The sequence below is a fragment of the Allobosea sp. 05L423 genome (assembly GCF_056397745.1).
Genome location: NZ_JBFTOA010000001.1, coordinates 166,200 through 220,133 on the forward strand (window position 1 = coordinate 166,200; position 53,934 = coordinate 220,133).

Genomic DNA, 53,934 nt, shown 5'->3' on the forward strand with positions numbered 1-53,934 from the left:
GCTGGCCGACCGCTTCCTCAATGGCATCACCCGCCAGTCGGTGATCGATTTGTGCAAGCAGCGCGGCTTCGAGGTGGTGGAGCGGCGCATCCGCCCGGAGGAGCTGGAAGGCTTCAACGAGTGCTTCATCACCGGCTCGGCCGCCGAGGTGACGCTCGTCTCCGAGGTCGGGCCGTACAGCTTCATCACCGGCAATATGGGCAAGGTAATCATGGAAGACTACTCCGCCGCGGTGCGCCCGCAGTCGAAGGCGGCGTGAGGCAGTGCCGTCATGCCCGGGCCTGACCCGGGCATCTCGGAAGCCAGCGACGCCGCGCCACGAGATTCTCGGGCTGGAGCCTTGCTCCGCCCGAGAATGACGCGCGCTACTTGACCTCGCTGCGGTAGAGCGTGATCCAGTCATCGGCGCCGATGCCGCGGCACTCGCCCATCATGCTGAATTCGGTCTGGACGAAGGCGGTGCCGGTCCAGGCGTAGCCGCCGGTGGCGCCGCAGTCGCCGAGACCGCGGCCCTTGGCGAAAAAACTCAGCCGGCCGGTCTTCGCGTCGAAATCGGCATTGGTCAGCATGTTCTTCGCGTCGCCCTCGCCCTCCGGCAGGGCAACCGGCTTCGCGGCTGCGACATCGCCGCGCTCCACCATCCAGAAACCGGTGGAGACGTTGTAGGCGCCGCGTGAGCAGGCGAGGCCGACGAGACGGCGGTCGCCGTCGAGCGGCCAGGCAGCATCGGCCTCGACCAGCATTTCGTCATCCTCGCAGAGATCGGCGTCGCGTTGCTTGATCTGCTTGCGCAGCGTTGCAGCGAGCGCCTTCCCGTCTTTCTCCGACAGCGTGCCGGCGGCGGGCTTTGCCAGGACGATCGGCAGCGTTGGGGCAGCCGGAACGGTGGTGCCGCTGCCCTTGCGGACGAGGGCCAAGGTCGTGTTCAGCCGGCCCTGCTGCTCGTCGATCCAGAGCATCGCGGCGACCGAGCCCGACAACGAGATGCTCGCCGTCACGCCGGGCGCAGATATTGTGAGCTTCGTCGCCTTGCGGGCGGCTTCAACCAGCGTCGCGATCTCGGCAGGCTGGAAGGATAGCGAGACCATGTCGCCGTCGGCCGCCGCCGGGAGAGCCTTGCCGCCGGCAGGGAAGGGGGCGCCGTCGAGCTTGAGCTGAAGCGCGGTCGGCGGCTTCTTCCAGTCGCCGCGCAAGCGCAGCACGAGGCTGACTGTGCCGTCAGGCCCGGCCGGGCGTTCGAGGCGCAGATAGGCGACGGTGTCGGCGCTCTCCGGCGGCAGCGACAGGGCGGTGCAGCTCTTGAGATTGTCGCAGCCGGCCATCCAATCGCGAAACGTCTTCGGCTCCGGCGCTGCCGCCAGGGCCAGGGCCGGCAGTAGCGTCAGACCGCCAGCGAGAGCGCAGCCTTTCAGCACTTCAGGGTGTCTCTTCCCAGCGTCTCGCCGCATCGTCGTCATCCGTCTTCGCCTCGACCCAGCCCCCGAGCGTGCCGTCCGCGCGGTGCTCGCGCTTCCAGAACGGAGCGCGCGTCTTGAGGTAGTCCATCATGAAATCGGCAGCCTCGAAGGCGGCGCGGCGGTGTGCGGAGGCCGCGAGCACCAGAACGATCTGCTCGCCAGGGCGGATCAACCCATAGCGGTGGATCGCGACGAGCCCCATGAGCGGCCAGCGCGCAGCGGCCTCGGCCGCGACACGGCCGATCTCAGCCTCGGCCATGGCGGGATAATGCTCCAGCTCGAGCGCGGCGAGGCTGCCATTCTCGTCGCGGCAAAGCCCGGTGAACGAGACGAGGGCACCTATGTCGGCGCGGCCGTGGCTGAGCGCCGCGATCTCGTCCGAGAGCTCGAAATCCTCGCGCTGGATGCGGATAAGAGGTGTCATGGCGGCCTCAGCCGCCGGTCATCGGCGGGAAGAAGGCGATCTCGCGGGCAGCGCCGAGCGGGCTTTGCGGCTTGGCGTGAACCTGATCGAGAGCGGCGCGCACCACGGCCTCGTTGGCGAATGCCGCCTCGTAGTTCTCGCCCCGTGCCTTCAGCCAGCGCACGAGGTCGGCGACGGTCGCAAGGTCGGCGGGGATATCGAGCGCTTCTTCCGGGAGGCCGACGCGCTCGCGCACCCAGGCGAAATAGACGAGGCGGACCGCGCGGGTGGCTGCCCCTGCGGTGGCGACGGCCGTGCTCATGGCATGCGCTCGTCTTCTTCGACGAGATAGCGGATGCCGGCGTTGAAATAGTCCCAGCCGGTATAGATCGTCAGGCCGGCTGCGAGCCAAAGCAGGGTGATGCCGATCATGGTGTTGCCGGGCAGGACCTTGTCGCCGGCCGGGCCGGCGATCAGGAAGCCGAGCGCGAAGAGCTGCGCCGTCGTCTTCCATTTCGCGACCTTGCTCACGGGGACGCTGACCTTGAGGTCGGCCAGGAACTCGCGCAGGCCCGAGACGAGGATCTCGCGGCAGAGGATCACGATCGCGGCCCAGAGCGTCCAGCCCTCGATCTGGCCGGTATAGACGAGCATCAGCAGCAGGGCGGCGACGAGGAGCTTGTCGGCGATCGGATCGAGCATGCGGCCGATGGCCGATTGCTGGCTCCAGGCGCGGGCGATGTAGCCGTCGAGATAATCGGTGATGGCGGCGACGGTGTAGATTCCCAGCGCGAGCCAGCGCATCCAGTCGTCGCGCGGCCAGAATAGAATCGCCACCAGGGCCGGGATCGCCAGGATCCGCCCGTAGGTGAGGAGGTTGGGCAGCGACCACGGGCCACGCCGCCTGATGGCGTCAGGAAGAATCGTCACGTCGAGCACCAAAGCAACCCCGCTGCCATAGCGTCAACACGCAAAACCGCGAGGGCGCCATTAGTTTCAGGCATCGTGAAAGAAATCATGGACGGCCTTGGCGGTGGCCGCATTCACGCCGGGGGTGCGCATGAGGTCGTCGAGCTTGGCGCGCTGGATCGCCTTCACCGTGCCGAAATGCAGAAGCAGCGCCCGTTTGCGTGACGGGCCGATGCCGGGGATCTCGTCGAGCGGGTTCTTCATCGTCTCGCGCTTGCGCTTGGCGCGGTGCGTGCCGATGGCGAAGCGGTGGGCCTCATCGCGCAGGCGCTGGATGAAATAGAGCGCGGGATCGCGCGGCTGCAGCTTGAAGGGCTCTCGTCCGGCCATGTGGAAGGTCTCGCGCATGGCATTGCGGTCGGCGCCCTTGGCGATGGCGACGAGCGGGATGTCGCTGGCGTTGAGCTCGGCCATGATCTTGCGCGCCGCCTCGAACTGCCCCTTGCCGCCGTCGACGATGACGAGGTCGGGGCGGGAGGGGAAGCCATCCTCGTCTTTACGCGGCTTTGCCGTCTTGCGGCTTTTCTTTTGCGGGCCCTCGGCCTGGGGAGTGCCGTCACGTGCGCCCAGAAGGATGCTGGTGGAGGCTCCATCGCCCACTGGAGCCTCCTTCGAGACGGGCGCCACCGCGGCCTCCTCGGGATCAGTGCTGAGCGAAATCCCGCCTTCCTTCGCCAGCTTGGCGAACCGGCGCGTCAGCACCTCGCGCATCATGCCGAAATCGTCGCCGGCGATGGTGTCGGTCGAAATGTTGAAGGTGCGGTACTGGTTCTTCACGAAGCCGTCCGACCCCGCCACGATCATGCCGCCGACGGCGTTCGTGCCCATGATATGCGAGTTGTCGTAGACCTCGACCCGGCGCGGCGCGGTCTCCATGCCGAAGGCGGCGCCGAGCGCCGCGAGCAGCGCGCTCTGGCCGGCATTGTCGGCGAGCTTGCGCGACAGCGCCTCGCGGGCATTCTTGACGGCATGGGCCATCAGGTCGGCGCGCTCGCCGCGCTTGGGATGGGCGACCTCGACCTTGCGGCCGGCCCTCGCCGAGAGCGCCTGGCCGATCAGTTCGATCTCCTCGACCGGATGCGAGAGCAGGACGAGACGCGGCGGCGGCTTGTCGTCGTAGAACTGCGCGACGACGGAAGCGAGCACCTCGGCCGGCGTCAGGGAGCGGTCGGCGCGCGGGAAGAGGGCGCGGTTGCCCCAGTTCTGGTGATTGCGGAAGAAGAAGATCTCGACGCAGAACTGCCCCGCCTGCTCGTCGATGGCGAAAACGTCGGCCTCCTCGACGCCCTGCGTGTTGATGTCCTGCCCGGCCTGCACTGCGGAGAGCGCCGCGAGGCGGTCGCGGTAGCGTGCGGCCTTCTCGAACTCCAGCTCTTCGGCGGCTTCCTGCATCCGCGCCGATAGTAGTTGTTTCACGGCGGAGGAGCGGCCGGAGAGGAAGTCGCGGGCCTGGCCGGCGAGCGCCTGATAGTCGGAGATCGAGATCTCGCCGGTGCAGGGGCCGGCGCAGCGCTTGATCTGGAAAAGCAGGCAGGGGCGCGTGCGGTTCTCGTAGAAGGAATCCGAGCAGGTGCGGATCAGGAACGCCTTCTGCAGCGCGTCGATGGTACGCGTCACCGCCCAGACCGAGGCGAAGGGGCCGAAATAGTCGCCCTTGCGGTGGCGCGAGCCGCGATGCTTCAGGATCGCGGGCGCGTCATGGTCGCCGGTCAGCAGGATATAGGGGAACGACTTGTCGTCGCGCAGCAGCACGTTGTAGCGCGGCCTGAGCTGCTTGATCAGGTTCGACTCGAGCAGCAGCGCCTCGGTCTCGGTGCCGGTGGTGACGAACTCCATATTCGCCGTCTCGGCGATCATCCGGGCGACGGCGTTGGTGTGCGCCATGCCGCGGGCATAGGAGGTCACGCGGTTTTTCAGGCTTTTGGCCTTGCCGACATAGAGCACCTCGCCGGCACGATCGAACATCCGGTAGACGCCCGGCTTGTTCGGCAAATGCTTCGCGAATTGCTGGATGACCTCGATGCCGGCCTTGAGCGCGCCGGGCGCAGTGTCGCCGAGATCGAGCGCGGGGTCCGGAGCGGGGAGGCTGTCCTCCTCGTCCTCGAACTCGTCCTGAGGCAGATCGTCCTGACGTTCGCGATTCATGATGTCCATGTAGGGTGTCGCGGCGGCTTCGTCATGTCAGGAGCAGCGCCGCGATGGCGGTGTTCGCACCGTTGCGGCCCCTGGTCCGCTTAACGTCGAGCGAAAACCGACGATGGTTTCTCAACGTTGTCTTCTATCCCGCCGAGGGCAGGGGGCCGTTTTCCTTCGAACGTCGATCTGATCTCGGTTTGACATCATGTTGATGGCGTTCTAATTGTTAATCTCGATTTAGGCCTGATGACTTGGCCATTCGCGCCTTTTTGAGCGCGACACGCTGATGAACTCTTCCTTTTATCGAATTCGCCGCCGCATGTGATCCATGCGGCTTGAATAAGCGCGCTTGCGGGAGGCGCCGATGGCTTCGGGTTCAGTTAAGTGGTTCAATGCGACCAAGGGTTTTGGTTTCATTCAGCCTGACGATGGTGGGCAGGACGTGTTCGTCCATATCAGCGCGGTAGAGCGTGCCGGCCTGCGCGATCTGCGCGAAGGTCAGAAGATTTCGTACGAGCTGGTCCAGGACAAGCGGTCCGGCAAGAGCTCGGCCGATAATCTGCGGGCCGAATAACCGCTGGAGAGGCGGGACAACGGCGATTTGAGGCGTCACATGCTGGCGCCACGATGCAGCGTTTCTCGGCAGCGGTGAGTGAAGGGTCGGGACCAGCAAGCCCGGCCCTTTGTGTTTTTTGGAAAGGGTAGTCATGCAAGTTCTCGTTCGGGACAACAATGTCGAGCAGGCGCTTCGTGTCCTGAAGAAGAAGCTGCAGCGCGAAGGCGTGTTTCGCGAAATGAAGCAGCGCCGCGAATACGAGAAGCCGTCGGAGCGCCGCGCGCGGGAGAAGGGCGAGGCTGTCCGCCGCGCCAAGAAGGCCGCTCGCAAGCAGGCGCAGCGCGAGGGTCTTCTGCCAGCGCCGAAGCGCAAGCTGCCCGTCGGCAAGGCACGCAGCGGAGCGCCGCGTCCGCCTTCCATCTGATCCGCATCGATCAGCTGTCGTCTGCCGAGAAGGAGTTCCCCATGTCTAGTCGCAATATGAAGCTGGACGAGATCAAGGCTCGGGCGCAGGCGGCTTTCGAGACGACCGAGCAGCGCAAGAAAGATACGCTTGTCGCGTGGCAGGCGCTCGAGGACCAGTCCAGCCAGACGCGCCTCAAGACCGAGAGGTTGAGAGCCCTGCGACTTGCGCGGGACGCCGAAGAGGCTGCGGCCAAGGCGAAGGCGCCACGCAGCGATGCGGCGGTGAAACGTCCGCGCCGCGTTGCGGCCAAGTCGCTCTGATACTCTTCGGTTGATGCATATCCGGGGGTGGCGATCACGCCATGTCGCTCCCCGCCTTTCGTCCGCCCCCGCCAGCGCCATGGTCACGCGCGGCGTGTACGGCGGCGAGGCAAGCGGACAATGACCGCTCCCTCTCCGCGGCCGGGGCCTAAAACCCCGCTCGATCGCGCGTCGAGCGGCTGGTGACAAGGATCTGCCATCGGCTGCCGCTGTCGAAGCGGAGCCGGCCTTGACGAAGGCGGCCGTCCGTCGTCGCCGGCGCAGCCGTTTCGTTGAGACGCGCGGTCGCGTTCAGGCTGCGACATCCTCCCCGATCCAGTCCTGAACGATCGCCTCGCTGGCGTGGATGCAAACCAGTTCCAGGCGCCCGGTTCCGATATTGACGAATTTGTGCGGGATTCCCGGCGGCCCCACGACGATGGCGCCGGCCCTCGCCCGTATTCTTTCGGCGCCGACTGTGAACTCCGCTTCGCCCGCGCGGACCACCCAGGTTTCCGAATAGGGGTGAACGTGCAGTCCCGGCCCCTGTCCCGGTTCGTTGTCGACCAGAAAGAACGAGACCTGCGAGCCGTAGCCGCCGCCTTCGAAGCGGGCAGTTCGGCTTGCGCCACTCCGCAGGATGTCGCTGTCGATCATCGTCGCCATGTTGATCTCCTGAAATTATCTTTGTGCCAAGATAATCGCCAAGAGATATCTTTGCGTCAAGATATCCCTTGGCGCGGGCGTCGTGCTGAGGCAGAGGAAGGGAGCGTGGAGGGGCGGGGCCGGCGATGACGAAGATAGACCATGTCGAGCGTGTCAGGGCTCAATGGGCAGGCGAACTGCCGGATCTCGACACGACGCCCACGGCGATCCTGGGGCGGGCGTATCGCTTGTCCAATCTCGTCCGGCCAAGCATTGAAGAGACGTTCGCAGGTTTCGGACTCGATCGCGGTGAGTTCGACGTCATCAGCACCTTGCGTCGCAGCGGGCCGCCTTATCGGCTCACGCCGACGGCGCTCTATCGCTCCCTGATGATCACCTCCGGTGGGCTGACACACCGGCTGGGGCGGCTGGAAAAGGCCGGGCTGGTGCGCCGCGAGAGATCGGCGGAGGATGGGCGGAGCCTCCTCGTCGTCCTGACCGAGCTGGGTTTCCAGCGGGCCGAGGAGGCGCTCCGCGCCGATATGGCAAGCGAGGCCCGGTTCCTCGAAAGCCTCAGCCCTTCCAAACGAGCAGCTCTGGCGGAACTTCTGAAAGAGCTGCTGGCGGCGCTCGAAAGCGATGCCATGCCGGAGAGCGAGACGTGATGCCAGCCAGACCTGGCCGAATCATCCTGCTCAACGGCGCATCGAGCAGTGGCAAGTCCTCGTTGGCGCAGGCGCTGCAGCGCCGGATCGATACGCCCTTCTGGCAGATCTCGATCGACCATCTGCGTGATTCGGGCGTGCTGCCGACGGCGCGGATCAAGAGCGGGGAATTCGATTGGCGGAGGATGCGGGAGGCTTTCTTCCTCGGCTTCGAGCGCTCGCTCCTCGCCTATGTCGAGGCCGGCAACGATCTCATCGTCGAGCACATCATGGAGAGCGAGGACTGGCTGCTCCGGCTCGCCGATACGCTCGCCGGGCAGGACGTGTTCTTTGTCGGCGTGCATTGCGAGCTTGCCGAGCTGGAGTGCCGCGAGCTGGCGCGAGGCGACCGGCCGGTCGGCGATGCGCGGCGCGACTATTTCCGCATCCACTCCTATTGTCTCTACGATCTCGAAGTGAACGGGACGCGGGACATCCAGGCCAATGCCGATGCGGTCATCGCCGCGTGGCGCAAGCGCTCGCGGCCATCGGCTTTCGAGCGGGTGAGGGAGCGTCGCGATCAAAGCTGAAGGCGGTTCGGGGACGACCTCGCCATGCCGCAGATGTGCTCGCCGTCGCCTCGGAATGCAGGTCGGGGGGCTGTCGCACGAGCAAGGCCGGGCCAATATGGGAGTGACCGGCCCATGCCGCGCATTCATCAAGGATCGAAGCTCATGTCCCAGTCTGACAGCGTTCGGATCGTTCTCGCCTCTCGCCCGGAAGGGCGCCCCAGCCCGCAGAACTTCCGGCTGGAGCACGCCGCCATCCCGGCGATCGCCGAAGGGCAGGTGCTGCTCAAGGTCCAGTATCTCTCGCTCGACCCCTATATGCGCGGGCGGATGAGCGCGGCGAAATCCTACGCCGCCTCGACCGAGATCGGGCAAGTGATGGAGGGCGGCACGGTCGCCGAGGTGCTCGAAAGCCGCGATCCTGCCTTCAAGCCCGGCGACACCGTCCTGTCCTATTCCGGCTGGCAATCGCATGCGGTGGCGAACGGTGCACAGCTGCGCAAGCTCGATCCGAAGAGCGCGCCGGTGACGACGGCGCTCGGCGTGCTCGGCATGCCCGGCTTCACCGCCTATGCCGGGCTGCTCACCATCGGCCAGCCCAAGCCCGGCGAGACGGTCGTGGTCGCGGCGGCGAGCGGGCCTGTCGGCTCGGCAGTCGGCCAGATCGCACGGCTCAAGGGCGCGCGGGCGGTCGGCATCGCCGGCGGCCCCGAGAAATGCGCCTTCGTGCGCGAGACCTTCGGTTTCGATGCGGTCATCGACCATCGCGATCCCGACATGGCCGGGAAGCTCGCGGCTGCCTGCCCGGATGGCATCGACGTCTATTTCGAGAATGTCGGCGGTCATGTCTGGGATGCCGTCTTCCCCCTGCTCAACACCTTCGCCCGGATTCCCGTCTGTGGCCTCGTCGCGCAGTACAATGCCACCGGCGATTTCCCGGGGCCGGACCGGCTGCCGGTGCTGATGCGCCAGGTCCTGTCCAAGAGCCTGACGATCCGCGGCTTCATCCAGCGCGAGTTCGTCGCAGCGCAGGGGGCCGCTTTCCGCGAGGATATGGCGCGCTGGATCGCGGAAGGCGCAGTCAAATACAAGGAAGACATCGTCGAGGGGCTGGAGAACGCGCCCGAGGCCTTCATCGGGCTGCTCGAAGGCAAGAACTTCGGCAAGCTGATCGTCAAACTCTGAGACAGCGTGCCACGGGCAAGCCTTTTTCCTTGACCATTGAGCGAGCGCGCGGCCATCACCGTGCGCCCGCTACCGGACCCCGCCCATGCCCGTTTTCGCCATTCCCTTCCCGATGATCGATCCCGTTGCGGTCCAGATCGGGCCGCTCGCGATCAAATGGTATGGGCTGGCCTATGTCGTCGGCCTCCTCGGTGGCTGGTGGTATGCGCGCCGGCTCGTCGCTTCAGACGGGCTGTGGGGCGCGCGGGCGCGGCCGCAGCCGGTCGAGCTCGACGACATGCTGCTCTTCGTCGCCTTCGGCGTCGTGCTCGGCGGGCGGATCGGCTTCGTGCTGTTTTACGATCTGCCGCGCTATCTCGAGCGCCCGCAGGATATCCTCGCGATCTGGCAGGGCGGCATGTCCTTCCATGGCGGTTTGATCGGCGCGACGCTGGGCCTATGGCTCTTCGCCAGGAGGCGCGGCTATCCGGCGCTGTCGGTGTTCGATCTGGCCGCGGCGGTGGTGCCGATCGGGCTTTTCCTCGGCCGTATCGCCAATTTCATCAATAGCGAGCTCTGGGGCCGGCCGGCGCCGGACTTTCCCTATGCAATGATATTCCCCAATGGCGGGCCGGTGCCGCGCCATCCGAGCCAGCTCTATGAGGCGCTTGGCGAGGGCCTGCTGCTCTTCATCCTGGTGAATCTCGTCGTCCGCTTCGGTGGCTTCAGGCGGCCAGGCCTCGTCGCCGGCACCTTCGGCATGGGCTACGCGCTCGCCCGCATCGTCTGCGAGTTCTTCCGCGAGCCCGATCCGCAGCTCGGCTTCCTGTTCGGCACCTCCGTCAATGCGCTTTCGGGCGGCATCACCATGGGCATGCTGTTGTCGCTGCCTGTGTTCTTCGCCGGGCTCTGGCTCGTGCTGCGCAGCCGGAGCGCGGTGCCAGGGGAGGTGCGTGCGTGAGCACGCTCAAGGCCGAGATCGTCGATCTGATCCGGCAGGAGGGGCCGATCGGGATCGGCCGCTATATGGCGCTGGCGCTCGGCCATCCCCGCCATGGCTACTATATGACGCGCGACCCCTTCGGACGCGACGGCGACTTCACCACGGCGCCGGAGATAAGCCAGATGTTCGGCGAGCTGATCGGACTCTGGGCCGCCCATCTCTGGCAGGCGATGGGCGCGCCCTCGCAGCTGCGCGTCGTCGAACTCGGCCCGGGGCGCGGCACGCTGATGGCCGACATGCTGCGGGCGATGCGGATCGTGCCCGGCTTCCGCGAGGCGGCCTCTGTCCATCTCGTCGAAACCAGCCCGGTTCTGCGCCAGCGCCAGGCGGCGACCCTGAAGGGAAGCGAACCGGTCTGGCATGACAACGTCGCCGAGGCGCTGTCCGGCCCGGCGATCGTCATCGCCAACGAATTTCTAGATGCGCTGCCGCTCGACCAGTTCGTGATGACGCCCGAGGGTTGGCGCGAGCGGCTGGTGGGACTGGATGCTGCCGGCCATCTGGCATTCGGCCTGGCTGCAGGAAAGGAGGATGCTCTGGACGCCGCCGCTCCAGCCGGAACGACTTTCGAGCAGCCGACCCTCGCGCTCGACATCGTCGCGCAGGTCGCCGGCCATGTCGCGACGGAGGGCGGTGCGGCGCTCTTTATCGACTATGGCTCGGCACGCTCCGGCTTCGGCGATACACTGCAGGCGATGAAGCGGCATGAATTCGTCGATCCGCTGGCCGAGCCAGGCGAGGCCGACCTCACCGTCCATGTCGATTTCGAGCGGATCGGGCAGGCAGCGCTCAAGGCGGGCGCGGCACTGCACGGCCCCGCGAACCAGCGCGATTTCCTCTTGGCGCTGGGTCTCCCGCAGCGGGCGCAGGCGTTGTCGCTCAAGGCCGATGCTGCCCAACGCGCGGCGATCTCCGCCGCCTTCGATCGGTTGCTCGCGCCCGGCGAGACGGGCATGGGCGATTTGTTCAAGGTTCTCGCGTTATCGCATCGGAACCTGCCGCCCTTGCCCGGATTTGACCTTCATCGACTGCCAGATCTGGGCTGACTTCAGCAAGCCTCTCGGCTTCGCTCAAACCGGACTCGAGCCATGTTCATCACCGCCCGCGAACTCGCCGGAGAGCCCGGCATCCGCCACGCTTTCTTCACCCGCGAAGGCGGCGTCTCGACCGGCATCTACGCTTCCTTGAACGGCGGTATGGGCTCCTCCGACGATCCGGCCGCGATCGCCGAGAACCGGATGCGGATGGCGCAGCACCTCGCGGTCGAGCCGACACACCTCGTCAGCCTCTATCAGGTGCATTCTGCCGATGTGGAGGTCGTCACCGGCCCGTGGCCTGGGGAGCGGCCGAAGGCCGATGCGATGGTCACGACCGCATCGCATGTCGCGCTCGGCGTCAGCACTGCCGATTGCGGGCCGATCCTCTTCGCCGACAGCGAGGCGCGGGTCGTCGGTGCCGCCCATGCCGGCTGGAAGGGGGCCTTCAGCGGCATCGTCGGTGCGACCGTGACTGCGATGGAGAAGCTCGGCGCCCGGCGCGAGCGCGTCACGGCCGTGCTCGGGCCAACCATCAGCGCCAAGGCCTATGAGGTGGGGCCGGAATTCATCGAGCGCTTCAAGGCAGAGAACCGGACCTATGCTCGCTTCTTCACACCGTCCGAGCGGCCGGCCCATGCGCTGTTCGATCTGCCGGCCTTCATCATGCTCAAGGCACAGGAGGCGGGAATTGGCCGTTTCGTCGATATGGGCCTGTGCACATATGGCGACGAGAAGCATTTCTTCAGCTATCGGCGCACCACCCATCGCGGCGAGCCCGATTACGGGCGCTTGATCTCGGCGATCGTGCTCGACTGAGCAGGAAACGGTCGACGGAACGGTCATCGCGCTTGTCGCGGCCTGCGAGCGGAGTCATCGTCGCTCCAGGCTGGTCGGAATGCATCGCTTCGCCGGCTCAGAGGCGTTCTTCGGGCGATGCATTTCATGCGGGGGCCGAGATGGAACAGATCCTGATGAACCTAGTCGCCGGTGCGATCGGCGGGAATGCGGCCGGCAAGACCAGTCCCAGCTTCGATCTCGGGACATTGGGCAACACGATTTCCGGGCTGGTCGGCGGCGGCGTACTCGGCCAACTCGTCCCGCTCTTGCTGCCGGCGATCAGCGCGGCGGCACAGGGCGGCAATCTCAGCGTCGGCGGCGTCCTGACCAACCTGATCGCCGGAGGTGCCGGCGGCGCCATCCTGACCGCGATCATCGGCGCGCTGAAGAACAGGGCAGCCTGAGCAAGGCCAACGAAACCGGCAGCCCGGCTTCCTGCGGAGCCGGGCTGCGTTTTCTGCAGGGGCGCGGCCTTGCGAGCGACACGAGGTGCAGGGATGCTGCGCCCGGAAGAAGCCTTGGAGGCCGCCTTGTCCCGTTCGATCACCTATTACTTCTCGCTGCATTCGCCTTGGACCTATCTCGGCAACGCGGCCTTCCATGACATCGCGCGCCGGCATGGCTGCACCGTCGATTACCGGCCGATACCACTGCGCTCGGTTTTCGACGAAACGGGCGGATTGCCCCTGCCGAAACGGCACCCCGTGCGGCAACGCTACAGGCTTGTCGATCTTCAGCGCTGGCGCGAGCGGCGCGGCCTGCCGCTCGTTCTGCAGCCGCAGCATTTTCCTTTCGATCCTTCCCAGGCCGACCGGATGACGATCGCGATTCTGGCGGATGGCGGCGATCCCTTTGCCTTCATCAGCGATGTGATGGCGGGTGTCTGGGCACGCGACGAAGACATGCGCCGGGCTGAGGCAGTTCTGGCTTGCGCGGATCGGGCTGGGCTCGATGGGCCGGCTCTGGTTGCGGCTGCCGATAGTCCGCCGATCAGGCAACGCTACGAGGCCGCGCTGGGCCAGGCCGTTGAGGCCGGCGTCTTCGGGGCGCCGAGCTATGTGCTCGATGGCGAGTTGTTCTGGGGGCAGGACCGGCTCGAACTGCTCGACTCGGCGCTGGCGAGCGGGCGTGCTCCCTATCGGCCCGACGATGGTGCCTGAGAATCAGCCGACGATGTCGGGCGTACGCCAGCCGAGATGCTGGCCGGCATCGACGGCAATCATCTGGCCGGTGACCGAGCGCGCTCTCGCGAGATAGAGTACGGCCTCGGCGATCTCATCCGGAGAGACCTTGTGGCCGAGCAAGGTCGCCGCGGCCTCCTGCTCCATCAGCGCAGCGCCGTCATAGGCGTTGGGAAAGGTCGGGCCGGGGCCGACCGCGTTGACACGAATCCGTGGAGCGAGCGCCTGCGCCAGTGTCCGGGTCGCGGTGAGCAGGGCGGCCTTGGTCAGCGTGTACGAATAATATTGCGGCGTGAGCTTCCAGACGCGCTGGTCGACGATATTGACGACCGCACCGCTCGCCTGCTCCGGCAAATGCGTCGCCAGCGCTCCGATCAGCAGCGAGGGCGCGCGCAGATTGACAGCGAACTGGCGATCCCAGGCTGCGACGTCGAGCGAGCGGACGTCGTCGTCGACGAAGCTCGCGGCGCTGTTGACCAGCAGCGTCACCGGCCCCAGCGCCTGCTCTGCTGCCGGGAACAGGGCAGACACGGCCTGCGCGTCGGCCAGATCGGCTGCGAGGGTGCAGCAGACCGCGCCCGCGCCGCGCAGCTCCGCGGCCAGGGCTTCGGCCTCATCGCGACTGTCCCCATGGTGGATCGCGACGGCGTAGCCGGCTTGCGCCAGTCGCGTGACGATCGCGCGGCCGATTCGCCTCGCACCGCCCGTGACCAGCGCGACCTCAGTCATCAGAGGAGGGCCGGTCGCCGGGCGTCACCGTGCCCTTGACGGAAGAGCGCCGCTGCAGCCGGCGCTCCCAGTGCTTGGCTGCGCGCAGATAGCGGTAGAATGCGTAGTTCATGGCGGTCATGAAACCGTAGACGCCGCGCAGCGCATGGCGACGGCCGATATAGGCCTTGACGAAATTGGCGGGAAATTCAGCCAAGAGCCTGAATGCCGAGAGCGTCTCGCCGCGGGCGTCGAGATCATCAGCCTGGGCATCGCTATAGGCATTGAGTTTTTCCATCTGCTCGCCGAGCGAACGGACGGAGAAGTGATGGATCGTCCCCTTCAGCCGCCCGACCTTGGTGCCGGGCAGCAGATCGACGCGGTCGTGCACGGGCGAAAGCGAATAGCGGCCCCAGCTTTTGCGATAGAGCCGCACGGGCGCGAGCGCGTAGGCGAAGCGATGCGGCGCCTTCTCTCCAGGGAAGATCTCGGCGATGCGAATCTTGTAGGCGTCGGCCGGCGGCGGCCCGCTGGCAAAAAGCGCGGCGATCTCGGCGACGAGATCGGGCGGCAGCACTTCGTCGGCATCGACGTTGAGGAGCCAATCGTGGCGGCACTGCTCTTCCGCGAAGCGCTTCTGCTGGCCGTAGCCCGGCCATGGATTGAAGATCACACGGGCGCCGAGCGATTCTGCCAGGGCCTGGGTCCCATCGGTCGAGCCCGAGTCGACCAGTACGATGTCGTCGCTGAGCGCCCGGGCGGCCTCGATGGTGCGCCCGATCCGGTCCACTTCGTTCAGCGCGATGATGAAAATCGAGAGAGGAGGCACGGTTCCGTCACTTCTTGAGATTTCAAGGCTTAAGCATGTCCGGTCCGGTGCGGCAAGTTTAGTGCCGGAAGCTCCGGCCCGATCTCGTTGAAATTGCGGAACCTTAGACTGCGGCCTGCGTTCGTCGCCCGGACCCGTTCCGGTTATCGAGCAGGGTTAGCGCATTATTAGTATTCGATTTGGCATGGCTGTTGCGGGGAGCGTGGTTAACCTGGCTTTACCTATTTGCGTGCAGTCATCGCATTCGTGCCGCATTTCTGCCGTGGTCTGCACGGCAGTTGTGCTTCCGATGCAACAGACAAAGCCGTTGCCCTGTCCTATAACGGGTCCATCGAAATCACCTGCCGGTTCGTCCGGCGCTTGCGACGACTAAGGAGTTTATCATGAAGAAGTTTCTGCTTGCGAGCGTTGCCGCGCTCGGCATCGTCGCCGCTGGCGCCGCCTCTGCTGCTGACCTGCCGTCCCGCAAGGGCCCGGTTGCTGCTCCGGTTTACGTTCCGGTCTTCACCTGGACCGGCTTCTACGTCGGTGCCAACGCCGGCTACGGCTGGGGCAACGTGAACAGCAACGGCTTCAACAACATCGGCAACCTCGACGGTTTCGTCGGCGGTGGTCAGGTTGGCTACAACTACCAGATCGGCCAGTTCGTGGTCGGCGCGGAAGCTGACATCCAGGGTGCTGACCTCAGCTCCGGCGGCAACTTCTTCGGCGCCAGCGTCAAGACCGAGTACTTCGGCACCGTCCGTGCTCGCCTCGGCGTCGCCTTCGACCGGTTCATGCCCTACATCACCGGTGGTTGGGCCTACGGCAACGTGAAGACCTCGATCCCGGGCATCGGCTTCTCCTCCGATCGCACCCACACCGGCGGCTGGGCCCTCGGTGGCGGTCTCGAGTACGCCATCACCAACAACATCATCGCTGGCGTCGAGTACCTCTACGTCGACCTCGGCGACAAGAACCTCACCACGCTTGCTGGCACCGGCAAGGTCGGCACCGACTTCTCGGTCGTCCGCGCTCGCCTCAGCTACAAGTTCTGATCCGACCCACGTCGGATTTGAGAGACCCGGTGGCCTTGGCCACCGGGTTTTTTGTTGCCTCGGCTTGACGGAATACTCCGCTAGGCTTCGGCAATAAAAACGCCGGCAGCTTTTGACTGCCGGCGGCCCAGAATGATCAAGACATCGGCATGGCCGATGTGGCGCTTTATTCGAACTGTTCAGCCTTTGAAGCGTGTTGTCTCGAAGGCCGGGACGCGGGCCGCGAAATCGTCGAGCCAGGCGACGAGCTTGGGATGAGCGGCGCGCCATTTTCCCTCGAAGCGCAGATCCAGATAGCCGAGTGCGCAGGCCAGCGCGATTTCGCCGATGCGCGGGCGATCCGGGAAGGCGGGCGGCTCTGCCTCCAGCGCGGCGAGGCCGCGCGCCACCTTGCCTTCCTGGTGGGACAGCCAGTTCGGGTTGCGCCCTTCTTCCGGGCGGAAGCGGCCTTCATAGACCTGGAGCAGGGCCGCGTCGGCGATGCCGTCGGCAAGTGCTTGCAGACGGAGCTGCAGGAAACGCTCCTGGCCGCTGGGGATGAGCCTGCCGCCAGAGATATGGTCGAGATAGTCGAGGATGACGCGCGAATCGAACAGCGTCGTGCCGTCCTCCAGAATCAGCGTCGGAATCTTTCCGAGCGGGTTCTGCTGGCGCAGCGGATCAGATGGATCGGTCGTGTCGGCCGCGACGATCTCGATGCGGTCCATCAGCCCGAGTTCGAGAGCCGCCAGCTTGACCTTGCGGCCGAAGGGCGAGGCGGGGGAGGAGCGCAGGACGAGCATCGACGGGTTCCTTCGGGGAGAGCAGGCGATCAGCCGTCGGGCCGGATCGCTTCGCAGAGATAGCGCGGTCGCGGCCCCTGCGCGAGCCGCTCGGTCAGGGCCGGCAGCAGGATTTCCGCTTCCTTGGCGAGCAGCCATGGCGGGTTGGCGATCAACAGGCCTGTCGCACCGAGTCCACCGGCTGCCTCGGGGCGATCGACCGCGATCTCGAGGCGCAAGAGCCGGGTGATTCCGGCATCGGTGATCGCGTCCATCATGCCCTCCACCGCCCGCAGGTCCTTGACCGGATACCAGAGTGCATAGATGCCGGTCGGCCATTTGCGATGGGCTGCGATGAACTGGTCGGCGAGAGTCGCGAACTCGTCCTTCTGCTCGAAAGGCGGGTCGATCAGGACGAGGCCGCGGCGCTCCTTGGGCGGAACATTGGCCCTCAAGGCCGTCCAGCCATCGATCGCCAGGGCCTTGCAGCGCTTGTCGCGACCGATCGCCTCGACGAGCTTCTGATAGGTCGGCGGATGCCGCTCGGCCGCGATCAGTCGATCGTCCGGCCGCATGACGTGGCGGCAAAACCAGGGCGAGCCCGGATAGGCTCCGGGGCCGTAAAGCGTGCGGATGCCGGCAAGCGCGGCGCGATAGGGGGCGAGCAGTTCCTCGACCGCAGGGGCGAGCGGCGACTGGTCGACCCGCGCCACGCCATCCTTCCACTCATGCGTCCGGAGCGCTTCCTCGGAGCCCAGATCGTAGCGTCCGCTGCCGGCATGGGTGTCGATGATGCGATAGGGCGCCGGCTTGGCAGCGAGATGCAGCAGGATGCGGGTGAGAACGACATGCTTGAGCACATCGGCGAAGTTTCCGGCATGGAAGCCGTGGCGGTAGTTCATGGCTGCGTTCGTAGATCATGCGGCCCGCGCCTGAAAGCGGCAAAGGCCATCATGACAGCCGCTTTCAGCGCGGCGCGACGACAGTGAATTCGCGGGCGCGGCAACCGGAGCGATCGACCTGCTGGCAACTGCGAAACTCGCGGAGGTCCTTGCTCAGGCAGATTCGGACTTCCTGCAGCACGCCGCGCTTGCAGGCGACGGACATCATATCCGTGCGCAGGCCGGGATTGGCGGCGACGAAGGCGCGTTCGAGATCGATCGCCGTCCAGCTCTGGTCGCGATCGGCCTTGGCGAGAACCGGCGGGATCGTCACCTTGTCGCGCGCGCGCCGGACATCGCGGAAGTACTCACTCGGGCTTGATCCGCTGCAGGTGCCGTGTTTGCGCCACTCGTAGCGGGCGAGGCTCTCGCTGGGAAACAAGCCATCGGCCTCGCCCAGCGCGATCCGCGAGGGCGAACGGCCGGCGGGCCCGCAATCGCTCGGATAGCCACGCTCGTTCTGCGGCCAGAGGCCGTGGACCACGAAGCGAAGACCGCTGCTTTCGCCGCACTGCTCACGGTTGCGGGTGCGGTCACCATCGAGCTCGCAGAAGCCCGGCGACCAGGACAGGGCCAGGACATAGAAATCGAAATCGCCCGGCGTGCCGCCGCGCGAGCCGAAGCCCTGCGCGGATGCGGCAGCGCCGAGGCAAAGCAGCGACAGGGCCGCGAGTGCGAGGCGCTTCATCATGGCACGCTCTGCGCGTTAGGGGCGCGCCATCTGGCAGTCGGGCGCGTAGGCCCGGTTGCGGTCGAGGCCGCTGACGCACCAGTTGACGTTCCAGGTCCATCCGAAGAGGCCGAGACGCTCGCGTACGGAGTAATCGACGCGGTGGAAGTTGCCATCGTTGAGCAAGATGCGGCCGGTGCAGAAGCGGCGCGGAATGAAGTCATCGCCCCAGGAGCGAAAGCCGATCTGCCCGATGCGGTCATAGCTCACGGCGCGAAGCGGGCCCCAGAATTTCGCTTCGCGGGAGTTGAACCAGCTCGTCAGCTCGTCCAGCACGGCAGGATCCTCGCAGGCGGGAACGTTGCCGGAATAGGGAATAATGCGCTCCTCCGCCCGGTCGGAGGGGTAGACGTAGCGGCGGCCGGTCGCGCCGGCGGCAAAGGCCGTCAGGCAAGCGAGAGAGACGAGGGCGGTTCGCAGCAGGGCGCGGCGCATGGAATCAGGCCTCTTCAGGAGGGCAAAGCTAGACGGCACGATGGCGATGCCGCGGGCGAGGGTCAAGAAAAGATGCTTCTCGTTGCCGCTGCGGAGGGCCGTGGGGTCTTTACGGTCACAGTCGCGCCGTCATGCGAACCCGTCGGGGCGTCTCGTCGGATGCCGAGCTGGTGCGCTTCGCCGGCTTCGGACAGATTGTCCGTCGATAGGGGAGACGCCATGACGAATTGCTTCGATGACCCGGCCGCGCGCATCGCGGATGCCGATGCCCTGCGCAGCCATATCGGCCCGGTCCATCCGCTGGCGACGGGCAAGGTACTGAGCAGGCTCGACCGGTTCTGCCGCGATTTCATCGCGCTTTCGCCGTTCCTGGTGCTGGCCAGCTGCGATGCGCAGGGCAACGCCGATGCGAGCCCGCGCGGAGACGCGCCCGGCTTCGTGCGCGTGCTCGACGACAAGACCCTGCTGATCCCCGACAGGCGCGGCAACAACCGGGTCGATTCCCTCGGCAACGTCATGTCTGCGCCCGGCGTCGGCCTCGTCTTCATGGTGCCCGGCATCCCGGAGACGCTGCGGGTGAACGGCAAGGGACGGGCGACGCGCGATGCCGATTTGCTGGCGCCGTCCGCCATGCTGGAGCGTGCGCCGGTCACCGGCCTCATCGTCGAGGTCGAGGAGGCCTATTTTCACTGCGGCAAGGCGCTGATCCGCTCGAAGCTGTGGGATCCGGCCTCGCAGGTGCCGCGTCACAGCTTCCCGACGCTCGGCCGCATCATCGCCGACCAGACCAAGGCCGTCGATGGCGACGAGGCCGATCGCAATCTCGAGGAAGGCTATCGTACGCGCCTTTACTGAGGGGCGCGGACCGAGTCGAAACGGGGCTTCCGGCAAGCCCTTATCCTGCCGGCTGTCGTCAGTCCGCGGGCATCAGGGAGCGCCGGCTCCCGTCGCTTCAAGCACTGATGGCGCCGGGGCGGCCCGGCGTTCGAGGATGAGCAGGACGAGGCCCGCGGCGACGATCAGCGCCGCGCCGCACAGCATTGCCGGCGTCGGCCAGTCGCCGAAGATGAACCAGCCGAAAACCAGCGCCCAGACGATCAGCGTGTACTGATAGGGAACGACGACCGAGGCTTCGGCGAGCTTGAGCGAGCGGGTGACGCAGATATGCGCGGTCATGGCGACGATGCCGAGGAGGCCGAGCAAGGCCGCGTCCTTGAGGCTCAGCGTCACCCAGCCGAAGGGTAGCAGCGCCAGACCCATCAGCAGCGCGCCGAGCGTCTGCCAGGTGACCAGCGTCACGTCCGGCGTGCCACGCAACTGCCGGCCGGCGATCATCATCGCGGCGAAGAAGAAGCTGCCGACGACGGCGATCAGCGCCGGCATCGACAGGCTCGCGCCGCTAGGATTGAGCGCGACGGCGACACCGACAAAGCCGAGAGCGACGGCGAGCCAGCGCCAGCCATCGACGCGCTCTCCCAGCAGCAATGCCGCGAGGATGACGACCCAGACCGGCGCGGCGAGCCAGATCGTCATGGTGTCCGCGAGCGGCAGATAGCTGACGGCGAGATAGAACAACGCCACCTCGGCGGAGCCGAAGAGCACGCGCAGCGCCTGCAGGCCGGGGCGTTCCGGCCTCAAGGTCCGCTGCACGCCCTGCTTGAAGACGAAGGGCATGATGACGACGAGCGCGACCAGGCTGCGCATCACCAAAACCTGCCCGACCGTGTAGGTGGCGACCAGCCATTTGCCCATCACGTCGTTGAGCGAAAACAGCAGGATGCCGAGGAGCATCATGGCGATGCCGGCGAGCGAGGCGTTGCGGGAGGTCATGTCCGGGTCGTCGGTTCTCAAAAGGCGTGCCAGCACTGGCCGACTCTGCGGCCGGAGGCAATCCTGCGTCGCAGCATAGCAGCCGCGTGTCAGAAATTTAAGTGTTGACTTAATTAAGTGATGGCGGAATCATTTTCGGCATGGACCGCTTTGCCGCCCTTGCCGACCCGACCCGCCGCAGCATCGTCGAGCTGCTGGCGGAAGGTGCATTGCCGGCCGGGGAGATCGGCGCGCGCTTCAGCGCGAGTCCTCCTGCGATTTCGCAGCATCTCAAGGTGTTGCGGGAGGCCGGGCTGGTGACGGTCGAGGTCCGCGGCCAGCAGCGAATCTACCGGCTCGATCCGGCCGGGCTCGACGCCTTCGACGCCTGGCTGCGCCGGGTGCGGCGTTTCTGGGGTCGCCATCTCGATCTGCTGGAACAGGAACTCGCAAAGCCCGACACGGGCGAGGGAGACACGCGATGAGCGAATATGGTGTCGTGCTGGAAAGCGGAGCCGTGCGCTTCGAGCGCCTGCTGCCGGGGCCGGTCGAGCGCGTCTGGTCTTACATCACCGAATCGGACAAGCGCGGCCGGTGGCTGGCATCGGGGCCGTTCGACCTACGTGTCGGTGGGCGGGCCGAGCTCCTGTTCAAGCACTCTGAAATCACGGACGAGGCGCCGCCGGCGGCCTACCGCGAGGTGCACGAGAACGGCGTGCGCGCGACCGGCGCGATCACGCGCTGCGAGCCGCCGCGGATCATCGCCTTCACCTGGGGTGGTGGCAGCGAGGCGGAATCCGAGGTCGAGTTCGCGCTGAGCCCGAAAGGCGACAAGGTCCTGCTGGTGGTGACGCATCGCAAGCTCCCCAGCAAGGCGGAGATGACCAGCGTTTCCGGCGGCTGGCACATGCATCTCGGCCTGCTGGAGGATTTGCTCAGCGGCAGTCCGCGGCGCGGGTTCTGGTCGCGGCATGCGAAGCTCGAAGCGGAGTATGCCCAACGCTATGCCGGCCTGCCGGAGCCGGGTGGCGCGGCCTGACTACAAACTCGCCGCCGCCCGCGCCGCCTGGTCGTACTGGCCCGACAGAGAGCGCATCGCTGCGGCGATCTCCGACAGCCGCGCGGGATCGGCGCCGGTTGCGCGCACGGACTTGACCAGAAGCTGCTCGCGGATCTGGGCATAGCGCCGGCAGGCCTCCTCGCCGGCGGGCGTGACCTCGACGGTCTTTTCCTTGCCCTTGCGGCCGGCCTTCAACAGCTTCAGCCGTTCGAGCTTCTTCATCGAATAGTTCACCAAATGCGTGTCCTCGATGTTGAGGACGAGGCAGACATCGGCGAGCCGCTTCGGCTTGCCGCGGTGATTGACGTTGTGCAGCACCAGCACGTCGAGTGGCGATAGATCGGGAACGCCGGCCGCCGCCATGCAGCGGATCATCCAGCGCTGGAAGGCATGGACCGTCATGTTCATGGCGAACTCGAATTCCGAGAGCGCCGGCAGGGCTCCGGATGCGAGATGGCCGGAAGAGACGATCGGGCCGAGGTCGTCGGCAGGGGCAGAGGGCATGCTTGCAACCCGGATAATGCGCGGGGGACCCTCATTGATCTCGGGCTTGCCCGAGATCAACACCTTTAAGTGTCGAAGCCGGCAACCGCCGACTTCGATGGGAGAGGGGTTTCGGTTGTGGTTCCCGCGCTCGGGCGGGATGACCCTCACATCTTCTTGTAGGCGTCGATGATCGACTGACCGTCGGCACCGGCCTTCTTCAGCCAGTCAGTGGTCAGCGTGTCGCCGGCCTTCTTGAAGCCGCTCGCGAGCTCGGGCGAGGGGGCCTGCACCTTCATGCCCTTGCTCTTCAACTGGTCGAGATACCAGCCGGCCTTATCCTCCCACATCTTCCAGCCGCGCTCCTCTGCGGTGGCGGCTGCCTTGAGGATCGCGTCCTGCGTCGCCTTGTCGAGCGCGTTGAAGGCGGCCTTGTTGACGAAGGTGGCGTCCTTAGGGATCCAGGCCTGAACGTCGTAGAAATGCGTCAGCGACTCCCAGACTTTCGAGTCGTAGCCGGTGCCGCCCGACGACATGAAGGAGTTGACCACGCCGGTCGCCAGCGCCTGCGGCAGCTCTGCCGCCTGGATCGTCACCGCCTGCATGCCGAGCATCTCGCCGAGGCGGGCGGTGCCGACATTGTAGGAGCGCCACTTCAGGCCCTTCATGTCCTCGACGCTGTTGATGTCCTTCTTCGCGTAGACGCCCTGCGGCGCCCAGGGGACCATGAAGAGCAGCTTGATGCCCTGTGAATCGAGCTTCTTCTCGATCGCGGCCTTGGAGGCCGCGTAGAGCTTGCGCGAGTCGGCGAAGCTGGTGGCCAGGAAGGGCACGACGTCGATGCCGTAGACCGGGTCCTCGTTCTCATGCAGCGACATCAGAACTTCGCCCATCTGGGCCTGGCCGGACGCGACGGCGCGCTTGATTTCCGGTGCCTTGAACAGCGAGGCGTTGGCATGGACCGTGATCTGGAGCTTGCCACCCGTCGCCGATTCGACGTCCTTGGCGAAGAGGGCGAGGTTCTCGGTGTGGGGGTTGTCTGACGGATAGGCGTTGGGCAGGTTCCACTTAGTCTGCGCAGAGGCCGGCATGGCGAAGGCGAGCGCGCTGACCCCGAAGGCTAAGGCCGCGGCGGTCATGTGTCTGCGGTTGATCATGTCATTCCCTCTCTTCTTGCTTGTGATGGTTTGTGCCGAGGATCAGTCCGGGAAGGCGAGCTTCGGCAAATAGAGCACAATCTGCGGGAAGGTCGTGATGATGATGACTGCGATGTTCAGCAGAATGAAGAACGGAAATGCCGCCTTCGCAATCGTCATCGTGTCCTTGCCGCTCATGTTCTGCAGTACGAACAGATTGAAGCCGACCGGCGGGGTGATCTGCGCCATCTCGACATGGATCACGAGGTAGACCCCGAACCAGACGAGATCGAAACCTGCCTCCTTGACCATCGGCAGGACGATGACGGCGGTCAGCACGATCATCGAGATGCCGTCGATCAGGCAGCCCAGGATGATGTACATGCAGGTCAGCGCCAGCACGAGCATATGCGGCGAGAGCGACTGGCCCTTGACCCACTCCGCCAGCGCGGCCGGAATGCCGGTATAGGCCATCGCCGCCGTGCAGAAGGCCGCGCCGGCCAGGATCAGCATGATCATGCAGGTGAGGCGCGTCGCGCTCATCACGCTTTCGAAGAAGGTCTGCCAGGTCAGTGTGCCGCTCCACCAGGCGAGGACGAGAGCGCCGGTCACGCCCCAGGCGGCGCATTCGGTGGCGGTGGCAAAACCGAGCACAAGGGACAGGAAGACAGCAGCGATCAGCAGCAGGCAGGGCGCGAGATTGGCCGACTGGCGCACTTTCGCCAGGAACGGCATCGGCGGATCGCGGGGGGGAATCTTGCCCGGATTCAGCCAGGACCAGATCATGACGTAGCCCATGTAGAGCGCCATCACGAGAGCACCGGGCAGGAAGCCGCCGAGGAAGACCTGCAGCACCGACACGTTGGCCGTGACGGCGTAGACCACCATGGGGATCGAAGGCGGGATCAGCAGGCCGAGCGTGCCCGAGCCAGCGAGCGTGCCGATGCTGATGCCTTCGTCGTAGCCGCGCTTCTTCAGTTCCGGCAAGGCGATCTTGCCGATGGTGGCGCAGGTCGCAGCCGAAGAACCCGAGACGGCAGCAAAGATGCCGCAGCCGACGATGTTGGTATGGACGAGGCGGCCGGGCAGCCATTGCAGCCAAGGGGAGAGTCCCTGGAACATCTGCGCGGAAAGCCGCGTGCGGAACAGGATCTCGCCCATCCAGATGAAGAGCGGCAGCGCCGCCAGCGTCCAGGAGGCCGAAGCGCTCCAGACCGTCGTCGCCAGCACCTGCCCGATCGGGATGTCGGTGACGAGCAGCATCGCGAGCAGGCCGACGAGGCCGAGGCCCACGGCGATCCACACGCCGCTGGCGAGGATAAGGACGAGAAAGCCGAGCAGGACAATGGAGAGAAGCGGCAGGCTCATCGTCAGACGCCTCCGCCTTGCGCGACGCGCTCGATCAGTTCCTCCGTCGTCTTCGGCGGCGCGGGTTCGTAGGTCGGTTTGCCGCCACGCGCGACGATGACCCACTCCTCGACGACTGCGAGAAGCAGGATCGCCAACCCGGCGACCATGCCAAGCTGTGGAATCCAGAGCGGGACCGAGATCACGCCGGTCGACATGTCGAAGAACTGCCAGGAGTCATAGGCGAGCCGCCCTGCCTGCCAGGTGAAATAGGCGAGGAAGGCTGCTGCGATAGTGAGCGAGGCCAGTTCGGCGATGCGGCGGGCGGGGCCGTGCAGGCGCTCCAGCAGCAGGCCCACCCGGATCATCTCGCCCTTCTTGAAAGTGTGGGCGAGGCCGAGGAAGGCCATGGCGACGAGCGACCAGCCGGTGAAGTCGTCACCCGACGGGACGTTGAGGTTGATCTCGCGGCCGACCGATAGCAGCATCATCAGCACGAAGATCGCTACGAGGAAGAAGCCGGCGAGATACCCGGCCAGGAGATAGAGCGTATCGAGCGTGCGGCGGATCATGGCGCGCGCCGCTCCCGCAGGTCGATGGCGCGTGCGCGCCCGGTTGCCAGGGTTGCTCGCATCGTCACATCCTCCGCTTTCGTGCCGGCCCGGCCCCTCAGCCATGTTCCAGCCACAATTGGGATCGTAGCCGGCGGAATCGCCTTGTCAATAACTCATCGACGATTTATCGATGAAACGTCAGCGTAGTACGAAGCTGGCGCGGCGGAGGGGAGAACGTCTTATGTCGGCAGCCTGTTGGGACTTCTGGATCGATCGCGGCGGCACCTTCACCGACGTGATCGGGCGCGATCCGGCTGGCAATCTCCATGCCAGAAAGCTGCTCTCGGAGAATCCCGGCGCCTATCGTGACGCGGCCGTGCAGGGCATCCGCGATCTGCTCGGCCTGAAGGCGGGCGAGGCGATTCCGGTCGGCGCCGTCGGCGAGGTGCGCATGGGCACCACCGTCGCCACCAACGCGCTGCTCGAACGCAAGGGCGACCGCACGCTGCTCGTCACCACCAAGGGCTTCCGCGACGCGCTGCGCATCGGCTACCAGGCGCGGCCCGACATCTTCGCCAAGGAGATCGTCAAGCCCGAGCAGCTCTACGACGACGTCGTCGAGATCGAGGAGCGCGTGCTGGCCGACGGCACCGTCGAGCGCGCGCCCGACGAGGCGGCGATCCGCAGCGCGCTGCAGGCGCAGTACGATGCCGGTTTCCACGCCGTCGCCATCGTCTTCATGCATGGCTATCGCTACTCGGCGCATGAGCAGGTCGCGGCCCGCATCGCCCGCGATATCGGCTTCCCGCAGGTCTCGGTGAGCCACGAGGTCTCGCCGCTGGTGAAGCTGGTCGGGCGCGGCGACACCGCCGTGGTCGACGCCTATCTCTCGCCGATCCTCGGCCGCTATGTGCAGCAGGTTTCGGAGGAGCTCGACGTTGCCCGCACCGGCGCCCGGCTGATGTTCATGATGTCCTCGGGCGGGCTGACCGCCGCCGAGCTGTTCCAGGGCAAGGATGCCATCCTGTCGGGCCCTGCCGGCGGCGTCGTCGGCCTCGCCGAGACCGGCCGCTCGGCCGGGTTCGACAAGGTGATCGGCTTCGACATGGGCGGGACCTCGACCGACGTCGCCCATTTCGACGGCGAATATGAGCGCGCCTTCGAGACCGAGGTTGCGGGCGTACGGATGCGCGCGCCGATGATGCTGATCCATACGGTCGCTGCGGGTGGCGGATCGATCCTCCATTATGACGGCGCGCGCTTCCGCGTCGGCCCGGATTCTGCCGGCGCCAATCCCGGCCCGGCTGCCTATCGCCGTGGCGGCCCGCTCGCGGTGACCGACGCGAACGTGATGGTCGGCAAGCTGATTCCGTCCTATTTCCCGGCGATCTTCGGGCCGAAGCAGGATCAGCCGCTCGATGTGGAGACAGTGCGGGCGAAATTCGCGGCGCTGGCGAAGGAGGTCGGCGACGGCCGCTCTCCGGAAGAGGTTGCGGACGGCTTCATCCAGATCGCCGTCGCCAATATGGCCGAGGCGATCAAGAAGATCTCGGTTCAGCGTGGCTATGACATCACCCGCTACGCGCTGAACTCCTTCGGCGGCGCCGGTGGTCAGCACGCCTGCCTGGTGGCCGATGCGCTGGGCATCAAGACGGTGCTGCTGCATCCCTTCTCCGGCCTGCTTTCGGCCTATGGCATGGGGCTCGCGGAAATCCGCTCGACACGCACCGCGGCGCTCGATGTCCCGCTCGACGGCGAAGCCAAGGCGGCGATCGAGGCTGTGGCCGAGAAGCTCGGAGCCGAGACCCGCGCGGAAGTCGCGGGGCAGGGCGTGGCGGAGGGCGACATCGCCATCCATACCAGAGCCCATATCCGTTATGCCGGCACCGACACGGCCATCGCCGTACCTGCCGGCATGCGCGCTGCGATGCAGGAGGCCTTCCAGACGGCGCACAAGGCGCGGTTCGGCTTCATGGACGAGACCAAGGCGCTGGTCGTCGAGGCCGTCGAGGTCGAGGCCGTCGGCGGCGGCGCCAAGTTCGAGGAAGCTGCCGCTTCGGAGCAGGCGGGCGAGCCGGCGGTTGCCGAGCGCACGCGCTTCTTCGCCAAGGGCGAATGGCACGATGCGGCGATCGTCCGGCGCCAGGCGATGCTGCCTGGCCAGAGCGTTGCCGGCCCCGCGATCATCATCGAGCCGAACCAGACCGTCGTCGTCGAGGAGGGCTGGAGCGCGAAGCTCACGGCCAAGGACCATCTCGTTCTCGTCCGCGTGAAGGCGCTGGTCCAGCAGGCGGCGATCGGCACCAAGGCCGATCCGGTGATGCTCGAGATCTTCAACAACCTGTTCATGTCGATCGCCGAGCAGATGGGCGTGACGCTGCAGAACACCGCCTATTCGGTGAACATCAAGGAGCGGCTCGACTTCTCCTGCGCCGTCTTCGACCAGACCGGCGCGCTCGTCGCCAATGCCCCGCATATGCCGGTGCATCTGGGGTCGATGGACCGTTCGGTCGAGACGGTCATCTCGAACAACCCGGTGATCCGGCCGGGCGATGTCTACTGCCTCAACGCGCCCTATAATGGCGGCACGCATCTGCCGGATATCACGGTCTGCACGCCGGTCTTCGATGCGCAGGACAGGGACATCCTGTTCTGGGTGGCGAGCCGCGGCCATCACGCCGATGTCGGCGGCACGGCGCCGGGCTCGATGTCGCCGCTGGCGACGAATATCGAGGAAGAGGGCGTCTATATCGACAACTTCAAGATCGTCGATCGGGGCCGCTTCTGCGAGGAGGAACTGATCAAGCTGTTGACCGGCGCGCGCTATCCGGTGCGCAACGTCGTGCAGAACGTCAACGACCTGAAGGCGCAGATCGCCGCCAACGAGAAGGGCGTGGCTGAGCTGCGCAAGATGATCGGCTCCTTCGGTCTCGACGTGGTGCAGGCCTATATGGGCCACGTCCAGGACAATGCGGCCGAGAGCGTGGCGCGGCTTTTGACCAAGCTTCACGATGCCGAGTTCACCTATCCGATGGACCAGGGCTGCGCGATCAAGGTCAAGATCACCATCGACCGCGAAAAGCGCGAGGCGACGGTCGATTTCACCGGCACCTCGGAGCAGCGGCCGGACAATTTCAACGCGCCGGCGCCGGTGACGCGCGCCGCGGTGCTCTACGTCTTCCGCGTCATGGTCGACGACGCCATCCCGATGAATGCCGGGTGCCTGCGGCCGATCAGGATCGTCGTGCCCGAAGGCTCGATGCTGGCGCCGCGCTATCCGGCGGCCGTCGTGGCCGGAAATGTCGAGGTGTCGCAGGCAGTGACGAACACGCTGTTCGGCGCGCTTCAGGCGATGTCCTGCTCGCAGGGCACGATGAACAACCTCACCTTCGGCAACGACCAGTACCAGTATTACGAGACGATCTGCTCGGGCTCGCCGGCCGGGCCGGGCTTCAACGGCACCTCGGGCGTGCACGTCCACATGACCAATTCGCGGTTGACCGACCCGGAAATTCTGGAGACGCGCTTTCCGGTCGTGCTGGAGGATTTCCATATCCGCCTCGGCTCGGGCGGCAAGGGCGAATGGACAGCGGGCGACGGCACCAGCCGCACCATCCGCTTCCTCAAGACAATGGACTGCGCGATCCTCGCCTCGCACCGCAGGGTGCGGCCCTTCGGCGTCAAGGGCGGCGAGCCCGGCCAGCTCGGCAGGACGCTGGTGCGCCGGCTTTCCGGGCAAGTCGAGGAGCTGAAGCCCTCCGACCAGACGCTGCTTCAGGCCGGCGAGGCGGTGACCGTGATCACGCCGACGGCGGGCGGCTATGGAAAAGCGAAGGACTGAGGCTTAGGTCCGTCCCTCTACCATGGAGACGGACATGCCCCAGACCTGGATGATCACCGGTGCCAATCGCGGCATCGGTCTCGCGCTCACCATCGAATTGCTGCGCCGGGGCGACCATGTCATCGCCGCGGCGCGCGAACCTTGGGGCGGGGCGCTCGGCGAACTCGCCGCCGCGCATCCCGGAGCGGTAACGCCGCTCGAACTCGACGTTACCTCCGATGCGAGCGTCGCCGCGGCCAAGAATGCGCTGGCCGGTCGCGCCATCGACGTGCTGCTCAACAATGCCGGCCTCTATGGCCCGCGCGACCGGCAAACGGGCCTCGACGTCGATTTCGATGCCTGGCGGGAGGTCTTCGAGGTCAATGTCTACGCACCCATCAGGGTGGCGCAGGCCTTCCTGCCGAATGTCGAGGCTGGGCAGGGGCGCAAGATCGCGACGATTTCCAGCCGCATGGGCTCGATCGGCGCCAACCCCGGAAATGCGCTGATCTACCGCTCGTCGAAGTCGGCGGTGAACATGGCGATGGTCGTGTTCGGCAACAGCGTGCGCGAGCGCAATGTCAGCGTGATGCTGTTCCATCCCGGCTGGGTCCAGACCGACATGGGCGGCGGCGGTGCCGACATCACCCCGGCTCAGAGTGCCGGCGGGCTGATCCGCACCATCGACGTCTCCGGCATGGCCGAAACCAACAGCTTCCGCGACTACAAGGGCGAAAAGATCGCCTGGTGATCGCGGTTGGTCGGTGGCTCAACTCGCCCGCGTCGAGGCGAGCCAGAGCCCGCCGCCGACCAGAAACCCACCGCTGATCTTCGACAGGAGCCGGACGCGCCGCTGCGAGAGCAGATGGCCGGCGCGCCCGGACAGCAGCGCATAGGCGCCGTCGCTGAGCGCGGCGAAGGCCAGTGCGGTCGTGCCCATGATCGCGATCTGGGTGGCGTGGTCGCGTGCCGGATCGAGGAACTGGGGGAAGAAGGCGCCGAAGAACAGGAGCGTCTTTGGATTGCTGAGAGCTACGAGCGCGCCCTGCAGGAAGAAGCCGCCGCGCGGCGGCTTCGCCGGCGCGCCACCGTCGAGACCGGAGCCCGCCGAGCGAAACATCTTCCAGCCCAGCCAGATCAGATAGGCGGCTCCGGCCAGTCGCAGCCACTCGAACCAGTGGCCGAGCGCGGCGATGACCGAACTCAGCCCGATGCCGGCGACCACGACCATGATCGCGAGCCCAGCCTGCGTTCCTGCCACATTGAGGAGGCCGGCGCGGGTACCGTGCTTCAGGCTGTTGGCGACGATCAGCGTGACCGTCGGCCCGGGCACGATGATGATGACGATGCAGGCGAGCAGATAGGCGGCATAGACTTCGAGCGACATGGCGCGGGTCTCCGGCTGTGTCGCCTAGTGATCTGCCGATGTCCGCTCCTTGTCCAGCGGTCTCGGATGGCCGCCGAAGGAGAGGTTGTGATGGGCCGGAATGGCTTTGCCGTGCTTCCGCTGACGACCGAGCGCTGGGGCGATCTGGCGGATCTCTTCGGGCCGCAAGGGCCTTGCTATGGCTGCTGGTGCAACCATTTCCGCATGCCGCAGCGCCTGCGCAAGCCGCTGCTCGGCGAGGGGGCGCGCCGATTGTTCGAGGAGCGGGTGAAGCAGGGGCCGCCGCCGGGCGTGCTGGCCTATGCCGACGACAAGGCCGTTGGCTGGCTGCAGGTGGGGCCGCGGGCCGATATCCCCGAGTGGAACAATCCGCGCCGCGCCTCGACGCCGCTGGCTGACGCGCCGGCCGAGGACATCAGCAATTGGGCGGCTTCCTGCTTTTTCGTCAGGCGCGGATTTCGCGGGCAGGGCGTCACCGGCGCGTTGATCGAGGGCGCAATCGATTTCGCGCGGGAGAGTGGTGCGCGGCTGATCGAGGCCGCGGCCATGGACAACCGGGAGAAGCGCAGCGCCGACGGGCTCTATGTCGGACCGGAAAGCGTGCTCCGACGCGCCGGCTTCGTCGAGGTGGCCCGGCAGAAGCCGGGGCGGCCTTTGCTCTGGCTGGTGCTGTGACGGGGCGGCTTCGCTTCAGCCGAGGATGAAGTCCCGGATTTCCTGGAAGGCGCCTTCGCGATCGTCGGTGACCACGCCGTGGCCGCAATCGGCGAAGCGCAGGAAGCGGACCTGCCCGGGTGGGAGGCTGGCCGCGATCGTTTCGCTGAAGGCGATCGGCGTGACCGGGTCCTTGTCTCCGGCCATGACGAGGACCGGGCAGGAAACGCGGCCAAGCGCCTCCCGGAAGTCGAAGCGGCCGTGCTCGTTGCCCGGACCGTTGAAATGCTCCCCGGTATCGTTGCGGATGATCGCGCGGCTCAGCCAGCGCCTGTCGCGTGCCTTTTTGCGGGTCGAATAGAACGGCAAGCAGATTTCTCGATAGACCGCGCGCGTCGCATCGGAGGGTGCCGACCAGTAGTTCCGGGCCGCCGCAGCCGCTTCTCTGCCTCCGAACTGCTCGAAGGCTGCGTAAATCTCCTCGAAATCGACCTTGGCTGCCGTGCTCACCAAGATCAGCTTTCCAGCATGGTCGGGATGACGGGTCGCATAGGCCTGGGCCACGAAGCCACCGAAGGAAGTCCCGAGCACAAGAGGTCTATTGATACCGAGCGCATCGCAGAGGCCCTTCACATCATCGCCCCATTGCGCGAGCGTCCAGTGCTCGCGCGGCCCGTCATCGCTGCGGCCGCAGCCGCGATGGTCGTAGTAGACGATCTGGCAGATGTCGCGCAGCGCCGAAAAGCCTGGCTTGTAGATGCTGTGGTCCCCGCCCGGGCCGCCGTGCAGGAGCAGGAGCGTCGGCTTCTCGCGCATCCGCGGCCCGTCCGGAACCAGGCCCGCTCCTTCGACGTCGACATAGAGGCGGACGCCATTCACCTCGACGCGCATGGTCTATAGCTCCAATGGCCGGTCAGCCGCCGAGCCCGGCCAGAAAGGTCGTCAGCCGGTCGAGCGCCAGCCTGCCTTCCGGTCGATCGAGGTCGAACTGGTACTCGTGCGGCAACTTCGGCTCGGTCTCGGGCGGGAAGAACAGCGTGTCGACCTTGACGCCGTGGTCACGCAGCGCCTGGGCCATCACCACGGATTGCGGCGCCAGCGGATCGCCGTTGCCGACTGAAATGAAGCTGCGGGGAAAGGCCTCCGTCACATAGCGAGGCACCGCCGCTTCGGTGATGCGTTCGCTGTCGAAGGGGTTCGACGTACCGAAATAGGCCAGGAGCACGGAGCGGATGAAGCCGCCGAAGGGGCCGGTCAGCTCGAACGACGTCGGGTCGAAGGCGCCGCAGAACAGGACGGTGCCTCGCAGGTTTGCCGGGTCTATGGCCGGCTTCAGGCCGAGCAGTTCGGCATAGTCCTTGCCGGTCAGCCCTGCTGCGAGTTGCGCTGCGATATGGGCACCGGCCGAGTCGCCGGCAAGCACGACCCGGCTGGGGTCGAGGCCGAGGCGCTGGCCTTCGCGTTGCAGGAAGCCGAGCGCTTCGTTCACCTGCAGAACCGGCTCGGGATAGCGGGCTGTCGGTGCGCGCGTGTAGCCCACCGCGACGGCAGGAAATCCGCGCCCGGCGAGAAGCTTGAGATAGGGCGCGACATCCTTGCGGTCGCCGGCGACGAAGGCGCCGCCATGGATCCAGACGAGGGTCGGTCGCCCCGGCGTGGCATCGCCTCGCGGAAGGTAGACATCGAGCCGTGCCTCTTCCGCGGCGCCGTAGCGGATATCGAGCAGCTCGCGGATATCGGCCGGAACATGCTTGGCGAGGGCGGCATCGGTCTTCGATGCGCCGTAGCCGAAGGCAAGCCGCGTCAGCAGGGTCGAAGGCCAGGGCGAAAGGACGAAGGCTGCATAGCCAGCCAGAACAAGGCCGAGGCAGAGCAGGAGAATCCGGGTGGCGCGAGGTCTCATGTCGCGAAGCTAGGCTGCCTCTTCTCCGCGAGCAATGGCGCGGGAGCCGACACGGAATGCCGCGGTCAGTGCCGTTATGTAATCGGCTAAAATATTGATTTTGTTTTGGTATGTCGATCCGCATTAACCTTGCGTTCGTTCGCATCTGCGAAAGGAGCCCCGGCTATGAGGTAGTGACGACCATGAGGCGATTGGGATTGACGGCGAAGATCATGGCGTTCTTCGCGTTGCTGAGCCTCGCCGGAGCGCTCGGCCTCTTCAGTGCGTTGAGCGGTTTCGACGAGGCCCGGCGCATCGATGCTGCGGCCTTTGCCGATATAGGCCTTGCCAGCAGCGCTTCCTTGCTCTCGAGTCGAGTCGCCGCCACCGCGCTGCAGAGCAATGTCGATCCCGAGATGTCCACGCAGCAGGTCGAAGCCATGCTCGAGCGGCTCGACGGCTCCGTCGATCTTGTCGATGCGGCCCGCGCGCATCTGATCTCGGCCTTGCCTGCCGCTTTGCGCGAAGCGAACCCGACCCTGGACGCGAGGATCCGCACCTTCATCGCTTTCCAGCGCGGCATCGTCGACATCGGCCGCCGGGTTTCGGCGAAAGCGGCACTTCTGGAGGCCGGAGCCGACGATGCCCGCATCAATGTCGATCAGATCATCACGACGACATCGGCCTTGCGTGACGAGCTTGCGCGCCGGGCCAGCAAGGCGACGGTCCGTGCCGAGGAGCGCGCAGGCAATGTCCGCCTCCGGACCATTCTGTTTGCCTGCCTGCTGCCGCTCGGCGGCGGTCTCGTGACTTGGCTCCTGCTCCGCAACCATCTGACGCGCCCGCTGCGACGGCTTATGGCCGCGATCGGCGAAGCCGCGGCCTCGGACCGGGTCATCGAGGTGCCCTATCGCGGGAGGGCCGACGAGATCGGCGAGCTCGCCCGCGTCGTGCGCCAGTTCAGCGAAGTCAGGGCGACGCTGGTGACACGCGAGGCGGAGGCGGGCGATGCGCGACGCCACGCGCAGATGCGCAGCACGGAGCTTGCCCGGATAGCGGACGAGTTCGAGGCACGGCTCGGCCTGCTGCTCGGCGAGATCGGCCGGGAGAGCGAGGTGCTGCGCATGGCGCTGCAGGATTCGGCGGTGCGGGTCCATCAGGTCTCGAAGAGCACGGAGACGGCGGCCGCTTCCGTCGATGGAGCCGGCGTCGAGGCGATTCGTTCGACCGAGGCCGCGCTGCGGATGGAGCATGTCATCGGCCAGATCAATGCCGAGGTCAGGCGCGTCTCCGAGATGGCCACGGCCGCAACCCGCGAAGCGGCAGGAACCCACGCTCTGGTCTCGCGTCTGACGGAGAACGCCGCGCAGATCCGCGATGTCGTCGGCATCATCGAGGCGGTCGCGCGCCAGACCAATCTGCTGGCGCTGAACGCCACGATCGAGGCGGCCCGCGCCGGTGCGCAAGGACGCGGCTTCGCCGTCGTCGCAGCCGAGGTGAAGACCCTGGCGAACCAGGCGTCGGAAGCCGCCGCGCGGATCGTCCATCGCATCGCGCAGGCCGACGAAGCCTTGTCCCATGCGGCGCAAGCCGTATCTGCCATCGGAGCGAGCGTCGCCGCGGTCGAGCAGACCGGCACCGAGATCGCCACGATGGTGGGATCGCATGTCGAGCTTCTCGGCTCGCTCGGCGAGACGGTCGGACGCATCTCGGACGTGACTGCGACGGCCGCCATTGCGATGTCCGAGATCGCGACGGCCAATCTGCAGACCGTGGGGCAGGCCGATATGGGTGCTCAGAGCGCCGGCGAACTCGATCGGCGGATCAATGCGCTTCAGGTGGAGGCAGGAGCCTTCGTGCGGCGCCTGCGCATGGCCTGATCGGTTTCGGCATCGTTGCGCTTGCCTTCGCGGGGCGACTCGGCCCCATTTGCGCCATGCCCGTTTCGACGATTCCCTCGCGATGAGCTGGTCGCCCCAGCAGGATGCGGCTTTGACCGCCGTGGCGCGCTGGCTGCAGGCCGGCGAGCCGCAGCTCTTCCGCATGTTCGGCTATGCCGGCACCGGCAAGACGACGCTCGCGCGCCATATCGCCGAGGCGGTCGACGGCGAGGTCGTCTTCGCCGCCTATACCGGCAAGGCCGCGCTCGTGTTGCGCAACAAGGGCTGCCATGGCGCGCAGACCATTCACTCGCTGATCTATCGCTCGCGCGGGGTCGAGGAGGAGAGTCCGACCTTCGTGCTCAACCGCGAGAGCGCCGCCACCAAGGCCAAGCTGATCATCATCGATGAATGCTCGATGGTGGACGAGGAGCTGGGTCGCGACCTGCTCTCCTTCGGCACGCCGGTTCTGGTTCTGGGCGACCCGGCGCAGCTGCCGCCGGTGAAGGGCGGGGGCTTCTTCACCGAGCAGGAGCCCGACGTGATGCTGACCGAGGTGCATCGGCAGGCGGCGGACAACCCGATCGTGCGGATGTCGATGATCGTGCGCGAGGGCGGCCGGCTCGACTATGGCGACTATGGCCCCAGCCGCGTGATCCGGCGCGAGGAGGTCAATCCCGAGATCGTCATGACGGCCGATCAGGTCCTGGTCGGGATGAACAAGACGCGGCGCAACTACAACGCCCGCATCCGCCAGCTCATGGGCCGCACGGACAACAGCCCGGTTGCAGGCGAGAAGCTGGTCTGCCTGCGCAACGACAAGAGCAAGGGCCTGCTCAACGGCGGCTCCTGGATCGTGCAGGAGATCAAGACCTCGAAGAAGGGGCTGGTCACCATGCGGGTGACGCCGGAGGACGACACCGGCGCCAAGGCGGTAAAGGTCTCGGTGCTGCCGAACTTCTTCGACGGGACCGAGGAGGAGGTGCCGTGGGAGCTGCGCAAGCACACCGACGAGTTCACCTTCGGCTACGCCCTGACGGTGCACAAGTCGCAGGGCTCGCAATGGGACGACGTGGTGCTCTTCGACGAGAGCTTCGCCTTCCGCGAGCACCGGGCGCGCTGGCTCTATACGGGGCTGACGCGCGCGGCCGAAACGATCACGGTGGTGATGTAGGGACGAGCGTCCTGTTGGGGGTGGTGGGAAGCGGACATTGCCAAGGGTCGAGCAGCACACCCCGTGCGCTGCCGAAGGCTCCCCCCAAGAGGTTGGACATACATGACGGGGCATCGTTGTGATTGTGAAACGGCCCCGTCGTTGCGACGTGCAGAACGATACGACTAGTCGCCACCGGCGCCTCGCAGTTGCGCCTCGATCTTGCTCAGGTTGAACGATCCCGGCGACTGGCTCGGCGGATAGTCCTTCATGGACAGGAGGAACTGCGCCGCAAGTCCCTGGATCGGTACGACGACGAACGCTCGATCCATGAACCAGTCGTTATACGTGTTGGAGTTGTGCTGCGCCTTCTCGAATGGGTCCCGGCGCAGGTGGAACAGCAGCGGCGCCCGCAGCTCGACGAACGGCTCGCGCCAGACGCCGAAGGCTTGACCGCGGTTCTCCAGGAAGACGACCTTCCAGTCCTGGTAGCGAGCGGCGACGACCTGGCCGTCATCATTGACGTACCAGAACTCGTTGCGCGGCGATTCCTTCACCTTGCCGCTGAAGTAGTCGAGCATGTTGTAGCCGTCGGGATGGGCGCGGTATTTCCGGCCCGCGAAGGTATCGCCCTTCATCAGCCGTTCCTTCACGTCCGGCATGCCGGCGGCCGTCAGCAGCGTGATGAGCCAGTCCTCATGCGCCACGATGCCGTTCAGCGTCGTGCCGGCCGGGAATTTTCCGGGCCAGCGCACGAAGGCCGGCACGCGATAGGCGCCTTCCCAGTTCGAGTTCTTCTCGCTGCGGAACGGCGTCGTGCCGGCATCCGGCCAGGCATTGTAATGCGGGCCGTTATCGGTCGAGTAGAAGACGATGGTGTCGTTGGCGAGGCCTTGATCGTCCATGAACTTGAGCAGGTCGCCCACCATGGCGTCGTGCTCGACCATGCCGTCAGAATACTCGTCCTGGCCCGACTTGCCGCGGTTGGCAGCCTTCACATGTGTCCGGTAATGCATCCGCGTCGCGTTCCACCAGCAGAAGAACGGCTTGTTGGCCGCCTTCTGTCGGCTGATGAAATCCTTGGCTGCCGCGACCGTCTCCTCGTCGATCGTCTCCATCCGCTTCTTGGTGAGCGGACCGGTATCCTCGATCTTGCCATCGACGGTTGCCTTGATCACGCCGCGCGGGCCGAACTTTCTGCGGAATTCCACGTCCTTGGGATAGTCGAAGTTCTCCGGCTCTTCCGACGCATTGAGATGGTAAAGGCTGCCGAAAAACTCGTCGAAACCGTGCCGCGTCGGCAGGTGTTCATCCTGGTCGCCGAAATGGTTCTTGCCGAACTGGCCTGTGGCGTAGCCCTTGTCCTTGAGCAGGGCGGCGATCGTCGGGTCGCTGGCCTGCCAGCCTTCCTTGGCGCCGGGCAGGCCCACCTTGGTCATGCCGGTGCGCACCGGCACCATCCCGCTGATGAAGGCCGCACGGCCCGCCGTGCAGCTCTGCTGGCCGTAATAGTCGGTAAAGGAGACGCCTTCACGTGCGATCCGGTCGATGCCGGGCGTCATGTAACCCATCATGCCGCGGTTGTTGTGGCTGATGTTCCAGGTGCCGATGTCGTCACCCCAGATAATAAGGATGTTCGGCGGACGAGCGGAGGTCGTAGCAGGTGCCGTCTGCGCCTGCGCCACCTGGACTGGCGCCGCCGCGCCGAGGGCGGAGGCGGCGGCAAGCGTCGTACCGCCCAGCAGGATCTTGCGTCTGTCCAGGGCATGATCGCCCTGCGGCATCGTTCCGGTGACAGTCTTCGAAGGCAAGCCGGTCGTCATCGTAATCCTCCTCGTCAAGGTGGTTCTACGGAGACAAAGCGCATCTAAACTCAGTACGTGCTCTTATGCTGGCGAATGGAACCTAGCAGCTCTCTAGGGAAGGCGCACTTGACGTTTCTGGGCGTCAGAGCTTAGCCGAGGAAACTGCGAAGGCAGACACGGCCGATCAATTTGAATTACGCGATTGGACTGTTCGTGAGGGCCGTTCCAGCCGTTCCTTCGCATTCCGAATGCCGTCAAATGTCGGCCACGTCGCGCGTCCGGACATTGGTCCGTTGCCTGCAACAGGGCATGTCCCGAAGCGGGAAGCAACGAACGGCGCTACTCCTCCAGCGCCTCAATCATCGCCACCCGCGTCGCGTGCCGGCCGCCCTCGAACTGGGCGGTCAGGAACGCATCCACGATATCGAGCGCCAGCCCTTCGCCCACCACGCGCACGCCGATCGACAGCATGTTGGCATCGTTGTGCTGGCGGATCATGCGGGCTGAGAATGTGTCGGCACAGACGCCGCAACGGATGCCCTTGACCTTGTTCGCCGCCATCATGATGCCCTGGCCGGTGCCGCATAGGATGATGCCAAACCGGCAATCGCCGGAGGCGACGAGCCGCGCCGCCGCTTCGCCGTGCTTGGGATAGTGTGTGCTCTCCGGCGTCGTCGGTCCGATGTCCACCACCCAGCCCTGCGTCGCAATATGAGCGGCAATAGCCTGCCGGAGCTGAATGGCGGCGTGGTCGCTGGAGAGGACGATGCGATTGCTGGCTATCAAGGCGAAGTCGTCCCGTTTCCCGAGGTAATCTGGCAGCTCGGCCGAGTTGAATCAGGTGCTTTTTGTTTCGTCAATTCTTCCCGTTCTTCGAATGGCTGCAACCTGCCGAATGCGGACAGGGGCGATGCCTGGAAGGGGTCGGGAGCGGGCTGTCTGGATGTTCCACGAGCCGAGCCTCACCGTCGAACATTGCCGAATTGTCATGAATCTCTTTGCTTTTTTGCCATAGTCGCTGCGGATGCTGGTGGGGATGGTCAGCGGAGGCCGGCGGCATGGCGGGACCGGACGATCTGAAGGCGGGGGCGGTGGCCCTCCTGCGCTTTGGTCTCGGGCCGAAGCCGTGGCAGGGCGAGGTGATACGCCGGCAGGCGCGGGACCGGCTGCTGGCCGAGATCGCGGCCGGGGTCGTCGCGCAGCCTCAGGGCGTGCTGCTTTCAGGCGCGGCCGAGATTGGCAAGGCACTCTACGCTTTCGAAGACGATGAGAAGCGGGAGCGCGAGGCCAGGCGTATGGCTATGCCGCAGCCCGCTCAGGGCATGCAGGTCGCCAACGCGGCGCAGGCCGACGCGCAGCCGGCTCCTTCGCAGAGCCAAATGGCGCAGGCTCCGAAGGCGTCGAGCGAGCCGGCGCTGCCCTATCGCACCTATCGCGACGAGGTGAAGGCGCGGGTCGATCTGGCGCTCGCGGCCGAGACCGGCCTCACCGAACGGCTGGTGATGTTCTGGTCGAACCATTTCTGCATCGGCGCGACCAAGAGCAACATGTCCCGGATCATGGCGGGAAGCTATGAGCGCGAGGCGATCCGCCCCCATGTCTTCGGCCGCTTCGAGGACATGCTGGTCGCGGCGGAGAGCCACCCGGCGATGCTCGACTTCCTCGACAACCGCCAGTCCGTCGGCCCCAATTCCGCCGCCGGCCGGCGGCGCGGGCGCGGGCTGAACGAGAACCTCGCCCGCGAGATCATGGAACTGCACACGCTCGGCGTCTCCGGCGGCTACAGCCAGGCGGACGTCACCAATCTCGCCCGCATCATCACCGGCTGGACCGTCGTGGGGCGCGAGGGCGTGCTCGGCTTTCCCGGCTCCTTCGCCTTCAACGCCGGCCTGCACGAGCCGGGCGTGACGCCGCTGCTCGGCCGCTCCTACGATCAGCCGGGCCGGGCGCAGGGCGTTGCGGCCCTGACAGACCTCGCCCGCCATCCCGCCACCGCGCGGTTCATCGCGACCAAGCTCGTACGCCATTTCGTGGCGGACGATCCTCCGCGCGAGCTCGTCGAGCTTCTGGCCGCGACTTTCCGCCAGAGCGGCGGAGATTTGCCCGCTGTGTACCGGGCGCTGATTGGCAGCAACGCGGCATGGACGGCGCCGGCAAGCAAGATGCGCTCGCCGCAGGAGTTCCTGATCGCCTCCTATCGGGCGCTGGGCCGACAACCCGATTTCGGCCAGATCGCCGGGCCGCTGGCGGCGATGGGGCAGCCCTTCTGGCAGCCCTCCGGGCCGAACGGCTATGCCGACACCAATGCCGCCTGGGCCTCGGCCGAAGGCATCAAGACGCGCATCGATGTCGCCGCCGGTTGGGGCCGGCAGGCGGCGAACGCGGTGCCGGACCCGCGTGGCCTGAGCGAGGAGATTCTCGGTCCGATTCTCTCGCCCGAGACGAAGCAGGCGGTGGCGCGGGCGGAGAGCCGCCCGCAGGCGCTGGCGCTGCTGCTGATGTCGCCCGAATTCCAGCGGAGGTGAGGCCGATGGATCACCACGACGATGACGATGACTGCGAACGGATGACACCGTCGCGGCGCGCCGCGCTCGGCGCGGCGGGCGCTCTCTTCGCCTGGTCCTTCGTGCCCAAATTTGCCTATGCGGCGCCGGGCAGCCGCGACCCGCGCTTCCTGCTGGTGGTGCTGCGCGGAGCGCTCGATGGGCTTTCGGCTGTTCCGCCGCTCGGCGATCCCGACTATGCCGGCCTGCGCGAGGGCATCGCGCTCGCCAAGGACGGCCCCGAGGCGGCGCTGCCACTCGACGGCTTCTTCTACCTGCATCCGGCAATGCCGAATCTCGCCCGGCTCTATCGGGAGGGGCGGGCGGCGATCGTCCACGCCGCCGCGACGGGCTATCGCGAGCGCTCGCATTTCGATGGGCAGGATGTGCTGGAGAGCGGGCAGCCGGGGCCGGGCCACACCGAGAACGGCTGGCTCAACCGGCTGATCGCGAGCCTGCCGGCCGGGGAGGGCATCTCGCGCAAGGGCGTCCTCGGCGTCGGCGTCGTGCCGCCGCTGGTGGTGCGCGGACAGGCGCCGGTGCTGGGCTGGGCGCCGCCGCGCATGGCGCGGGCCGGCGTCGATCTGACGATGCGGCTGGCCGATCTCTACGGTCAGCGCGATCCTGGCCTCGCCGCAGCCTTGCAGCAGGCGATCGAGACGGAGGGTGTAGCAAGGCGCAGCGGCATGGCTGAGCCGAAGGGCGGCGGTGGGCCGGATACGGCCGACGGCATGCGCCGGATCGCCGAGGGTGTCGCCGGGCTCGTCGGTGCCGATGACGGGCCGCGCATCGCCGCGCTCGCCTTCGAGGGATGGGACACTCATGCCAATGAGGGCGGCGCCAAGGGGCGTCTGGCGAATCTGCTCGGCGGGCTCGACGGGGCTTTCGCGGCGCTGGAGCGCGGGCTGGCGCCGGTCTGGAAGGATACGGTGGTGATGGTCGCGACCGAGTTCGGCCGCACGGCTGCCGTCAACGGAACGGTCGGCACCGATCACGGCACCGGCACGGTCGCCTTCCTCGTCGGCGGGGCGGTGAAGGGCGGCCGGATGATCACGGACTGGCCGGGGCTCAAGCCCGAACAGCTCTACCAGAACCGCGACCTCAGGCCCACGACCGACATCCGCGCGGTCGCGAAGGGCGTGGTTGCGGATCTCTTCGGCTTGTCCGGGCCGGTTCTGGCCGAGAAGGTGTTTCCGGGAACGGGGGACTTAAAGCCCGTGCAGGGGCTGGTGGTTTAGCGCTGTGCGTCATGCTCGCCCTTGTGGCGAGCATCCACGTCTCGTGCGTTGAACCCGAAGGTGGCGTCAAGACGTGGGTGGTCGGGACAAGCCCGACCATGACGTGGATCTCCGAAGCGCCGGCCTCAAGCCCAGGCGCGTTGCTTCAGTTTGTCCTCGAAGGCCTCGATCTTCGAGGCCTTCTCCATGGTCAGGCCGATGTCGTCCAGGCCGTTGAGCAGGCAGTGCTTGCGGAAAGGGTCGATCTCGAAGGTGATCTCGCCGCCGTCCGGGCCCTTGATCGTCTGCTTCTCGAGGTCGATCGTCAGCGTCGCGTTGGAGCCGCGGGCGGCATCGTCGAACAGCATGTCGAGCTGCTCGGGCGTGACCTTGATCGGCAGGATGCCGTTCTTGAAGCAGTTGTTGTAGAAGATGTCGGCGAAGCTCGTGGAGATCACGCAGCGGATGCCGAAGTCGAGCAGCGCCCAAGGGGCATGCTCACGCGAGGAGCCGCAGCCGAAATTGTCGCCGGCGACGAGGATCTCCGCCTTGCGATAGGCCGGCTGGTTCAGCACGAAATCGGGATTCTCCGAACCGTCCTCCTTGTAGCGCATCTCGGAGAACAGCGCGGTGCCGAGGCCGGTGCGCTTGATCGTCTTCAGATACTGCTTGGGGATGATCATGTCGGTATCGACATTGACCACCTTCATCGGGGCGGGCGTCGAGGTCAGCGTGGTGAAGGGCTGCATGGTTCTTGTCCTTGCGTGAAGGCCGGCTCAGCCGGCCGCCTGTTCGATGGCTTCCATGTCCTCGTCGGAGAAGCCGAAATGGTGGCCGATCTCGTGGACCATCACGTGGGTGACGATGGCGCCCAGGCTCTCGTCATTTTCCGCCCAATAGTCGAGTATCGGCCTGCGGTAGAGATGGATGGTGTTGGGCATCTGGCCGGTCTGAGGCGAATAGCCCTGCTGGGGCAGGCCGACGCCGCTGAACAGGCCGAGCAGGTCGAAGGGGCTTTCCGCCTCCAGCTCCTTCAGCACGTCGTCCTCGGGAAACTCGGTTACGTTGAAGACGACGTCGGCGCAGAGCGCACGGAACTCTTCCGGCAGGCGGTCGAAGGCGGCCTGCGCCAGCACCTCCAACGCCTCCAGCGACGGGGCCCTGGCCCCATCCCAGTCGATTTCCGTGCCCTTGTTCACCACGGCGTCCATATCCGTCACCAGATCTTCAGCTGATGGCCGAGCCACCAGGCCAGCACGACGACGCCCAGCAGCGAGAGGGACCGGCCGATGCGCCGGCCCCAGAGCTCGACCCTGTCGCCCTCGGGCGCGTCCGCGCCCGAGAAGTGCTGTGCCGCCCGGCCCATCGAGGAGCCGAGCAGGCTTTCGCTGTCGCGCTTGACGCGCTCGAGCGCAGCCTTGGCCTCGGCTTCGCGTGCGGTTTCGCGGGGATCGTTCGACATGATGCGGTCCCCGCCTCTGTGGCTCAGCCCAGCGTGCGCACGTCGACGAAGTGGCCGATCAGCGCCGCCGCCGCCGCCATCGCCGGCGAGACGAGGTGCGTACGGCCGCGATAGCCCTGGCGGCCCTCGAAGTTGCGGTTCGAGGTCGAGGCCGCGCGCTGGCCCGGCTTGAGCTGGTCCGGATTCATGCCGAGGCACATCGAGCAGCCCGGCTCGCGCCATTCGAAACCGGCGGCGAGGAAGATCTTGTCGAGGCCTTCCAGCTCCGCCTGCTGCTTCACCAGGCCGGAGCCCGGCACGATCATGGCATAGTCCAGGCTGTCATGGATCTTCTTGCCTTCGACGATCTTGGCGACCGTGCGCAGATCCTCGATGCGGCCGTTGGTGCAGGAGCCGATCCAGATCACGTCGAGCGGGATCTCCGTCATCTTCGTGCCGGCGGAGAGGCCCATATACTCGAGCGCGCGCTTCTTCGAGGCGCGCTTGACCTCGTCTGCAATGAGCTCCGGATCGGGCACCGCGCCGAGCACCGAGATGACGTCCTCCGGGCTCGTGCCCCAGGAAACGATCGGCGGCAGGTTGGCGGCGTCCAGCTTCACGATGCGGTCGAAATGCGCGCCCTCGTCGGAGCGCAGCGTCTCCCAGTAGCGGACGGCGGCGTCCCAGCCCTCGCCCTTCGGGGCCTTGGGGCGGCCCTGCAGGTAGTCGAAGGCCTTCTGGTCGGGCGCGACCATGCCGGCGCGGGCGCCGCCCTCGATCGACATGTTGCAGACCGTCATGCGGCCTTCCATGGAGAGGCCGCGGATGGCCTCGCCGGCGTACTCGATCACCGAGCCGGTGCCGCCGGCGGTGCCGATCTCGCCGATGATGGCGAGCGTGATGTCCTTGGCGCCGACCCCGGGAGCAGGCGTGCCGTCCACCTGGACGAGCATGTTCTTCGCCTTCTTCTGGATCAGCGTCTGCGTAGCCAGCACATGCTCGACCTCGGAGGTGCCGATGCCGTGGGCGAGCGCCCCGAAGGCGCCGTGCGTCGAGGTGTGCGAGTCGCCGCAGACGATCGTGGTGCCCGGCAGGGTGAAGCCCTGCTCGGGGCCGACGATGTGAACGATGCCCTGACGCTTGTCGAGCTCGTTGAAGTACTCGACGCCGAAGTCCCTGGCGTTCTTCGCGAGCGCCTCGACCTGGATGCGGCTTTCCTCTTCCTGGATGCCCTTGGAGCGGTCGGTCGTCTGGATGTTGTGGTCGACGACGGCGAGCGTCTTCTCCGGCGAACGGACCTTGCGGCCGGTCATGCGCAGGCCCTCGAAGGCCTGCGGGCTGGTGACCTCGTGGACGAGGTGGCGGTCGATGTAGAGCAGGCAGGTGCCGTCGTCCTGCCGATCGATGACGTGATCGTCGAAGATCTTGTCGTAGAGGGTGCGGGGGCCTGTTGACGCAGTCATGGCTTGGTCTCGGTCTTGGGAACTGTGATCTGGAATATCGATGGATCGCTGCGCCGGTCATTCCGACGCGCTCAAAACAGTCGCCTGTCGCCGGCCGCAAGAGCGGCCGGTCTCAGGCGCCGGTAAGGCCCGCGGCGATGGAGGCGGTGAAGCGGCCGAAGAAGCGCCACGGCAGGCGGGCATGGTCGTGCAGCGCGGCAAAATCCTGCGTCGTCGGCAGGGGCGGCAGATGGCCCTCTCCCTGCACGGCGCTGAAGCGCTGCAACTGATGCTCACACGGCGACATGGCCACTATGTAGCAGTTCCAATGAAGCCGGACAATCGGCGCCGTCGCAGGAGCGTCATCGCCGCGGCGCAGGGGTGGGCGGTGAGCAGCCTGCGCGTCACAGCTCGCTGCGCAACTGCCAGAGCTCCGGGAAAAAGGAGCGTTCGAGCGCGGTCTTCAGGAACTTCAGGCCACTGGAGCCGCCTGTGCCCGGCTTGAAGCCGATGATGCGTTCGACAGTCTTCACGTGGCGGAAGCGCCATTGCTGGAACTGGTCTTCGAGATCGACCAGTTCCTCGGCGAGCTCGTAGAGATCGAAATGGTGCTGCGTGTCCCGATAGATCGTGAGCCACGCCGCCTTCACCATCTCGCTCGCCACGTGCGGCACGCTCCAGTCGCGCTCGATGCAGTCGGCCGGGATCGGCAGCCCGCGCCGGGCGAGCAGGCGCAGCGCCTCGTCATAGACGCTCGGCGCGTCCAGCAGCGCCTGCAGATGGGCGTAATGCTCGGGATGGTGCCGGTGCATCGCCAGCATGCGCGGGTCCTTGGCGCCGAGGCGGAATTCCAGCGCGCGATACTGATAGGACTGGAAGCCGGAGGATTGGCCGAGCGCGTCGCGGAAGGCCAGGTAGTCGGCCGGCGTCATCGTCGAGAGCACGTCCCAGGCAGTGACGAGCTGGGCCTGGATGCGCGAGACGCGCGCCAGCGACTTGAAGGCGGGCTGGAGCTGGTCGGCGCGGATCGCCGCGATGGCGCCGTCGAGCTCGTGCGCCGCCAGCTTCAGCCAGAGCTCCTGGACCTGATGGATGGTGATGAAGAGCAGTTCGTCCGGGGCGTCGCTCAGCGGCTTCTGTGCCGCGAGCAGCAGATCGAGGCCAAGATAGGAGCCGTAATCCATGCGCTCCTTGAAGTCCGTCTGCATGCCGGGTTCGATGCGGCTGTGGTGCTCGCCTGTGCCGGTGCCCATCGTTCTGACCTCCTCGCCGCGCGCCTTGACGAGGCGAAGGCGGCCTATATTTTAAGTTTAAAGTATTTTGGCATGCGGACAAGGCGGACAGGACGTGACGATGGCGATCGATCCAGCGACGACCGTTCCCGCTCGGCTCGACCGATCGCCCTTCGATCTGGCTGCCGACTTCTCCCATTTCCGCCAGAACTGGCCGGATCGACTGCATTTCGCCGCTCACAGCCATCATTTCTGGCCCGATGTCACGCGCGAGGCGCATCTGCGCTGCTGGGACGATGCCGCCCGCCTGGTCGATGGCAAGTGGGAGGAGGTGCTTGGCCCGGTCTGGCGGAAGGTGGCGCAAGGCGTGGCTGGGCATCTCAACCTGCCCGGCATCGATGGGCTCGTGCCGGCCAACAACACCCATGAATTCGTCAACCGGCTGCTGTCCTGCCTGCCGCGCGAGCGCACGCCGCGCATCCTGACTGATGACGCCGAATTCCATTCCTTCCGGCGGCAGATCGAGCGGCTGGCGGAGGAGGGGCTGGTCACGCTCACCGTCGTGCCGGCCGAGCCCTTCGCAGACCTGACGGAGCGGCTGATCGCGGCGGCGAAGGCGGGCGACCCCGACATGGTCTTCGTCAGCCAGGTGCAGTTCAATTCCGGCTATGCGCTGACCGATCTGGAGGGGCTCGTTGCGGGTGTCGGCGCGCCGGGTCGTCTCGTCGTCATCGACGGCTATCACGGCTTCCTGGCGCGGCCGACCGATCTCTCCGCCATCGCCGACAAGGCCTTCTACATCGCCGGCGGCTACAAATACGCCATGGCGGGCGAGGGCGCCTGCTTCATGCACTGCCCGCCCGGCTTCGCCATGCGGCCGCGCGACACCGGTTGGTACGCCTCGTTCGGCGCGCTCTCCGGCCCGCAGGGCGGCGTCGGCTATGCCGAGACCGGCTGGCGCTTCATGGGCGCGACCTTTGATCCCTCCGGCCTCTACCGCATGGGGGCGGTGTTCGACTGGCTCGGCGCGAAGGGCCTCGACGCGGCGGCGATCCACGGCCACGCCCATGCCTTGCAAGGTATCGTCACGGAGGGGCTGGCGCGCCGGCCTTGTGGCGTACTCGCGCCGGAGAACCTCATGCTGCCGCTCTCCGAACCGGCACGCGGCAATTTCCTCACGTTCCGCCATGCGGACGCGCCGCTCTGGTACGAACGACTGGCACAAGCGGGCGTCACCGTTGACCTGCGCGGCGACAGGTTGCGCCTGGGCTTCGGGCTCTATCAGAACGCTGACGACGCGGAGCTTCTGCTGGAGCGCTTTGCGACGCTGGCCTGACGCCAGATCGCCTAGCGGCGCGAGGTGTCGACGCTGACGACCACCGACATGCCGGGCGCCAGCTCTTCCGCCAGCGGCTGGCCCGGGTCGATGGCGATGCGGACCGGCACGCGTTGCGCGATCTTGATGAAGTTGCCAGTGGCGTTGTCCGCCCGGATGATGCTGAACTCGGAGCCTGCCGCGGGAGAAAAGCGCTCGATCCTGCCGGTGAGCGTGGCATGGCGCAGCGCATCGACCGTGAAGGTCACAGGCTGGCCGACACGCATGCCGGGCAGTTGGGTTTCCTTGAAGTTGGCGATCACCCAGGTCTGGGCGGGCACCAGCGTCATCAACTGCGTGCCGGCAGAGACATATTGGCCGAGCCGGGCCGAGACCTCGCCCAGGCGCCCGTCCTGCGGGGCGGTGATGCGGGTGTTGCTGAGATCGATCTCGGCGAGATGGACGGTGGCCTCGGCGCCCTCGACCGCGGCGACGAGCGACTGGCGGTTGACGATGGCGGTTTGAATATCCTGCCGCGCCACTTCTGCAGCGGCATTGCTGGCGGCTAGGGAGGCGCGGGCCTGGTCGAGCGCTTGCTGGCTCTGGTCGGTGCTGGTCTGGCTGACGACGCCGCGCTCGCGCAGCGGCTCGATGCGGCCCCAGTTCGCCTCGGCGGTGCGCAGTGCGGCCTCGGCGCTGGCGACATTCGCCACCGCGGCACGCAGCCGGGCCTCGGCGGAGGCGCGGGCCTGATCCGAATTGGCGAGCGCCGCACGCTGGGCAGCGAGCGAGGCCCGGGCCTGCTCCAGCTTCTGCGCATAGATGCGGTCGTCGATGCGCAGAAGCAGATCGCCCTGCTTCACCGCGGCGAAATCTTGCACCGGCACCTCTGCGACGTAGCCGGCGAGCTGCGGTGCGATCACCGTGACCTGGCCGCGGACATAGGCGTTCTCGGTGGTCTCGATGGCGCTGGCGAAGGGCGGCAGCCGCCAGGCGAACAGGATCACGGCGAGGCCGGCGAGGCCGATGGCCAGGGCGACGTAGGTCGAAAGGGAGCGGAAGAGGCGGGTCATGGTCGGTGCATTGATCAGCCGGCTGCGGGAGCAGGGGCGGTGGCGGAGAGCGCCTTGAGGCGCAGGACGGCGAGATGGAGGAAGAGTCCGGCCAGTGCGAGGCCGGCGAGCAGCGAGATGAGCAGGAAGGCGTCGTTGTAGGCGAGGACGGTCGCTTCCCGCGTCGCCTGCTGGGCGAGCAGCGCCACGCCCTCGGCGCGCGTCAGGGCCGTGTCGGTCAGGACATGGCCGTAACTACCGCCGAGCTGGCCGATGCGTTGGGCGACGAGCGGATCGGACATCGCGAAATGCTCGGCGAGCACATGGTAGTGGAAGCTGGTGCGCAGCGTGATGAAGCTGCCGAAGATGGCCGAGCCAAGCAAGCCGCCGATGCTCTGGGTGAACAGGAAGACGGTGATGAAGCTCAGGATATAGACCGGGCCGCGCGCGATCGCGCTGCCCATGCCCTGCGCCATCGCCGTCGGCAGGTAAAGCCCCGAGCCGTAGGCGACGAGCGCCTGGCTCAGATAGATGTCGTGCGGCCGGGTCAGGCTGGTCGCGCCGCTGTCGAGCCAGGCGCCCAGCGAGACGCAGGCCAGCGCCACACCGTAGAACCAGTTCTCGCGGCCCGGCCGCAGCAGCAGCGCGCAGGTCAACCCTCCCGCCAGGATCGCGCAGAAGATGACCGTATAGAGCGACAGCGTCTGCTCGTTCTGGATGCCGAGGGCCTGGAAGAAATTGGAGGCGCCAACCGTCTGTTCCGCCAGGAGCACGCGCAGCAGCAGCAATGCGCCGGCGAAGTGCAGAGTCGTCGGGCTCGTCAGCCAGCGGATGTCGATGAGCGGGCTGTCGCGATGCAGCTCGATGATCGCGGCCAGCATCAGGCAGAGAATGGCGCAGGCGAGGAGCCAGCCGAGCCAGGGCGCCTCGAACCACCAGTAGATCCGGCCGAGGCTGAGCACGACGGCGATCGAGCCGAAGCCGATGGCGATGAACAGGTAGCTGACGAGATCGAGCGGGCCGATGCACTTCACCCGCGGCGGCGAGGTCAGCGGCAATGCGTAGACGAAGCCGAAGGCGAGCAGGGCGAGCCCCATCTCGAACAGGGTCAGGCCGTGGAAGCCGCCTATATCGAGCAGCCAGGGCGAGATGAGCCGAGTCACGGGGATGCCGAGCGTGGTGTTGGTGAGCGCCAGCGAGATCCCGACAGTAAGCTTCTTCGGGGGCGGCAGCGGCTCGATCATGTAGAAGAAGGCGAGGGAGGACATCGGCGCCGCCGCCATGCCGCTCATGAAGCGGACCACCACGGCCGATTGCAGATCGCGGACGAAGAGGAGGTTAAGCAGCGTCGCAAAGACGAAGCCGGCCAGGCTGATCTCGGCGAAATTGCGCAGTCCGTACTGCATCCGGATCTTGATCAGCGCGATCGAGAGCGAGACGTTCGGCGCCATGTAGGCGGCGATCAGCCAGTTGGTCTCGGCGAGGGTGGCACCGAGCTCGCCCTGGATCTGGTAGACATTGGTGTTGACGATGTTCTGGCCGACCTGCTGCGTCATCGCCAGTGTTACCGAGGCGAGCATATAGGCGAGCGCACGGGCGGGCGGCATGGTGAGGCCGAACGGTTGCGCGGCCGGGGCGGTCGTGGTTTCGGGCGCGCTCATGGGGCCACGCTCCGTCCGGCGGCGATGTTCCGCGAGGTGCGGCGCAGGACGCCGAGCGCCGCTTCCAGCTCCTCGGGTGCGATCCCCTGCAGGATGCCGGCGCGCAGCTCGGCGAGGAAGTTCAGGATGTCCTGCGCCTGAGCGCGGGCGGTCTCCGTGAGGAAGACGCGGCGGGCGCGGCGGTCACCTTCGACGGCGCGGCGCTCGATCATGCCGTTGCGTTCGAGGCCGTCGAGGAGACGCACCAGCGTCGGCTGCTCGATGTCGAGCAGGCCTGCGAGATCGGACTGGATCGGGCCGTCTTCCTTGGCGAGCTCCATCAGCAGCCGGGCGCGCGAGAGGGTCAAACCCATGTCGCGGGCGCGCTCGTCGACGAGCGCCCTCAGCTTCCGGTTGACGGCAGCGAGCTCGGCAGTGAAGGCGGCCTGAAGCGGGGCGAGGTCCATGACGCTGATATAAATAGCATGCTAATGATTATCTTACTTATATGCGACATTGATGCATATCAAATGCGGATATTGCGTCGCGATATGCGTTTCTGGAATGGGTCGAGATGGCCCTGGGCAATAAAAAAACGCGGCCCCGAAGGACCGCGTTTCAATCTCTTTGCACTGAGGCTGCGGCTTACTTGCCGGCTGCCTTCGAGCCCTTGGCCGGCTTGGCCTCGACGCGCTCGGCGATACGGGCCGACTTGCCGCGGCGATCGCGCAGGTAATAGAGCTTGGCGCGGCGCACCTTGCCCTTGCGGACCACCTTGATCGAGTCGAGGTTCGGCGAGAAGAGCGGGAAGACGCGCTCGACACCCTCGCCATAGGAAATCTTGCGGACGGTGAAGCTCTGGTTGAGGCCGCCGCCGTTGCGGGCGATTACGACGCCCTCATAGGCCTGGACGCGAGTGCGCTCGCCTTCCTTGACCTTGACGTTGACCTGCACGGTGTCACCGGGCTGGAACTGGGGGATGTTCTTGCCGTCGCTGAGCTTGGTGATCTGCTCGGCATCGAGCTGTTCGATGATGTTCATGGGTCTCTCCATGGCCGTGTTCGCGTGCGGGCACGCTGGCGTTACGGCGCGCTGTTTTCAGTTGAGAGCGCGGCCATACAGGAGCGCGGTGGATTTGTCGAGCGGCAATGCCGGCAAAGCGCGTCGGCGCCTATTCGCTTGTTGGCGATCCGCGCGGCATGCTTAGCCTTGCCCGAACCGAGACGCCACATCGACCGGACGCAGGCCATGACCGACCAAGCCACCAAGATCGCCCTTGTGACGGGTGCCGCGCGCGGCATCGGGCTTGCCACCGCCAAGCGCTTTCTCGCCGAAGGCTGGCAGGTCGGCCTGCTCGACATCGACGGGGCGGGGCTCGAGCGGGCCGCGGCCGAGATCGCGCAACCGGCGCGGACGCTGGTGCTGACCTGCGACGTCGCCGATCCGGCGCAGCTGGAGGCTGCCTTTGCCGGGCTCGCCAAGCGCTTCGGGCGGCTCGACGCGCTCGTCAACAATGCCGGCACGGCGGTGTTCAAACCGCTGCTGGAGACGACCTATGAGGAGTGGCAGCGGGTGCTTGCGGTCAACCTCACCGGCCCGTTCCTGGCGACACAGCTCGCCGCGCCGCTGATGGCCGACAATGGCGGCGGCGCTATCGTCAACATCACCTCGATCTCGGGCCTGCGCGCCTCGACTTTGCGCGTTGCCTACGGCACCTCGAAGGCGGCGCTGGCACATCTGACCAAGCAGCAGGCGGCGGAGCTCGCGGGCCTCGGTATCCGCGTCAACGCGGTCGCGCCGGGGCCGGTGGAGACGGCGATGGCCAAGGCCGTGCACAGCCCCGAGATCCGCGCGGACTACCGCGACGCGATTCCGCTTGGCCGCTACGGGCTGGAGGAGGAATTGGCCGAGTCGATCTTCTTCCTGTGCTCGGAGCGCGCGAGCTACATCTCCGGGCAGGTGCTGGCGGTCGATGGCGGCTTCGAAGCCGCAGGCATCGGGCTGGCGACGCTGCGCGGGGAGAGGCGGAACCTCTAGGCGCGCGAGTTGCGCTCGCGGGCTTCGCGCTGGTGCCCTACGGCCTGACCGGGCTCCAGCAGGGCTGGCGGAGAGCCTGAATCCGTCCGTCCTGCCGTGCTGGGTGCGCCGGGGATCGGTTGGGCCGCACGCCTGCCCGGCCATTCGACCCCGATCGCCATGGACCCGGCGATGACCGCGGTCATGCAGTCCTCGACGGCCGCCATTTCCGTCACCATTTCGGCGTTCTTTGCCGGGTCGGCGAGCCTTGAGCAGGGCGCGGCAACGTTGCGGGGATTGAGGCCGAACCCGAGGGGATTGTCAGGGCCCGGCCGCGTCCGCCAAATGGTGGCGTCCAGAGTGTCTGCGGAGCCACCGGAATCGTAGACAAGGCTGATGTGGGGGGCTGGTTCGCGATGGAATCGTTCACGATTGGCATTTTCGCGCTCATCGTCATCTTCGGCGCGGCCTTGTTCGGGATGTTCGTGAAGAGCCGGCTTCCCGAGCACCATCTCACGCCCGACTCGAGAGATGCCATCAAGCTGGCCACGGCGATCATCGGAACACTCTCGGCGCTGGCGCTGGGCCTTCTGATTGCATCGGCAAAGCGCTCCTTCGACGATGCGGGGGCCGAGCTGAGGGCGACTGCTGCGCGCATCCTGGTGCTGGATAGGGTCCTGGCGCATTACGGCCCCGAGACCGCAGAGATGCGCCAATCGCTCCGCCGGCTCGTGGAGCACCGCAAGCTCGAAATCGACAACGGCATGCTGAACAGCGATTCGCTCAATGACGGGCTGGACGTCGAGCCGATCCAGGATCGCCTGCGGGACCTGGTACCGACGACGGATGGGCAGCGCTGGCTTCAGTCACGGGCCCTCCAGCTGACCGGGCAAGTCGCGGAGACACGATGGTCGCGGCCGGAAACCGAGGCGGGAGGATTTCCGGGTGTTTTCGTCGTCTTCATCGTCTTCTGGCTGGCGCTGCTCTTCACATCCTTTGGATTGCTTGCGCCGGGAAACGCGACGGTGGTCGTCTTCCTCCTCGTGTCGGCGATATCCGTGGCAGGGGCGCTGGTGCTCATCATCGATATGGACCACCCCTATCTCGGCTATATCCGGGTGTCCGATGCGCCGCTGCGGCTGGCCATGGAGCGGCTTGCCAAGCCCTGATCGACTGTCGAGCCCGGGGCCGACCGCGGTCTTTGCCGTCACTGCAGCGCCCCGGATAAATCCCTTGCGCTGGCCGCGGAACGGCGCGAACCTCCCCTCCTATGCCTCTTCGACGGCCGCCCGACCAGCTCGGGCCGGTGCGACCGCCGCCCGACCGGCGCCTTGGGGCTTTCCTTCCCGCCGCGCTGGCCTTCATCCGCGACGATGAGGGGCGAGCCCTTTCGTCCTCGCGGTCCAACCCGGAGGAGGACGTCATGGCAGCACAAAATGGCAGAGGAGACACGGCCCGCGGTACTAGGCGCGCGGGGCCGCGATGCATCGCGATCGTCGGCCCCTTCCAGAGCGGCAAGACGACCTTGCTGGAAAGCATCCTGATGCGCTGCGGCGCGCTTTCGCGCACGGGTTCGGCCAAGAACGGCAATACGGTCGGCGATGCGGCGCCCGAGGCGCGGGCGCATCAGATGAGCACGGAGCCTAGCGTCGCAACGGTCGAATTCCTCGGCGACACCTTCCATTTCGTCGATTGCCCCGGCTCTGTCGAGTTCCTGCACGAGATGCGCCATGTTCTGCCGGCGGTCGATGCCGCCGTCGTCGTCTGCGAGGCGGATGACCGCAAGGCGCCGGCGCTGGAACTGGTCCTGCGCGAACTCGAGGAAGCCGACATCCCGCGCTTTCTCTTCCTCAACAAGATCGACACGGCCTCGCGCCGGGTCCGGGAGACGCTCGGCATCCTGCAGCGCGCCTCGCGCACGCCGCTGCTGCTGCGACAGATCCCGATCTGGAAGAACGGCATTGCCGTCGGCTTCATCGACCTCGCGCTGGAGCGGGCCTTCATCTACCGCGAGCATGCGCCGAGCGAGATCGTGCCGCTGGCGGTCGATGAGAGTGGCCGGGAGAAGGAGGCGCGCTTCTCCATGCTCGAGCGGCTCGCCGACTATGACGACGAGCTGATGGAAGAGCTGCTCGGTGACATGGAGCCGCCGCGCGACCGCATCTTCGACGATCTCGCCCGCGAATTGCAGCATCGCCATGTCGTGCCGGTGCTGATCGGCGCGGCGGAGCGCGGCAATGGCGTGACACGGCTCCTGAAGGCACTCAGGCACGAGGCGCCGGGGCTCGCCGAGACCCGCGGGCGCGCCGGGGTCCTGGC

The 53,934-nt window shown here is 66.5% G+C and carries 60 protein-coding genes (2 of these 60 running past the window's edge); 27 read left to right on the plus strand and 33 right to left on the minus strand.

The features are described 5' to 3' along the window. Positions 1-259, plus strand: the end of a protein-coding gene (locus tag AC1DNE_RS00795; RefSeq protein WP_441469870.1) for a branched-chain amino acid aminotransferase. The gene continues 629 nt to the left of window position 1, outside the view; only the last 259 of its 888 coding nucleotides appear in the window; the start codon falls outside the window, past its left edge; the stop codon is at positions 257-259. 106 nt (positions 260-365) lie between these two features. Here the strand turns inward: AC1DNE_RS00795 and AC1DNE_RS00800 are convergent, their stop codons facing one another. From AC1DNE_RS00800 to uvrC, 5 genes are read right to left on the minus strand one after another with little or no spacing between them, the layout of a single operon-like run. Further along, complete coding sequence (locus tag AC1DNE_RS00800) at positions 366-1,415, minus strand: DUF1176 domain-containing protein (protein ID WP_441469869.1); 1,050 nt, start codon at positions 1,413-1,415, stop codon at positions 366-368. A gap of 1 nt (position 1,416) precedes the next feature. Beyond that, positions 1,417-1,881 (minus strand): molybdenum cofactor biosynthesis protein MoaE, encoded by a 465-nt coding sequence (locus AC1DNE_RS00805; protein WP_441469868.1) that lies wholly within the window; start codon positions 1,879-1,881, stop codon positions 1,417-1,419. 7 nt (positions 1,882-1,888) lie between these two features. After that, positions 1,889-2,182: a molybdopterin converting factor subunit 1 gene (moaD, locus tag AC1DNE_RS00810; RefSeq protein WP_476765039.1), complete on the minus strand. Its 294-nt coding sequence runs from the start codon at positions 2,180-2,182 to the stop codon at positions 1,889-1,891. After that, entirely contained in the window at positions 2,179-2,799 is a 621-nt protein-coding gene (gene pgsA / locus AC1DNE_RS00815) for a CDP-diacylglycerol--glycerol-3-phosphate 3-phosphatidyltransferase (protein ID WP_476765040.1), read from the minus strand. The genes moaD and pgsA overlap by 4 nt, the downstream gene beginning before the upstream one ends. Positions 2,800-2,856: 57 nt before the next feature. After that, the gene (gene uvrC, locus AC1DNE_RS00820; RefSeq protein ID WP_476765041.1) at positions 2,857-4,974 is read right to left on the minus strand and encodes an excinuclease ABC subunit UvrC; all 2,118 of its coding nucleotides are present in this window, start codon (positions 4,972-4,974) and stop codon (positions 2,857-2,859) included. A gap of 355 nt (positions 4,975-5,329) precedes the next feature. Between uvrC and AC1DNE_RS00825 the strand changes: the two genes are divergently transcribed. The 3 genes from AC1DNE_RS00825 (at position 5,330) to AC1DNE_RS00835 (ending at position 6,247) form a co-directional block, all read left to right on the plus strand. Further along, positions 5,330-5,539 (plus strand): cold-shock protein, encoded by a 210-nt coding sequence (locus tag AC1DNE_RS00825; RefSeq protein ID WP_441469865.1) that lies wholly within the window; start codon positions 5,330-5,332, stop codon positions 5,537-5,539. Positions 5,540-5,672: 133 nt separating this feature from the next. Continuing rightward, a complete protein-coding gene (rpsU, locus tag AC1DNE_RS00830; RefSeq protein ID WP_441469864.1) occupies positions 5,673-5,945 on the plus strand; it encodes a 30S ribosomal protein S21 in 273 nt (90 codons plus the stop codon). Between the two features lie 41 nt (positions 5,946-5,986). Then, a complete protein-coding gene (locus AC1DNE_RS00835) occupies positions 5,987-6,247 on the plus strand; it encodes a hypothetical protein (RefSeq protein WP_441469863.1) in 261 nt (86 codons plus the stop codon). 291 nt (positions 6,248-6,538) lie between these two features. Here the strand turns inward: AC1DNE_RS00835 and AC1DNE_RS00840 are convergent, their stop codons facing one another. Beyond that, a complete protein-coding gene (locus AC1DNE_RS00840) occupies positions 6,539-6,892 on the minus strand; it encodes a cupin domain-containing protein (protein ID WP_476765042.1) in 354 nt (117 codons plus the stop codon). 125 nt (positions 6,893-7,017) lie between these two features. On the opposite strand from AC1DNE_RS00840, the gene AC1DNE_RS00845 reads away from it, so the two are divergent. The 8 genes from AC1DNE_RS00845 (at position 7,018) to AC1DNE_RS00880 (ending at position 13,285) form a co-directional block, all read left to right on the plus strand. Beyond that, positions 7,018-7,536, plus strand: a complete 519-nt coding sequence (locus tag AC1DNE_RS00845) for a MarR family winged helix-turn-helix transcriptional regulator (protein ID WP_476765043.1) — start codon at positions 7,018-7,020, stop codon at positions 7,534-7,536. Further along, positions 7,536-8,105 carry a chloramphenicol phosphotransferase CPT family protein gene (locus AC1DNE_RS00850; RefSeq protein WP_476840878.1) on the plus strand — a complete coding sequence of 190 codons (570 nt, stop codon included), beginning with the start codon at positions 7,536-7,538 and terminating at the stop codon, positions 8,103-8,105. Before AC1DNE_RS00845 ends, AC1DNE_RS00850 begins: the two co-directional genes overlap by 1 nt. A 144-nt stretch (positions 8,106-8,249) precedes the next feature. Continuing rightward, on the plus strand, positions 8,250-9,269 hold the full coding sequence (locus tag AC1DNE_RS00855; protein ID WP_476765045.1) for an NADP-dependent oxidoreductase: 1,020 nt from the start codon (positions 8,250-8,252) through the stop codon (positions 9,267-9,269). An 85-nt stretch (positions 9,270-9,354) separates the two neighbouring features. Further along, the gene (gene lgt, locus AC1DNE_RS00860) at positions 9,355-10,209 is read left to right on the plus strand and encodes a prolipoprotein diacylglyceryl transferase (protein WP_476840879.1); all 855 of its coding nucleotides are present in this window, start codon (positions 9,355-9,357) and stop codon (positions 10,207-10,209) included. Beyond that, on the plus strand, positions 10,206-11,297 hold the full coding sequence (locus AC1DNE_RS00865; RefSeq protein ID WP_441469857.1) for a class I SAM-dependent methyltransferase: 1,092 nt from the start codon (positions 10,206-10,208) through the stop codon (positions 11,295-11,297). The genes lgt and AC1DNE_RS00865 overlap by 4 nt, the downstream gene beginning before the upstream one ends. Before the next feature lie 42 nt (positions 11,298-11,339). Further along, positions 11,340-12,104 (plus strand): peptidoglycan editing factor PgeF, encoded by a 765-nt coding sequence (pgeF, locus tag AC1DNE_RS00870; RefSeq protein ID WP_441469856.1) that lies wholly within the window; start codon positions 11,340-11,342, stop codon positions 12,102-12,104. Positions 12,105-12,244: 140 nt separating this feature from the next. Continuing rightward, positions 12,245-12,529 carry a hypothetical protein gene (locus tag AC1DNE_RS00875; protein ID WP_441469855.1) on the plus strand — a complete coding sequence of 95 codons (285 nt, stop codon included), beginning with the start codon at positions 12,245-12,247 and terminating at the stop codon, positions 12,527-12,529. 126 nt (positions 12,530-12,655) lie between these two features. Beyond that, positions 12,656-13,285 (plus strand): 2-hydroxychromene-2-carboxylate isomerase, encoded by a 630-nt coding sequence (locus tag AC1DNE_RS00880; protein WP_441469854.1) that lies wholly within the window; start codon positions 12,656-12,658, stop codon positions 13,283-13,285. Positions 13,286-13,288: 3 nt separating this feature from the next. Here the strand turns inward: AC1DNE_RS00880 and AC1DNE_RS00885 are convergent, their stop codons facing one another. Beyond that, a complete protein-coding gene (locus tag AC1DNE_RS00885; RefSeq protein ID WP_441469853.1) occupies positions 13,289-14,035 on the minus strand; it encodes an SDR family oxidoreductase in 747 nt (248 codons plus the stop codon). Continuing rightward, positions 14,028-14,843: a glycosyltransferase family 2 protein gene (locus tag AC1DNE_RS00890; protein ID WP_441469852.1), complete on the minus strand. Its 816-nt coding sequence runs from the start codon at positions 14,841-14,843 to the stop codon at positions 14,028-14,030. Before AC1DNE_RS00890 ends, AC1DNE_RS00885 begins: the two co-directional genes overlap by 8 nt. Before the next feature lie 383 nt (positions 14,844-15,226). Between AC1DNE_RS00890 and AC1DNE_RS00895 the strand changes: the two genes are divergently transcribed. Continuing rightward, positions 15,227-15,880, plus strand: coding sequence for an outer membrane protein (locus AC1DNE_RS00895; protein WP_441469851.1), 654 nt, complete (start codon positions 15,227-15,229; stop codon positions 15,878-15,880). A gap of 179 nt (positions 15,881-16,059) precedes the next feature. Here the strand turns inward: AC1DNE_RS00895 and AC1DNE_RS00900 are convergent, their stop codons facing one another. The 4 genes from AC1DNE_RS00900 to AC1DNE_RS00915 form a co-directional block, all read right to left on the minus strand. Beyond that, positions 16,060-16,662, minus strand: coding sequence for a glutathione S-transferase (locus AC1DNE_RS00900; RefSeq protein WP_441469850.1), 603 nt, complete (start codon positions 16,660-16,662; stop codon positions 16,060-16,062). 29 nt (positions 16,663-16,691) lie between these two features. Continuing rightward, a complete protein-coding gene (locus tag AC1DNE_RS00905) occupies positions 16,692-17,543 on the minus strand; it encodes a 23S rRNA (adenine(2030)-N(6))-methyltransferase RlmJ (RefSeq protein WP_441469849.1) in 852 nt (283 codons plus the stop codon). Positions 17,544-17,607: 64 nt separating this feature from the next. Next, entirely contained in the window at positions 17,608-18,270 is a 663-nt protein-coding gene (locus AC1DNE_RS00910) for a ribonuclease T2 family protein (protein ID WP_441470035.1), read from the minus strand. An 18-nt stretch (positions 18,271-18,288) separates the two neighbouring features. Next, a complete protein-coding gene (locus tag AC1DNE_RS00915; protein ID WP_441469848.1) occupies positions 18,289-18,813 on the minus strand; it encodes a hypothetical protein in 525 nt (174 codons plus the stop codon). A 153-nt stretch (positions 18,814-18,966) separates the two neighbouring features. On the opposite strand from AC1DNE_RS00915, the gene AC1DNE_RS00920 reads away from it, so the two are divergent. Further along, entirely contained in the window at positions 18,967-19,602 is a 636-nt protein-coding gene (locus tag AC1DNE_RS00920; protein WP_441469847.1) for a pyridoxamine 5'-phosphate oxidase family protein, read from the plus strand. A 72-nt stretch (positions 19,603-19,674) separates the two neighbouring features. Here AC1DNE_RS00920 and AC1DNE_RS00925 read toward each other — a convergent pair whose 3' ends face one another. Further along, positions 19,675-20,577 (minus strand): DMT family transporter, encoded by a 903-nt coding sequence (locus tag AC1DNE_RS00925; protein WP_476765049.1) that lies wholly within the window; start codon positions 20,575-20,577, stop codon positions 19,675-19,677. A 140-nt stretch (positions 20,578-20,717) separates the two neighbouring features. On the opposite strand from AC1DNE_RS00925, the gene AC1DNE_RS00930 reads away from it, so the two are divergent. Beyond that, positions 20,718-21,041 carry an ArsR/SmtB family transcription factor gene (locus AC1DNE_RS00930; RefSeq protein ID WP_476765050.1) on the plus strand — a complete coding sequence of 108 codons (324 nt, stop codon included), beginning with the start codon at positions 20,718-20,720 and terminating at the stop codon, positions 21,039-21,041. Further along, positions 21,038-21,595 carry an SRPBCC family protein gene (locus tag AC1DNE_RS00935; RefSeq protein ID WP_476765051.1) on the plus strand — a complete coding sequence of 186 codons (558 nt, stop codon included), beginning with the start codon at positions 21,038-21,040 and terminating at the stop codon, positions 21,593-21,595. The genes AC1DNE_RS00930 and AC1DNE_RS00935 overlap by 4 nt, the downstream gene beginning before the upstream one ends. On the opposite strand, the gene AC1DNE_RS00940 is transcribed toward AC1DNE_RS00935, so the two are convergent. From AC1DNE_RS00940 to AC1DNE_RS00955, 4 genes are all read right to left on the minus strand, one after another. Beyond that, positions 21,596-22,120 carry a winged helix DNA-binding protein gene (locus AC1DNE_RS00940; RefSeq protein ID WP_441469843.1) on the minus strand — a complete coding sequence of 175 codons (525 nt, stop codon included), beginning with the start codon at positions 22,118-22,120 and terminating at the stop codon, positions 21,596-21,598. Between the two features lie 146 nt (positions 22,121-22,266). Beyond that, the gene (locus AC1DNE_RS00945) at positions 22,267-23,256 is read right to left on the minus strand and encodes a TRAP transporter substrate-binding protein (RefSeq protein WP_476840880.1); all 990 of its coding nucleotides are present in this window, start codon (positions 23,254-23,256) and stop codon (positions 22,267-22,269) included. Positions 23,257-23,298: 42 nt separating this feature from the next. Next, positions 23,299-24,603, minus strand: coding sequence for a TRAP transporter large permease (locus tag AC1DNE_RS00950; protein WP_441469841.1), 1,305 nt, complete (start codon positions 24,601-24,603; stop codon positions 23,299-23,301). Between the two features lie 2 nt (positions 24,604-24,605). After that, complete coding sequence (locus AC1DNE_RS00955; RefSeq protein WP_476808593.1) at positions 24,606-25,154, minus strand: TRAP transporter small permease; 549 nt, start codon at positions 25,152-25,154, stop codon at positions 24,606-24,608. A 223-nt stretch (positions 25,155-25,377) separates the two neighbouring features. Between AC1DNE_RS00955 and AC1DNE_RS00960 the strand changes: the two genes are divergently transcribed. Both AC1DNE_RS00960 and AC1DNE_RS00965 read left to right on the plus strand, forming a co-directional pair. Further along, the gene (locus AC1DNE_RS00960) at positions 25,378-28,977 is read left to right on the plus strand and encodes a hydantoinase B/oxoprolinase family protein (protein ID WP_476840881.1); all 3,600 of its coding nucleotides are present in this window, start codon (positions 25,378-25,380) and stop codon (positions 28,975-28,977) included. A gap of 34 nt (positions 28,978-29,011) precedes the next feature. Next, entirely contained in the window at positions 29,012-29,707 is a 696-nt protein-coding gene (locus AC1DNE_RS00965; protein ID WP_441469838.1) for an SDR family oxidoreductase, read from the plus strand. 18 nt (positions 29,708-29,725) lie between these two features. On the opposite strand, the gene AC1DNE_RS00970 is transcribed toward AC1DNE_RS00965, so the two are convergent. Continuing rightward, complete coding sequence (locus tag AC1DNE_RS00970) at positions 29,726-30,343, minus strand: LysE family translocator (RefSeq protein WP_476840882.1); 618 nt, start codon at positions 30,341-30,343, stop codon at positions 29,726-29,728. Positions 30,344-30,433: 90 nt separating this feature from the next. Between AC1DNE_RS00970 and AC1DNE_RS00975 the strand changes: the two genes are divergently transcribed. Further along, the gene (locus tag AC1DNE_RS00975) at positions 30,434-31,018 is read left to right on the plus strand and encodes an N-acetyltransferase family protein (RefSeq protein ID WP_476765057.1); all 585 of its coding nucleotides are present in this window, start codon (positions 30,434-30,436) and stop codon (positions 31,016-31,018) included. Positions 31,019-31,033: 15 nt separating this feature from the next. On the opposite strand, the gene AC1DNE_RS00980 is transcribed toward AC1DNE_RS00975, so the two are convergent. Then, positions 31,034-31,888 (minus strand): alpha/beta fold hydrolase, encoded by an 855-nt coding sequence (locus AC1DNE_RS00980; protein WP_476765058.1) that lies wholly within the window; start codon positions 31,886-31,888, stop codon positions 31,034-31,036. 22 nt (positions 31,889-31,910) lie between these two features. Next, entirely contained in the window at positions 31,911-32,900 is a 990-nt protein-coding gene (locus tag AC1DNE_RS00985; RefSeq protein WP_476765059.1) for an alpha/beta hydrolase, read from the minus strand. A gap of 197 nt (positions 32,901-33,097) precedes the next feature. Between AC1DNE_RS00985 and AC1DNE_RS00990 the strand changes: the two genes are divergently transcribed. Both AC1DNE_RS00990 and AC1DNE_RS00995 read left to right on the plus strand, forming a co-directional pair. Continuing rightward, positions 33,098-34,759 (plus strand): methyl-accepting chemotaxis protein, encoded by a 1,662-nt coding sequence (locus AC1DNE_RS00990; RefSeq protein ID WP_476765060.1) that lies wholly within the window; start codon positions 33,098-33,100, stop codon positions 34,757-34,759. An 82-nt stretch (positions 34,760-34,841) separates the two neighbouring features. Continuing rightward, positions 34,842-35,933 (plus strand): ATP-dependent DNA helicase, encoded by a 1,092-nt coding sequence (locus AC1DNE_RS00995; protein ID WP_441469832.1) that lies wholly within the window; start codon positions 34,842-34,844, stop codon positions 35,931-35,933. Positions 35,934-36,097: 164 nt separating this feature from the next. Here the strand turns inward: AC1DNE_RS00995 and AC1DNE_RS01000 are convergent, their stop codons facing one another. Together AC1DNE_RS01000 and rpiB are read right to left on the minus strand one after the other, a co-directional pair. Next, positions 36,098-37,735 (minus strand): arylsulfatase, encoded by a 1,638-nt coding sequence (locus tag AC1DNE_RS01000; protein ID WP_441469831.1) that lies wholly within the window; start codon positions 37,733-37,735, stop codon positions 36,098-36,100. A gap of 321 nt (positions 37,736-38,056) precedes the next feature. Next, complete coding sequence (rpiB, locus tag AC1DNE_RS01005) at positions 38,057-38,503, minus strand: ribose 5-phosphate isomerase B (protein WP_476840883.1); 447 nt, start codon at positions 38,501-38,503, stop codon at positions 38,057-38,059. A 272-nt stretch (positions 38,504-38,775) separates the two neighbouring features. Between rpiB and AC1DNE_RS01010 the strand changes: the two genes are divergently transcribed. After that, positions 38,776-40,242, plus strand: coding sequence for a DUF1800 domain-containing protein (locus AC1DNE_RS01010; RefSeq protein ID WP_476765062.1), 1,467 nt, complete (start codon positions 38,776-38,778; stop codon positions 40,240-40,242). A 5-nt stretch (positions 40,243-40,247) separates the two neighbouring features. Continuing rightward, complete coding sequence (locus tag AC1DNE_RS01015) at positions 40,248-41,498, plus strand: DUF1501 domain-containing protein (protein WP_476765063.1); 1,251 nt, start codon at positions 40,248-40,250, stop codon at positions 41,496-41,498. 125 nt (positions 41,499-41,623) lie between these two features. Here AC1DNE_RS01015 and leuD read toward each other — a convergent pair whose 3' ends face one another. The 6 genes from leuD to kynA form a co-directional block, all read right to left on the minus strand. Continuing rightward, complete coding sequence (leuD, locus tag AC1DNE_RS01020) at positions 41,624-42,226, minus strand: 3-isopropylmalate dehydratase small subunit (RefSeq protein ID WP_441469829.1); 603 nt, start codon at positions 42,224-42,226, stop codon at positions 41,624-41,626. A 27-nt stretch (positions 42,227-42,253) separates the two neighbouring features. Continuing rightward, positions 42,254-42,688, minus strand: coding sequence for a metallopeptidase family protein (locus AC1DNE_RS01025; RefSeq protein WP_441470033.1), 435 nt, complete (start codon positions 42,686-42,688; stop codon positions 42,254-42,256). A gap of 5 nt (positions 42,689-42,693) precedes the next feature. Then, the gene (locus AC1DNE_RS01030; RefSeq protein ID WP_476765064.1) at positions 42,694-42,939 is read right to left on the minus strand and encodes a hypothetical protein; all 246 of its coding nucleotides are present in this window, start codon (positions 42,937-42,939) and stop codon (positions 42,694-42,696) included. Between the two features lie 23 nt (positions 42,940-42,962). Beyond that, positions 42,963-44,381, minus strand: coding sequence for a 3-isopropylmalate dehydratase large subunit (gene leuC / locus AC1DNE_RS01035; protein ID WP_441469827.1), 1,419 nt, complete (start codon positions 44,379-44,381; stop codon positions 42,963-42,965). A gap of 112 nt (positions 44,382-44,493) precedes the next feature. Beyond that, a complete protein-coding gene (locus AC1DNE_RS01040) occupies positions 44,494-44,646 on the minus strand; it encodes a hypothetical protein (protein ID WP_156134498.1) in 153 nt (50 codons plus the stop codon). Between the two features lie 118 nt (positions 44,647-44,764). Continuing rightward, positions 44,765-45,613 (minus strand): tryptophan 2,3-dioxygenase, encoded by an 849-nt coding sequence (gene kynA, locus AC1DNE_RS01045; RefSeq protein ID WP_441469826.1) that lies wholly within the window; start codon positions 45,611-45,613, stop codon positions 44,765-44,767. A 100-nt stretch (positions 45,614-45,713) separates the two neighbouring features. Between kynA and AC1DNE_RS01050 the strand changes: the two genes are divergently transcribed. After that, complete coding sequence (locus AC1DNE_RS01050; RefSeq protein WP_441469825.1) at positions 45,714-46,928, plus strand: aminotransferase class V-fold PLP-dependent enzyme; 1,215 nt, start codon at positions 45,714-45,716, stop codon at positions 46,926-46,928. Between the two features lie 11 nt (positions 46,929-46,939). Here AC1DNE_RS01050 and AC1DNE_RS01055 read toward each other — a convergent pair whose 3' ends face one another. From AC1DNE_RS01055 to rplS, 4 genes are all read right to left on the minus strand, one after another. Continuing rightward, positions 46,940-47,980, minus strand: a complete 1,041-nt coding sequence (locus AC1DNE_RS01055) for an HlyD family secretion protein (protein ID WP_441469824.1) — start codon at positions 47,978-47,980, stop codon at positions 46,940-46,942. Between the two features lie 14 nt (positions 47,981-47,994). Further along, positions 47,995-49,620, minus strand: coding sequence for an efflux MFS transporter permease (locus tag AC1DNE_RS01060; protein ID WP_441469823.1), 1,626 nt, complete (start codon positions 49,618-49,620; stop codon positions 47,995-47,997). Further along, positions 49,617-50,066 carry a MarR family winged helix-turn-helix transcriptional regulator gene (locus tag AC1DNE_RS01065; RefSeq protein WP_476765066.1) on the minus strand — a complete coding sequence of 150 codons (450 nt, stop codon included), beginning with the start codon at positions 50,064-50,066 and terminating at the stop codon, positions 49,617-49,619. The genes AC1DNE_RS01060 and AC1DNE_RS01065 overlap by 4 nt, the downstream gene beginning before the upstream one ends. A gap of 178 nt (positions 50,067-50,244) precedes the next feature. After that, positions 50,245-50,640, minus strand: coding sequence for a 50S ribosomal protein L19 (rplS, locus tag AC1DNE_RS01070; RefSeq protein WP_441469821.1), 396 nt, complete (start codon positions 50,638-50,640; stop codon positions 50,245-50,247). A gap of 207 nt (positions 50,641-50,847) precedes the next feature. Between rplS and AC1DNE_RS01075 the strand changes: the two genes are divergently transcribed. Beyond that, complete coding sequence (locus tag AC1DNE_RS01075; RefSeq protein WP_441469820.1) at positions 50,848-51,636, plus strand: SDR family NAD(P)-dependent oxidoreductase; 789 nt, start codon at positions 50,848-50,850, stop codon at positions 51,634-51,636. Here AC1DNE_RS01075 and AC1DNE_RS01080 read toward each other — a convergent pair. Then, on the minus strand, positions 51,633-51,821 hold the full coding sequence (locus AC1DNE_RS01080) for a hypothetical protein (protein WP_441469819.1): 189 nt from the start codon (positions 51,819-51,821) through the stop codon (positions 51,633-51,635). The genes AC1DNE_RS01075 and AC1DNE_RS01080 overlap by 4 nt on opposite strands. Positions 51,822-52,031: 210 nt before the next feature. Here AC1DNE_RS01080 and AC1DNE_RS01085 point away from each other — a divergent pair, with 210 nt between their 5' ends. After that, positions 52,032-52,784, plus strand: coding sequence for a bestrophin-like domain (locus tag AC1DNE_RS01085; protein WP_441469818.1), 753 nt, complete (start codon positions 52,032-52,034; stop codon positions 52,782-52,784). A 254-nt stretch (positions 52,785-53,038) separates the two neighbouring features. Next, on the plus strand, positions 53,039-53,934 hold the beginning of the coding sequence (locus AC1DNE_RS01090) for an elongation factor G (RefSeq protein ID WP_441469817.1). 1,189 nt of this gene lie beyond the right edge of the window; the window shows 896 of its 2,085 coding nt (coding positions 1-896); it begins with the start codon at positions 53,039-53,041; its stop codon lies beyond the right edge, outside the window.

Bases quoted from the DNA above. Each gene is read 5' to 3' on its own strand.
- AC1DNE_RS00980 (WP_476765058.1), bottom strand. From the start codon at position 31,888: ATGCGCGTCGAGGTGAATGGCGTCCGCCTCTATGTCGACGTCGAAGGA.
- AC1DNE_RS01000 (WP_441469831.1), bottom strand. From the start codon at position 37,735: ATGACGACCGGCTTGCCTTCGAAGACTGTCACCGGAACGATGCCGCAG.
- leuD (WP_441469829.1), bottom strand. From the start codon at position 42,226: ATGCAGCCCTTCACCACGCTGACCTCGACGCCCGCCCCGATGAAGGTG.
- AC1DNE_RS00945 (WP_476840880.1), bottom strand. From the start codon at position 23,256: ATGATCAACCGCAGACACATGACCGCCGCGGCCTTAGCCTTCGGGGTC.
- AC1DNE_RS01050 (WP_441469825.1), top strand. From the start codon at position 45,714: ATGGCGATCGATCCAGCGACGACCGTTCCCGCTCGGCTCGACCGATCG.
- AC1DNE_RS01015 (WP_476765063.1), top strand. From the start codon at position 40,248: ATGGATCACCACGACGATGACGATGACTGCGAACGGATGACACCGTCG.
- AC1DNE_RS00850 (WP_476840878.1), top strand. From the start codon at position 7,536: ATGCCAGCCAGACCTGGCCGAATCATCCTGCTCAACGGCGCATCGAGC.
- AC1DNE_RS00845 (WP_476765043.1), top strand. From the start codon at position 7,018: ATGACGAAGATAGACCATGTCGAGCGTGTCAGGGCTCAATGGGCAGGC.
- AC1DNE_RS00965 (WP_441469838.1), top strand. From the start codon at position 29,012: ATGCCCCAGACCTGGATGATCACCGGTGCCAATCGCGGCATCGGTCTC.
- AC1DNE_RS00840 (WP_476765042.1), bottom strand. From the start codon at position 6,892: ATGGCGACGATGATCGACAGCGACATCCTGCGGAGTGGCGCAAGCCGA.
- rplS (WP_441469821.1), bottom strand. From the start codon at position 50,640: ATGAACATCATCGAACAGCTCGATGCCGAGCAGATCACCAAGCTCAGC.
- AC1DNE_RS00875 (WP_441469855.1), top strand. From the start codon at position 12,245: ATGGAACAGATCCTGATGAACCTAGTCGCCGGTGCGATCGGCGGGAAT.
- AC1DNE_RS00835 (WP_441469863.1), top strand. From the start codon at position 5,987: ATGTCTAGTCGCAATATGAAGCTGGACGAGATCAAGGCTCGGGCGCAG.
- AC1DNE_RS00985 (WP_476765059.1), bottom strand. From the start codon at position 32,900: ATGAGACCTCGCGCCACCCGGATTCTCCTGCTCTGCCTCGGCCTTGTT.
- AC1DNE_RS00935 (WP_476765051.1), top strand. From the start codon at position 21,038: ATGAGCGAATATGGTGTCGTGCTGGAAAGCGGAGCCGTGCGCTTCGAG.
- AC1DNE_RS00885 (WP_441469853.1), bottom strand. From the start codon at position 14,035: ATGACTGAGGTCGCGCTGGTCACGGGCGGTGCGAGGCGAATCGGCCGC.
- moaD (WP_476765039.1), bottom strand. From the start codon at position 2,182: ATGAGCACGGCCGTCGCCACCGCAGGGGCAGCCACCCGCGCGGTCCGC.
- AC1DNE_RS00895 (WP_441469851.1), top strand. From the start codon at position 15,227: ATGAAGAAGTTTCTGCTTGCGAGCGTTGCCGCGCTCGGCATCGTCGCC.
- AC1DNE_RS00855 (WP_476765045.1), top strand. From the start codon at position 8,250: ATGTCCCAGTCTGACAGCGTTCGGATCGTTCTCGCCTCTCGCCCGGAA.
- AC1DNE_RS01025 (WP_441470033.1), bottom strand. From the start codon at position 42,688: ATGGACGCCGTGGTGAACAAGGGCACGGAAATCGACTGGGATGGGGCC.
- AC1DNE_RS00995 (WP_441469832.1), top strand. From the start codon at position 34,842: ATGAGCTGGTCGCCCCAGCAGGATGCGGCTTTGACCGCCGTGGCGCGC.
- AC1DNE_RS00910 (WP_441470035.1), bottom strand. From the start codon at position 18,270: ATGAAGCGCCTCGCACTCGCGGCCCTGTCGCTGCTTTGCCTCGGCGCT.
- AC1DNE_RS01010 (WP_476765062.1), top strand. From the start codon at position 38,776: ATGGCGGGACCGGACGATCTGAAGGCGGGGGCGGTGGCCCTCCTGCGC.
- AC1DNE_RS00940 (WP_441469843.1), bottom strand. From the start codon at position 22,120: ATGCCCTCTGCCCCTGCCGACGACCTCGGCCCGATCGTCTCTTCCGGC.
- AC1DNE_RS01075 (WP_441469820.1), top strand. From the start codon at position 50,848: ATGACCGACCAAGCCACCAAGATCGCCCTTGTGACGGGTGCCGCGCGC.
- AC1DNE_RS01080 (WP_441469819.1), bottom strand. From the start codon at position 51,821: ATGACCGCGGTCATCGCCGGGTCCATGGCGATCGGGGTCGAATGGCCG.
- AC1DNE_RS00955 (WP_476808593.1), bottom strand. From the start codon at position 25,154: ATGATCCGCCGCACGCTCGATACGCTCTATCTCCTGGCCGGGTATCTC.
- pgeF (WP_441469856.1), top strand. From the start codon at position 11,340: ATGTTCATCACCGCCCGCGAACTCGCCGGAGAGCCCGGCATCCGCCAC.
- AC1DNE_RS00805 (WP_441469868.1), bottom strand. From the start codon at position 1,881: ATGACACCTCTTATCCGCATCCAGCGCGAGGATTTCGAGCTCTCGGAC.
- rpsU (WP_441469864.1), top strand. From the start codon at position 5,673: ATGCAAGTTCTCGTTCGGGACAACAATGTCGAGCAGGCGCTTCGTGTC.
- AC1DNE_RS00930 (WP_476765050.1), top strand. From the start codon at position 20,718: ATGGACCGCTTTGCCGCCCTTGCCGACCCGACCCGCCGCAGCATCGTC.
- AC1DNE_RS00970 (WP_476840882.1), bottom strand. From the start codon at position 30,343: ATGTCGCTCGAAGTCTATGCCGCCTATCTGCTCGCCTGCATCGTCATC.
- AC1DNE_RS01055 (WP_441469824.1), bottom strand. From the start codon at position 47,980: ATGACCCGCCTCTTCCGCTCCCTTTCGACCTACGTCGCCCTGGCCATC.
- leuC (WP_441469827.1), bottom strand. From the start codon at position 44,381: ATGACTGCGTCAACAGGCCCCCGCACCCTCTACGACAAGATCTTCGAC.
- AC1DNE_RS00905 (WP_441469849.1), bottom strand. From the start codon at position 17,543: ATGAACTACCGCCACGGCTTCCATGCCGGAAACTTCGCCGATGTGCTC.
- AC1DNE_RS00975 (WP_476765057.1), top strand. From the start codon at position 30,434: ATGGGCCGGAATGGCTTTGCCGTGCTTCCGCTGACGACCGAGCGCTGG.
- AC1DNE_RS00950 (WP_441469841.1), bottom strand. From the start codon at position 24,603: ATGAGCCTGCCGCTTCTCTCCATTGTCCTGCTCGGCTTTCTCGTCCTT.
- AC1DNE_RS00960 (WP_476840881.1), top strand. From the start codon at position 25,378: ATGTCGGCAGCCTGTTGGGACTTCTGGATCGATCGCGGCGGCACCTTC.
- AC1DNE_RS00925 (WP_476765049.1), bottom strand. From the start codon at position 20,577: ATGACCTCCCGCAACGCCTCGCTCGCCGGCATCGCCATGATGCTCCTC.
- AC1DNE_RS00900 (WP_441469850.1), bottom strand. From the start codon at position 16,662: ATGCTCGTCCTGCGCTCCTCCCCCGCCTCGCCCTTCGGCCGCAAGGTC.
- uvrC (WP_476765041.1), bottom strand. From the start codon at position 4,974: ATGAATCGCGAACGTCAGGACGATCTGCCTCAGGACGAGTTCGAGGAC.
- AC1DNE_RS01085 (WP_441469818.1), top strand. From the start codon at position 52,032: ATGGAATCGTTCACGATTGGCATTTTCGCGCTCATCGTCATCTTCGGC.
- AC1DNE_RS00825 (WP_441469865.1), top strand. From the start codon at position 5,330: ATGGCTTCGGGTTCAGTTAAGTGGTTCAATGCGACCAAGGGTTTTGGT.
- kynA (WP_441469826.1), bottom strand. From the start codon at position 45,613: ATGGGCACCGGCACAGGCGAGCACCACAGCCGCATCGAACCCGGCATG.
- AC1DNE_RS01030 (WP_476765064.1), bottom strand. From the start codon at position 42,939: ATGTCGAACGATCCCCGCGAAACCGCACGCGAAGCCGAGGCCAAGGCT.
- AC1DNE_RS01060 (WP_441469823.1), bottom strand. From the start codon at position 49,620: ATGAGCGCGCCCGAAACCACGACCGCCCCGGCCGCGCAACCGTTCGGC.
- lgt (WP_476840879.1), top strand. From the start codon at position 9,355: ATGCCCGTTTTCGCCATTCCCTTCCCGATGATCGATCCCGTTGCGGTC.
- AC1DNE_RS00920 (WP_441469847.1), top strand. From the start codon at position 18,967: ATGACGAATTGCTTCGATGACCCGGCCGCGCGCATCGCGGATGCCGAT.
- AC1DNE_RS01065 (WP_476765066.1), bottom strand. From the start codon at position 50,066: ATGGACCTCGCCCCGCTTCAGGCCGCCTTCACTGCCGAGCTCGCTGCC.